This is a genomic window from Lentzea sp. NPDC036949 (genome assembly GCF_055608075.1).
The window spans coordinates 57,672-115,342 of record NZ_JBVJRA010000014.1 but is presented as its reverse complement, the minus strand read 5'-3'; the positions used below and the strand labels follow the sequence as shown (position 1 = coordinate 115,342).

The 57,671-nt window shown below is 72.3% G+C and carries 49 protein-coding genes (1 of these 49 only partly in view); 24 read left to right on the top strand and 25 right to left on the bottom strand.

Going from position 1 to position 57,671, the window contains the following annotated elements:
• The first annotated feature begins 85 nt into the window (after nucleotides 1–85).
• From ACZ7CD_RS32360 to ACZ7CD_RS32315, 10 genes are all read left to right on the top strand, one after another.
• Nucleotides 86–1,276: a hypothetical protein gene (locus tag ACZ7CD_RS32360; RefSeq protein WP_360388927.1), complete on the top strand. Its 1,191-nt coding sequence runs from the start codon at nucleotides 86–88 to the stop codon at nucleotides 1,274–1,276.
• Nucleotides 1,266–3,149: an AAA family ATPase gene (locus tag ACZ7CD_RS32355; protein WP_470373767.1), complete on the top strand. Its 1,884-nt coding sequence runs from the start codon at nucleotides 1,266–1,268 to the stop codon at nucleotides 3,147–3,149. Before ACZ7CD_RS32360 ends, ACZ7CD_RS32355 begins: the two co-directional genes overlap by 11 nt.
• Complete coding sequence (locus ACZ7CD_RS32350; protein ID WP_470380390.1) at nucleotides 3,143–3,805, top strand: 4Fe-4S single cluster domain-containing protein; 663 nt, start codon at nucleotides 3,143–3,145, stop codon at nucleotides 3,803–3,805. The genes ACZ7CD_RS32355 and ACZ7CD_RS32350 overlap by 7 nt, the downstream gene beginning before the upstream one ends.
• Nucleotides 3,793–4,302, top strand: coding sequence for an FHA domain-containing protein (locus ACZ7CD_RS32345; RefSeq protein WP_458431949.1), 510 nt, complete (start codon nucleotides 3,793–3,795; stop codon nucleotides 4,300–4,302). The genes ACZ7CD_RS32350 and ACZ7CD_RS32345 overlap by 13 nt, the downstream gene beginning before the upstream one ends.
• Complete coding sequence (locus ACZ7CD_RS32340; RefSeq protein ID WP_470370547.1) at nucleotides 4,299–5,036, top strand: PP2C family protein-serine/threonine phosphatase; 738 nt, start codon at nucleotides 4,299–4,301, stop codon at nucleotides 5,034–5,036. The genes ACZ7CD_RS32345 and ACZ7CD_RS32340 overlap by 4 nt, the downstream gene beginning before the upstream one ends.
• A complete protein-coding gene (locus tag ACZ7CD_RS32335) occupies nucleotides 5,029–7,692 on the top strand; it encodes a protein kinase domain-containing protein (protein ID WP_470380389.1) in 2,664 nt (887 codons plus the stop codon). The genes ACZ7CD_RS32340 and ACZ7CD_RS32335 overlap by 8 nt, the downstream gene beginning before the upstream one ends.
• Nucleotides 7,692–11,786 carry a CHAT domain-containing protein gene (locus ACZ7CD_RS32330; protein WP_470380388.1) on the top strand — a complete coding sequence of 1,365 codons (4,095 nt, stop codon included), beginning with the start codon at nucleotides 7,692–7,694 and terminating at the stop codon, nucleotides 11,784–11,786. Before ACZ7CD_RS32335 ends, ACZ7CD_RS32330 begins: the two co-directional genes overlap by 1 nt.
• A 108-nt stretch (nucleotides 11,787–11,894) precedes the next feature.
• The gene (locus ACZ7CD_RS32325; RefSeq protein WP_470380387.1) at nucleotides 11,895–13,460 is read left to right on the top strand and encodes a sigma-70 family RNA polymerase sigma factor; all 1,566 of its coding nucleotides are present in this window, start codon (nucleotides 11,895–11,897) and stop codon (nucleotides 13,458–13,460) included.
• 171 nt (nucleotides 13,461–13,631) lie between these two features.
• Nucleotides 13,632–16,502: a P-loop NTPase fold protein gene (locus ACZ7CD_RS32320; protein WP_470380386.1), complete on the top strand. Its 2,871-nt coding sequence runs from the start codon at nucleotides 13,632–13,634 to the stop codon at nucleotides 16,500–16,502.
• A gap of 159 nt (nucleotides 16,503–16,661) precedes the next feature.
• The gene (locus ACZ7CD_RS32315; protein WP_470380385.1) at nucleotides 16,662–18,434 is read left to right on the top strand and encodes a CocE/NonD family hydrolase; all 1,773 of its coding nucleotides are present in this window, start codon (nucleotides 16,662–16,664) and stop codon (nucleotides 18,432–18,434) included.
• 59 nt (nucleotides 18,435–18,493) lie between these two features.
• Here ACZ7CD_RS32315 and ACZ7CD_RS32310 read toward each other — a convergent pair whose 3' ends face one another.
• The 9 genes from ACZ7CD_RS32310 to ACZ7CD_RS32270 all read right to left on the bottom strand — a co-directional run bounded on the left by ACZ7CD_RS32310 (nucleotide 18,494) and on the right by ACZ7CD_RS32270 (nucleotide 29,895).
• A complete protein-coding gene (locus ACZ7CD_RS32310) occupies nucleotides 18,494–21,640 on the bottom strand; it encodes a DUF5682 family protein (protein WP_470380384.1) in 3,147 nt (1,048 codons plus the stop codon).
• Nucleotides 21,637–22,758: an ATP-binding protein gene (locus ACZ7CD_RS32305; protein WP_458431955.1), complete on the bottom strand. Its 1,122-nt coding sequence runs from the start codon at nucleotides 22,756–22,758 to the stop codon at nucleotides 21,637–21,639. The genes ACZ7CD_RS32310 and ACZ7CD_RS32305 overlap by 4 nt, the downstream gene beginning before the upstream one ends.
• Before the next feature lie 16 nt (nucleotides 22,759–22,774).
• Nucleotides 22,775–24,145 carry a VWA domain-containing protein gene (locus tag ACZ7CD_RS32300; RefSeq protein WP_470380383.1) on the bottom strand — a complete coding sequence of 457 codons (1,371 nt, stop codon included), beginning with the start codon at nucleotides 24,143–24,145 and terminating at the stop codon, nucleotides 22,775–22,777.
• Nucleotides 24,142–25,524, bottom strand: coding sequence for a hypothetical protein (locus tag ACZ7CD_RS32295; protein ID WP_470380382.1), 1,383 nt, complete (start codon nucleotides 25,522–25,524; stop codon nucleotides 24,142–24,144). The genes ACZ7CD_RS32300 and ACZ7CD_RS32295 overlap by 4 nt, the downstream gene beginning before the upstream one ends.
• Nucleotides 25,524–26,015, bottom strand: coding sequence for a hypothetical protein (locus ACZ7CD_RS32290; RefSeq protein WP_360388893.1), 492 nt, complete (start codon nucleotides 26,013–26,015; stop codon nucleotides 25,524–25,526). The genes ACZ7CD_RS32295 and ACZ7CD_RS32290 overlap by 1 nt, the downstream gene beginning before the upstream one ends.
• A gap of 149 nt (nucleotides 26,016–26,164) precedes the next feature.
• Nucleotides 26,165–26,698, bottom strand: coding sequence for an SMI1/KNR4 family protein (locus ACZ7CD_RS32285; RefSeq protein ID WP_470380381.1), 534 nt, complete (start codon nucleotides 26,696–26,698; stop codon nucleotides 26,165–26,167).
• 17 nt (nucleotides 26,699–26,715) lie between these two features.
• The gene (locus tag ACZ7CD_RS32280; protein ID WP_470380380.1) at nucleotides 26,716–28,551 is read right to left on the bottom strand and encodes a HEAT repeat domain-containing protein; all 1,836 of its coding nucleotides are present in this window, start codon (nucleotides 28,549–28,551) and stop codon (nucleotides 26,716–26,718) included.
• Nucleotides 28,552–28,627: 76 nt separating this feature from the next.
• Nucleotides 28,628–29,029, bottom strand: a complete 402-nt coding sequence (locus ACZ7CD_RS32275; RefSeq protein ID WP_470380379.1) for a hypothetical protein — start codon at nucleotides 29,027–29,029, stop codon at nucleotides 28,628–28,630.
• Between the two features lie 65 nt (nucleotides 29,030–29,094).
• Nucleotides 29,095–29,895 carry a glycoside hydrolase family 20 zincin-like fold domain-containing protein gene (locus tag ACZ7CD_RS32270; RefSeq protein ID WP_470380378.1) on the bottom strand — a complete coding sequence of 267 codons (801 nt, stop codon included), beginning with the start codon at nucleotides 29,893–29,895 and terminating at the stop codon, nucleotides 29,095–29,097.
• A 420-nt stretch (nucleotides 29,896–30,315) separates the two neighbouring features.
• Here ACZ7CD_RS32270 and mptB point away from each other — a divergent pair, with 420 nt between their 5' ends.
• From mptB to ACZ7CD_RS32255, 3 genes are read left to right on the top strand one after another with little or no spacing between them, the layout of a single operon-like run.
• Nucleotides 30,316–31,734, top strand: coding sequence for a polyprenol phosphomannose-dependent alpha 1,6 mannosyltransferase MptB (gene mptB / locus ACZ7CD_RS32265; protein WP_470380377.1), 1,419 nt, complete (start codon nucleotides 30,316–30,318; stop codon nucleotides 31,732–31,734).
• Nucleotides 31,721–33,211 (top strand): apolipoprotein N-acyltransferase, encoded by a 1,491-nt coding sequence (lnt, locus tag ACZ7CD_RS32260; protein WP_470373779.1) that lies wholly within the window; start codon nucleotides 31,721–31,723, stop codon nucleotides 33,209–33,211. The genes mptB and lnt overlap by 14 nt, the downstream gene beginning before the upstream one ends.
• A gap of 49 nt (nucleotides 33,212–33,260) precedes the next feature.
• Nucleotides 33,261–33,776, top strand: a complete 516-nt coding sequence (locus tag ACZ7CD_RS32255; RefSeq protein WP_458431961.1) for a hypothetical protein — start codon at nucleotides 33,261–33,263, stop codon at nucleotides 33,774–33,776.
• Between the two features lie 9 nt (nucleotides 33,777–33,785).
• Here ACZ7CD_RS32255 and ACZ7CD_RS32250 read toward each other — a convergent pair whose 3' ends face one another.
• The gene (locus tag ACZ7CD_RS32250) at nucleotides 33,786–34,550 is read right to left on the bottom strand and encodes an SDR family oxidoreductase (RefSeq protein WP_470380376.1); all 765 of its coding nucleotides are present in this window, start codon (nucleotides 34,548–34,550) and stop codon (nucleotides 33,786–33,788) included.
• A 100-nt stretch (nucleotides 34,551–34,650) separates the two neighbouring features.
• On the opposite strand from ACZ7CD_RS32250, the gene ACZ7CD_RS32245 reads away from it, so the two are divergent.
• A complete protein-coding gene (locus ACZ7CD_RS32245; protein ID WP_360388864.1) occupies nucleotides 34,651–35,496 on the top strand; it encodes an MmyB family transcriptional regulator in 846 nt (281 codons plus the stop codon).
• Here ACZ7CD_RS32245 and ACZ7CD_RS32240 read toward each other — a convergent pair.
• Nucleotides 35,489–36,346 (bottom strand): DUF2690 domain-containing protein, encoded by an 858-nt coding sequence (locus ACZ7CD_RS32240; protein ID WP_470380375.1) that lies wholly within the window; start codon nucleotides 36,344–36,346, stop codon nucleotides 35,489–35,491. The genes ACZ7CD_RS32245 and ACZ7CD_RS32240 overlap by 8 nt on opposite strands.
• 248 nt (nucleotides 36,347–36,594) lie before the next feature.
• On the opposite strand from ACZ7CD_RS32240, the gene ACZ7CD_RS32235 reads away from it, so the two are divergent.
• Nucleotides 36,595–36,870 carry a hypothetical protein gene (locus tag ACZ7CD_RS32235; RefSeq protein WP_470380374.1) on the top strand — a complete coding sequence of 92 codons (276 nt, stop codon included), beginning with the start codon at nucleotides 36,595–36,597 and terminating at the stop codon, nucleotides 36,868–36,870.
• 117 nt (nucleotides 36,871–36,987) lie between these two features.
• Here the strand turns inward: ACZ7CD_RS32235 and ACZ7CD_RS32230 are convergent, their stop codons facing one another.
• From ACZ7CD_RS32230 to ACZ7CD_RS32220, 3 genes are all read right to left on the bottom strand, one after another.
• Nucleotides 36,988–38,703, bottom strand: a complete 1,716-nt coding sequence (locus tag ACZ7CD_RS32230) for a S8 family peptidase (protein ID WP_470380373.1) — start codon at nucleotides 38,701–38,703, stop codon at nucleotides 36,988–36,990.
• Between the two features lie 121 nt (nucleotides 38,704–38,824).
• Nucleotides 38,825–39,853, bottom strand: a complete 1,029-nt coding sequence (locus ACZ7CD_RS32225) for an alpha/beta hydrolase (RefSeq protein WP_470380372.1) — start codon at nucleotides 39,851–39,853, stop codon at nucleotides 38,825–38,827.
• A gap of 9 nt (nucleotides 39,854–39,862) precedes the next feature.
• On the bottom strand, nucleotides 39,863–40,435 hold the full coding sequence (locus ACZ7CD_RS32220) for a CGNR zinc finger domain-containing protein (RefSeq protein WP_470380371.1): 573 nt from the start codon (nucleotides 40,433–40,435) through the stop codon (nucleotides 39,863–39,865).
• Nucleotides 40,436–40,483: 48 nt separating this feature from the next.
• Between ACZ7CD_RS32220 and ACZ7CD_RS32215 the strand changes: the two genes are divergently transcribed.
• Entirely contained in the window at nucleotides 40,484–41,170 is a 687-nt protein-coding gene (locus ACZ7CD_RS32215; protein ID WP_360388849.1) for a metallophosphoesterase family protein, read from the top strand.
• 13 nt (nucleotides 41,171–41,183) lie between these two features.
• On the opposite strand, the gene ACZ7CD_RS32210 is transcribed toward ACZ7CD_RS32215, so the two are convergent.
• The 6 genes from ACZ7CD_RS32210 to ACZ7CD_RS32185 form a co-directional block, all read right to left on the bottom strand.
• Nucleotides 41,184–42,782 carry a PucR family transcriptional regulator gene (locus tag ACZ7CD_RS32210; RefSeq protein WP_470380370.1) on the bottom strand — a complete coding sequence of 533 codons (1,599 nt, stop codon included), beginning with the start codon at nucleotides 42,780–42,782 and terminating at the stop codon, nucleotides 41,184–41,186.
• 63 nt (nucleotides 42,783–42,845) lie between these two features.
• Complete coding sequence (locus ACZ7CD_RS32205) at nucleotides 42,846–44,264, bottom strand: MFS transporter (protein ID WP_470380369.1); 1,419 nt, start codon at nucleotides 44,262–44,264, stop codon at nucleotides 42,846–42,848.
• The gene (locus ACZ7CD_RS32200; protein WP_470380368.1) at nucleotides 44,261–45,571 is read right to left on the bottom strand and encodes an ATP-grasp domain-containing protein; all 1,311 of its coding nucleotides are present in this window, start codon (nucleotides 45,569–45,571) and stop codon (nucleotides 44,261–44,263) included. Before ACZ7CD_RS32200 ends, ACZ7CD_RS32205 begins: the two co-directional genes overlap by 4 nt.
• Nucleotides 45,568–46,359, bottom strand: coding sequence for a creatininase family protein (locus tag ACZ7CD_RS32195; RefSeq protein ID WP_458431968.1), 792 nt, complete (start codon nucleotides 46,357–46,359; stop codon nucleotides 45,568–45,570). The genes ACZ7CD_RS32200 and ACZ7CD_RS32195 overlap by 4 nt, the downstream gene beginning before the upstream one ends.
• A complete protein-coding gene (locus ACZ7CD_RS32190; RefSeq protein WP_360388836.1) occupies nucleotides 46,356–47,210 on the bottom strand; it encodes a beta/alpha barrel domain-containing protein in 855 nt (284 codons plus the stop codon). Before ACZ7CD_RS32190 ends, ACZ7CD_RS32195 begins: the two co-directional genes overlap by 4 nt.
• A gap of 1 nt (nucleotide 47,211) precedes the next feature.
• Complete coding sequence (locus ACZ7CD_RS32185) at nucleotides 47,212–47,730, bottom strand: hypothetical protein (protein WP_360388833.1); 519 nt, start codon at nucleotides 47,728–47,730, stop codon at nucleotides 47,212–47,214.
• A 564-nt stretch (nucleotides 47,731–48,294) separates the two neighbouring features.
• Between ACZ7CD_RS32185 and ACZ7CD_RS32180 the strand changes: the two genes are divergently transcribed.
• Genes ACZ7CD_RS32180 through ACZ7CD_RS32145 form a run of 8 tightly spaced genes read left to right on the top strand, consistent with a single transcriptional unit; the run spans nucleotide 48,295 to nucleotide 54,671 of the window.
• Entirely contained in the window at nucleotides 48,295–48,558 is a 264-nt protein-coding gene (locus ACZ7CD_RS32180) for an acyl carrier protein (protein ID WP_360388830.1), read from the top strand.
• A gap of 33 nt (nucleotides 48,559–48,591) precedes the next feature.
• Nucleotides 48,592–49,983: an aminotransferase class III-fold pyridoxal phosphate-dependent enzyme gene (locus tag ACZ7CD_RS32175; RefSeq protein ID WP_360388827.1), complete on the top strand. Its 1,392-nt coding sequence runs from the start codon at nucleotides 48,592–48,594 to the stop codon at nucleotides 49,981–49,983.
• Entirely contained in the window at nucleotides 49,977–50,528 is a 552-nt protein-coding gene (locus ACZ7CD_RS32170; protein WP_470380367.1) for an acyl-CoA thioesterase, read from the top strand. The genes ACZ7CD_RS32175 and ACZ7CD_RS32170 overlap by 7 nt, the downstream gene beginning before the upstream one ends.
• A 13-nt stretch (nucleotides 50,529–50,541) precedes the next feature.
• The gene (locus ACZ7CD_RS32165) at nucleotides 50,542–50,910 is read left to right on the top strand and encodes an ApeI family dehydratase (RefSeq protein WP_470380442.1); all 369 of its coding nucleotides are present in this window, start codon (nucleotides 50,542–50,544) and stop codon (nucleotides 50,908–50,910) included.
• Nucleotides 50,907–52,013, top strand: a complete 1,107-nt coding sequence (locus ACZ7CD_RS32160) for a beta-ketoacyl synthase N-terminal-like domain-containing protein (RefSeq protein ID WP_470380366.1) — start codon at nucleotides 50,907–50,909, stop codon at nucleotides 52,011–52,013. The genes ACZ7CD_RS32165 and ACZ7CD_RS32160 overlap by 4 nt, the downstream gene beginning before the upstream one ends.
• A complete protein-coding gene (locus tag ACZ7CD_RS32155) occupies nucleotides 52,010–52,528 on the top strand; it encodes a beta-ketoacyl synthase N-terminal-like domain-containing protein (RefSeq protein ID WP_470380365.1) in 519 nt (172 codons plus the stop codon). Before ACZ7CD_RS32160 ends, ACZ7CD_RS32155 begins: the two co-directional genes overlap by 4 nt.
• Nucleotides 52,516–53,862 (top strand): class I adenylate-forming enzyme family protein, encoded by a 1,347-nt coding sequence (locus ACZ7CD_RS32150; protein WP_470380364.1) that lies wholly within the window; start codon nucleotides 52,516–52,518, stop codon nucleotides 53,860–53,862. The genes ACZ7CD_RS32155 and ACZ7CD_RS32150 overlap by 13 nt, the downstream gene beginning before the upstream one ends.
• Complete coding sequence (locus tag ACZ7CD_RS32145; protein ID WP_470380363.1) at nucleotides 53,859–54,671, top strand: LLM class flavin-dependent oxidoreductase; 813 nt, start codon at nucleotides 53,859–53,861, stop codon at nucleotides 54,669–54,671. The genes ACZ7CD_RS32150 and ACZ7CD_RS32145 overlap by 4 nt, the downstream gene beginning before the upstream one ends.
• Nucleotides 54,672–54,686: 15 nt before the next feature.
• On the opposite strand, the gene ACZ7CD_RS32140 is transcribed toward ACZ7CD_RS32145, so the two are convergent.
• The 5 genes from ACZ7CD_RS32140 to ACZ7CD_RS32120 all read right to left on the bottom strand — a co-directional run.
• The gene (locus tag ACZ7CD_RS32140) at nucleotides 54,687–55,196 is read right to left on the bottom strand and encodes a DUF4916 domain-containing protein (RefSeq protein ID WP_470373792.1); all 510 of its coding nucleotides are present in this window, start codon (nucleotides 55,194–55,196) and stop codon (nucleotides 54,687–54,689) included.
• Nucleotides 55,197–55,200: 4 nt separating this feature from the next.
• Nucleotides 55,201–55,899, bottom strand: a complete 699-nt coding sequence (locus tag ACZ7CD_RS32135) for an NTP transferase domain-containing protein (RefSeq protein ID WP_470380362.1) — start codon at nucleotides 55,897–55,899, stop codon at nucleotides 55,201–55,203.
• Nucleotides 55,887–56,426, bottom strand: a complete 540-nt coding sequence (locus ACZ7CD_RS32130; protein WP_360388802.1) for an HAD family hydrolase — start codon at nucleotides 56,424–56,426, stop codon at nucleotides 55,887–55,889. The genes ACZ7CD_RS32135 and ACZ7CD_RS32130 overlap by 13 nt, the downstream gene beginning before the upstream one ends.
• 2 nt (nucleotides 56,427–56,428) lie before the next feature.
• Nucleotides 56,429–57,310, bottom strand: coding sequence for a phosphotransferase family protein (locus ACZ7CD_RS32125; RefSeq protein WP_470380361.1), 882 nt, complete (start codon nucleotides 57,308–57,310; stop codon nucleotides 56,429–56,431).
• Between the two features lie 285 nt (nucleotides 57,311–57,595).
• Nucleotides 57,596–57,671 carry the final stretch of an AfsR/SARP family transcriptional regulator gene (locus ACZ7CD_RS32120; protein WP_470380360.1) on the bottom strand. Its footprint extends 2,603 nt past the window's final position, so only the last 76 of its 2,679 coding nucleotides appear in the window; its start codon lies off the right edge, out of view — the gene reads right to left on this strand; the stop codon is at nucleotides 57,596–57,598.

Here is a 57,671-nt window from a genome sequence, read left to right as displayed (position 1 = left end):
CAATTCCTGTTCATCGCTCTGAATTGCCGGTCGCGCCCGTATTTTTCCTGCACGGTCCGATGACAGTAGACAGCCGTGAGGTCTGATGAGCTCCTCCGTCGGGTACTACCTCTCGCCCGCTGACTTGGAGGCCCAGCGCCGGCGCCAATTGCGCGCCGACATCGCGGGCACGCTGGCGCGGCTGGCGGAAATGCGCGCACACGCCCGTGCGGTCGGGGTGAAGGTCCCGGCCGTCGCCGGCGAGCACCGGGCGGACGGCGTCACCGACCTCACCGAGCTCGAAGAGCTGCGGGCGCGGGCCTCCGCCGCGGTGGCCGACGCGACCGAGGCGGTCGACGCGGGGTGGTCGCAGCGGTGGCGCGCGACCATCGGCAAGGCCACCGGCGGGACCGCCGCGACCACCGCGTCGGCCGCCCAGGAGCTGGCTGCCCGCCGGGTACCGGCCCAGCACACGCCGGCCCGGCGGGAGGGCGACGCGGTGGCCGCCGCGCTGGCCGACGCCGAGACGCTGCTGGCGGGCAACGGCCACCGCTGCGACGCGGACGGCCTCGCGGCGGCGCAGGCCGTGTACGAGGAGATGAAGGCGGTGACGTCGCTGCAGCGGGCCAGGACGTACTCGCTGGAGGTCGCCGTGCTCGTCCGCGAGTCGATCGAGCGCCGCAAGCGGCTGGTGGCGCAGGAGGAACAGCGCGCCAGGCTGCGCCAGCTGCTCGCCGACGTGCTGGAGGAGGAGCAGCCGGCGCTGCTGGCGCTCGTGGCCGGTGCGGCCGATCCGGACGAGGCCGAGGACGCCGTGCACCGCGCCGTCGAACGCGCCGACCTCGCCCGGCACCGCAGGCGGGTCGCCGCCGCGGCGGCGGAGGCGCTGAGCGAGCTCGACTGCGTCGTGGGGGAGGAGTTCGAGTCGCTGCTGGTCGAGGAGACGCAGGCCGTGGTCGCCTTCGACGGCGCACAGCGGGGGTACGGGCTGCTGGTGCGCCTGCCGGGCGACGGGACCGCCCTGCTCACCGCCGTGGTCCGCGCCGCAGACCAGGACGCGGAGGGCGAGCACGCGAAGGCCGTGCAGTCGCACTACTGCGACGAGACGCTGCCCCAGCTCGACTCCGCGCTGCGCGAGCGCGGCGTCGAGCTCGACCCGGCACCGTTCCTGCGGCTTGAGCCGGGCCGTCCGGTGCCGGCGGCACCGGCCCCGTTGCCGCCGTCGCGGCGCAAGACCAGACCCGCCGTCCGCCGCCGGGCGACCGAGGTGCCGGGGGTGAGGCAGCGTGAGCGCTGAGGAGCCTGCGTGGGTCCGCGAGCTCGACCTCTCCCTCGTCACCCACCCGCAGCTGCTGTTCGTGGGCAACGTCCGCGACCGCTACTTCCTGCCCGCGGGCGCGGGGAGCGACGTGCTGGTGCCGCTGGGACTGCCGCAGGTGGTCGAACGCGCGTGCCGGGCCCGCGGGTTCGGGGCGCTGGCGGTGCTCGACATCGCCCGCGACCGCCTCGAGGTGTGGCCGTTGAGCGAGGACGGCTCGGCGATACCGCAGGCGTTGCGGGAGTTCGTCGCCGACGACGCGTTGTCGAGGCCGGAGCGCGACGACGGCAGCGCGCCAGACGACCTGGTGCTGCGCAGGGCCCGCCGGGCGCTGCGGGAGATCGTGATGTCGCGCGGCGCCCCCATCGGCCTGCTGATCCCGTTCGCGGCACGGCTGGGCTCGCCGCGCTCGGAGCTCACCGGTGAGGGCAAGCTGCTGATGGCGACGGCGGAGGTGCTCGGCCACGAAGCCCGCCCGGTGCCCGGAACGGCGCCGGTGATGCCGTTCAACACGGTGTTCTGGGTGGTGGAGAAGCAGGAGCAGCTGCCGGTCGAGTTCGCGATGTCCCCGCGCACGGTCAAGGTGATCACCGTGCCGCCCGCGTCCGCCGACCAGCGGCTCGCCGCCGCCCGCCACGCCGTGCGGGTGGTCATCAGCAAACGCCCCGACGCCGCCATCGATGACAACGCCCGCGAGGCCGCGGCGCAGAACCTCGTCTCGGTCACGCACGGGATGAGCAACGGCGAGGTGCTCGCCGTCGGCAGCGTGGCGGTCGACCGGGCCATCCCGGTGAACCGCCTCGACGAGGCGGCCCGGCTGTACCGCGTCGGCGTGCGCGACAACCCGTGGGCGGTCGCGTCCCTGCGGGACACGATCGCGTCGGCGGGTCCGGCGTCGATCGGGGTGTTCGGGCAGGACCACGCCGTGCGCAAGGCGGTGGAGATCTTCATGCGGTCGGCCGCCGGGCTGACCGGCGCGCAGTCGTCGAGCTCCCCGAACCGCCCGCGGGGCGTGTTGTTCCTGGCAGGGCCGACGGGCGTGGGCAAGACCGAGCTGGCCAAGGGCATCGCCCGGATGATCTTCGGGCGGGACGCGGAGCCGATCCGGTTCGACATGAGCGAGTTCGCCCAGGAGCACGCGCGGGAACGGCTCATCGGCGCGCCACCGGGCTACGTCGGCTTCGACGCCGGCGGTGAGCTGACCAACGCGGTGCGGTCCAACCCGATGAGCGTGCTGCTGTTCGACGAGATCGACAAGGCACACCGGCTGGTGTTCGACTTCTTCCTGCAGGTGCTGGAGGACGGCCGGCTCACCGACGGCCGCGGCTCGACCGTCTACTTCACCGAGTGCGTGCTGATCTTCACCTCGAACCTCGGCGTCGTCGACCCGGACGCCCCCGCCGGCACCGCGCCGCGGCTCAGCTACCGCACCGACGTCGCCGAGGTGCGCAAGGTGCTGCAGCAGTCGTTCGAGCACTTCTTCGACCACCGGATCGGCCGGCCGGAGCTGCGCAACCGGCTCGGTGACGCGTTCATCGCCATGGACTTCATCCAGCCGGAGGTCGTGCCGGAGCTGCTGGACAAGGCGCTGCGGTCGGTGGCCCGCCGGATGGACGTGGTGCACCGGGTCCGGCTGGAGGTCGCGCAGGCGGCGCGCCGGACGTTGTACGACCGGGCCGTCGAGAACCTCGACCACGGCGGTCGCGGCGTGAACAACGCCGTGGAGTCGGCGCTGATCAACCCGTTGTCCGAGATGCTGCTGCGCGACCCGCCGCGCCAGGGCGAGACGTGGCGGGTCGACCAGGTCGTCGCCGAACCGGACGGCTGGCGGGCCGAGGTGACCCGGTGCTGAGCGACCGCGGGCCGAGGACGGACGGGGTGCTGAGGACCAGCAGGGTCCTCTACCCGATCACCGCGCTGGGACCGGGCCGGCGGCTCGGGATCTGGTTGCAGGGCTGCACGCTGGCCTGCCGGGGCTGCATGTCGCGGGACACCTGGGACGCCGCCGGCGGCACCGAGGTCACCGTCGACGACCTGCTGCGCACGTGGCACGGGGCGGTGCGCGCGGGTGCGGAAGGGCTGACGATCAGCGGCGGGGAGCCCCTGCAGCAGGCCGCGGCGCTGGCGGAGTTCCTCGCCGCCGCCTCCGTCGCGGACCGCGATGTCCTGCTCTACACCGGCTACGAGCTCGACGAGCTGAACGGGCAGCAGGCCGACGTCCTGCACCGGGTCGACGCGGTGGTCACCGGGCGGTACTCGGCGGGCGAGCCGACCAGGTTGATCTGGCGTGGCTCGGCCAACCAGCGGCTGGTCCCGCTCACCCCGCTCGGCGAGCAGCGCTACCGGCACTTCGTCGACCTCGCACCCGTGCGGGCACCGGTGCAGGTGCGGGTGGACGACGGGGTGCTGTGGGTCGTCGGGGTACCGCCGGCCGGCACGTTGCCCAAGGTCGAGCGGAACCTGCGCGACCAGGGGATCGTCTTCGAGGAGGCCGCATGGCGACCGTGACCTACCAGTGCCCCGACGACCCGGACGGCTGCCCGCGGACCACGTCGCCCGGTTTCTGCGCCGTCCACCCCGCGGCCGAGCTGGAAGCGGTGCGCGCCACGGCGTTCGCGGACGCGCCCGCCGACCGGCCGGAGGCGGGGCGCCCGCCGGTGACGGTGGAGACGCCCCTCCCGCAGGAACAGCTGCACCTGCGCTTCCTCGACCGGGTCGTGCCCATCCCCGCGCTGGGCATGCGGCTGGGCCGGGAGTGCGGCCCGCTGGCGGACCTGCCGGGCATGGCCGAGCTGACCCAGGTCTCGCGGCAGCACGCCACGCTGTACCCGCTGAACGGCCACCTGTACGTCCGGGACGACGACTCGACGAACCACACCTACGTGGACGGCCGGATGGTGGTGACGCCGCAACGCCTGCGGGCGGGCCAGGTGCTGCGGCTGGGCCAGGACGTCGAGCTGCGGGTGGAGGCGGCCGGGTTCGACGAGTTCGGGTTGCCGCTGTGACGCGGGTCCACGTCGCGGCGGTGACGTGCAGGGGGCTGGTCCGCGAGCACAACGAGGACAGGGTGGGCGTCCTCGGCTGGCTGGCGCCGGTGGAGATGCCCGCACCGGTCGTGCTGGCGTGCAAGGACCCCGCGGCCGCACTGGTCGTGGTGGCCGACGGGCTCGGCGGGCACCGGGCGGGTGAGGTCGCGAGCCGGCACGTCGTCACCCGGCTGACGACTGCGCTGCCCGAGCCGACGGACGGCGAGTCGCTCGCCCATGCGTTCGTGGACGCCCACGAGGAGCTGCTGGAGCTCGGACGGCGGAACCCGGAGCTGGAGGGGACCGCGACGACCGCGACCGCGCTGCTCGTGCGCCCCGACCGGAGCTACCTGTGCCACGTGGGCGACAGCCGCGCCTACTACGCCGAACCAGGGCTGGTCATGCCGCTGACCGTCGACGACGTCGACGAGGACGCCGCGGGCGCGCTGACCCAGGTGCTCGGCGGGGTGCAGGGCCGCCGTGTCGATCCGCACGTGCGGGTGGTCGAACCGGCTGCGCGGCAACGGTTCCTGCTGTGCACCGACGGCCTGCACTCCTATGTGGACGAGGACGTGCTGAAGGACGCCGTGGTGCTGGACTCGGCGCACGACGCCGCCGAGGCCCTGCTCGCCGCGGCGATAGCGGCCGGTGCGCCCGACAACGTGTCGTTGTGCGTCGTGGACGTGTGGCGCGAGGGAGAGAACGATGACTGAACCCGTGCGACGGCCGAACACCCCGACGGTGCAGCAGGGCGCCACGCGCAAGTCGGCGCCGACGGTGCAGCAGGGCGCCCGCCGCGAGTCCGTGCCGACCAGGCAGCAGGGGTCGAACCCCACCGTGCAGCAGGGCGAGGCGCCACCACCGGCGGCGGACGACGGCGGGCCGGTGTTCCCCGACCAGCTGCGGAACCGCTTCGAGCCGCTGCGGGTGCTGGGCACCGGCACCGAGGGCGTCGTGTGGTGCTGCCGCCGCACGGCCGAGGGCGACGAGGTCGCGGTCAAGGTGCACTGGGCGGGGCACCCGATCGACGTGGACCTGTTGCGGCACCTCGACGACGAGCGCTTCCACCGGCACGTGCCGCGGTTGTTCGGCTACGACTCGTTCATCGGCCCGCACGGCCGGGTCGGCTGGGTGGCGATGGAGCTGCTGGAGGCCACGCTCGACCAGGTCGTCGCCCGCAGGCCGGCCTCCGTGCGCAAGGCGGAGGAGGTGCTGCGGGAGCTGGCAGGCGGGTTGAACTTCTGGCAGCAGGTGGTCGGCCGCAACCCCATCGACTTCAAGCCGGACAACCTGATGTACCGGGCCAACGGCGAGTTCGTCATCGCGGACTTCGGCGGTGTCACCGGGCTCACCGCGAGCAAGCAGATCGGCGGCACGATCATGGCCGCCGTCGCCTACACCCCGCCGGAGCAGCACTGGGAGGAGAAGGGCTGGCCGTGGCCGTGGTGGAGCCTCGGTGAGATCGCCTACCTGCTCGTCACCGGCCACGGCCGGTTCCAGCGGCGCACCGGCGAGATGCTGTCCGACCAGGCGATCCGGCGGATGCGCACGCTCGACGAGCTGGACCTGACCGAGATCACCGACGAGCGCTGGCGGCTGCTGGTCAGCGGCCTGCTCACGAAGGACCCGCGCGACCGGTGGGGGTGGCCGCAGGTCGAGAGCTGGCTCGGCGGCGGCAGCCCGCCCGTGGCGGCGCACGCTCCCGCGCAGGCGGCACAGCCGGAGCACTCACCGATCACGTTCGTCAACGGCCGGTCGTTCACCGACCCCGCCGAGCTGGCCGTGGCGATGCTCGACGACCCGCACGCCGCCGAACGCTGGCTGACCGGCACCGGCGCGGACGCGCTGAGCACGTGGATCCGCAAGGAGAAGCTGCACAACCGGTTCGACACGATGCGGCTGACCGGCCTGCACGGCAGCTCGGCACGACTGCACAGCGCCGTCCTCGCGTTCGGCCAGGCCTTCGCGCCCGACGTGACACCCCGGTACCGCGGCCGCCCGGTCGACACCGACGGGCTCGTCGCCGCGCTCGCCCAGCCGGACGGCTTCGAGTTCGCGGGCGAGGTCGTGCAGGGCGACCTGCTCGGCACCGCCGCCGGCTACCGCTGCGGCCACGGCGGCTGCGGGCCGCGGTGCGGGGTGCTCGACCAAGCGGCGGCCGAGCTGCCGGTGCTGGTGCAGAACGCCGAACAGCTCGTGCACTCGACCGGCTCCGGCGGGTTGACCGCGGGCGAACGGCAACGGCTGCACGGCATGGCGTTGCTGCTGGTGCTCAACCGGCGGCAGGCGGCGCGCGCCCTGCAACCCCCGGTCCGGCTGCGGCTCGCCGACGTGCCGTGGTGGCGTCCGCTGGCCAAGCAGCTCGCGAACGCCGACACCCGCGAAGGCCGCGTTCTCCTGCTGGCACAGGGGGTGTTGCAGGAACGGGTGGTCCGCGAACGCCGGCCGAAGCGCGCGCCGGTGTCGTTGCGGGCCGCAGGTACGACCGTCGGTACGATCGTGCTGTTGACCCTCGCCATGACCGGAGTCGCGTGGGTCGTGGTGGTGCTGCAGAACGGTGCGGTGGCGTTCGAGGGCGGACCGGACGGCGCGCGTGCGGCGGTCACCCTGGCGGCCGCAGCGCAGCTGGGCCTGCTGCCCCCGTTCGCCCTGCTCGCGACCGAGCTGGTGCTCCTGGTGCGCACCAAGGGCGCCGTGGCCGGCGGCGTGCTGCTCGCCGTCGTGCTGGCGTTCTTCGCGTCCGACCTGCCGCTCTTCACCGCGGTGACGTCACCGGACCTCGTCGCCGACCTGGTGTTCTCGCTGGCGGGCAAGTGGGCCGACGGCCTGGTCGTCGGACTCGTCGTCACGGCACTGGCCAGCCTCGGCCTGTGCCTGTGGGCGCGGTCCTGGCTGCCGCAGACCGCGCAGAGGAGCACCCGGCGCGCACTGCCGCCCACCCCGCTGCGCCGCGTCGCCGTGTTCGGCCTGGCCTGGGCCGCGCTGGGACTCGTGTACTGGGCCGCGACGGTGCTGCGGCTGACGGTCCACTCCGAGGACCTGTTCGTCACGGCACCGGAGTTCGGTCTGCGGGCGGCCGCGCTGCTGAGCGGCTACCTCCTGCTCCTCGGCGTCGTCGCGGCCATCGCGGCGATGTGGCGGGCGAACACCTTCGGCGTCGTCACGATCGGGATGCTCGCGGTCCTCGTGGCGGGCGGCTTCGCCCAGGTCGTGCCGCAGACGAAGGCGCTGTGGCTGCCGTTCCTGCAGGACCCGCTGCTCTGGGCAGCCGGTCTCTGGGGCGCCGCCGCGTTCTGGGCCGCCCTGCTCGTGCACGTGCCGCTCGCCGTGGTGTGCCTGCGCACGATGCGCCGTCTCGTTGACGCCTGATGGAGGGTGAGTTCCGCGACCGCCTGGAGGCGGCCGAAGTCCTGCTGGCCCAGTTCGAGGCCGGCCTGGACGACGCGGCGCCGGTCGACGTGGCCGTGGTCGAGGACATCCGCTACTACCTCGACTGGGTGCTCGCGGTCGCGGACCGGTCGTCGTTCGACTGGGTGTGGGCGCAGTACCTGAGCGCGGCGTGGTTCCGCTGCCAGGGCAGGGCGCTCGCCGACCCGTCGCGGCTGGACGAGGCGATCGAGGCGATGCGGATCGTCGTCGATCGGCTCGACGCCACACCCGGCTTCCGCATCGAGCTGGTCGACCTCATCCAGCTGCGGTACGCCTCGACCGACGTCGGTGACCGGGAGCTGCTCGAAGCCTCCGTCCACGAGCTCCGCCTGCTGGTCGCCATGGAGCTCGACGAGGAGGACCGCGCCCTGGCCGAGGCGGTCATGGGGATGTCCCTGCGGGAGCAGTTCCGCCGGGCCCGCGCCGATGCCGAGGAACCGCCGCCGGAACTGCTCGACGAGGCCCAGCGCTACCTCGACAACAGCCTCGACCTGCCCGGCATGGACGACGGCCTGCGCGTCGAGACGATGCTGGAACTGGCCCGCCTGCGGTCGTTCCGGTCGGTCATGGGCGGCACGCCCTACGTGCTGGACGCCGCCGCCGAGGAGGAAGAGGCGATCCCGCTCTACGAGCAGGTGGCGCCCAACGACCCGAACGCGGCGTTCGAGCTCGCGGAGATGATGATCTCCCGGTTCGCTGCCTCCGGTGACCTGCGGGAACGCAACGGCGCCCTGCGCTGGCTGACCAGGATCGAAGGCGACCCGCGGCTGGAGCAGGACCCGGCGGAGGTCGCGGCGCTGCGCGGGGACCTCCTGCTCGACCGGGCCAGGAAGGCGCGCGACGAGCTGCCGGCGCTGATCGGCTACCTGACCGGGGCCGTCGCCGCCGCGCCGGGGAACGCACAGCTGGCCTCCGAGCTGCTGGAGGCCTACTACCTGCACGACGACGTCGACGGCATGCTCCGCGCCGTCGAGCAGCTGGCCGCCGCCGGCGAGGACGCGCCGGACCCCGTGCTGCTGCTGCCGTACCGGGCGCTCGCCCTCGCGACCAGGGCTCTGCGCGGGCGGGACGACCTGGTGGAGGCCGAGCGCGTGCTCAGGGCCGCTGCCGGCGAACCCACCGTCTCCGGCTGGACGAAGCACCTGGTCATCGGGCTCCTCGCGGTGGTCGAGGTGGTCCGTGCGAATCCCGGTGCGGTGCTGGGCGACATCGCCGACATCGGGATGTCCGACGGGTTCGGCCAGGACGCGGCGACGACGCTGCTGACGTGGCTCGTCGAGCACGGGACGGGCGGTGTGGACCAGCGGTGCGCGATCGCGTTGCTGCGGAGGCTGCTGGCACAGGGGTCGAGCGAGCAGTTGACGGCGTTGACCGCGCTGGACGCCGTGCGCCGGGAGCTGGACCGCACGGACGACGTGGCGGTGGTGCTGCTGTTCCAGCAGGCGGTGGCGGCGTGCAACCTGGCCCTGGACTCCAACGACCAGCGGCGGGTGGAGGCCGTGGTCGGGCTCCTGGACGAGTTCTTCGCGGTCGCGGGGGAGTCGCACCCGCTGCGGTCGACCGCGCTCGGGCTGTACGGCACGACGCTGTCGCACGCCCACCTGGTCGGCTGTGAGGCGACACCGAGCCGTCACGCCGTCGCCGCCCTGACCGCGGCCGTGGCGGACGAGGACCAGGACCCGGACATCAGGGCCAGGTTCCTGGTGATGCTGTCCCAGGCCGAGATCCTGCAGAGCACGCAGGAGCGGGTGGACCTGTACGAGTCCGCCGCCGGGCACTGCCGGCAGGCCATGAACCTGGTCGAACCGGGCACCGAGGAGCACGACCTGGCCTGGCAGGCGTTCGCCGCCGTGCTGCTGACCCGGTTCCAGCAGACCGGGGACCTGCGCGACCGGCAGGCCGGGCTGAGCCACCTGGAGGCGCTGCGTGCCGCACGCGTCGCGAGGGGCGCCGGCGTGTCCGAGATCGACGACATGCGAGACCGGATGAACGTCCTGACCGGCGGAACCGACGGGACCGACGACCTCGCCGCCATCCGGGCGCAGCTCGACCGGCTCGCCCGAGCTGACGAGCACGTGGACGCGGTGGCGCTGGCGGGGGAGAGAGCCGTGCTCGCCCAGCGGCTGCTCAACCTCGGCGCGGGGAAGATCGACCAGGCCGTGCTGGACGAGGCCCTGCAGTTGCTCGTCGACGCGGTGGAGGGGATCGACCGCAGCTCGGCCATGTTCGCCCCGCTCGCCCTGACCTCCGCGCACGGGCGCATGGGGGTGGCACTGCTGCGCCGCGACTGGGCCCTGTTCGACGCCGCCATCGCCGAGCTCGAGGCGCTCAGGGACGACGCGGACGTCCTCGACGTCCACCGCGCCGCCGCCGTGTTCGGCCTGGCGATGTTCTGGCACGGCCGCCACCTGACGACGAGGACCAGCGCGGACCTCGACGAGGCGCTGCGCCGTTACGCGCACGTGGAGCTCGCCCCGATCGGTGGCAGGGACGTCACCGGGGTGCTCGACGGTTTCGCGGACAGCTGCTGGAAGCTCGCCCTGCTGGGCTACGGGGACGACGCCATCGCGATCGGGTTCGACTCCCTGCGGCGGCGGGCGAGCGACGTCCTGCTGCAGAGCGACAGCGGGCACGCCGTGGAACGCGCAGCGGACGCCGCCGCCCGTGCCCGGCGGGTCGCGTTGCGCTGTGCGGACTCCGGCGACTGGGAGCGGGCCGTCGAAGCGGTCGAGTGGGGTCGCGGTCTGGTGCTGCACAGCACGACGGCGTTCTCCGGCATCGGCCCCCGGCTGCGCGCGCTCGGGCACGACGACCTCGCCGCGGACCTCGCCAAGCCGCAGCCGCCGGTGCCGATCGCGTCGATGGAGCTGCAGCCCAGCGACCTGCGCAGGCGTGCGGTGGCGGCGCTGGGCGGCGAGCTGGAGCTGCTCCGGCCGCCGCCGGTGGCCGACGTCGCGAAGGCGTTGCGGGCGCTGGAGGCCGACGTGCTCGTGCACCTCGTGCCGGGACTGGACAAGCACGACGGTCGTGCCCTGGTGACGACGTCGGAGGGCATCGTGCGGGAGGTGCTGCTGCCGCTGCTGCGCGCCGAGGAGGACGGCGAGGTGGGGCGCTATCTCGCGATGGACGACCAGGCGCGGCGGGCGGCACTGCCGTCGTTGTGCGCGTGGGCCTGGCGTGCGGTCGTGGAGCCGCTGCTGCGGGAGATCGGCCGGCACCAGCCCTGGATCGTGCTCGTGCCGACGGGCGTGCTCGGCGTCGTCCCGTGGCACGCGGCAGCGGGATCAGGCCGGACCGCGGTCCGGGAGGCCGGCTTCACCTACGCCACCTCGGCGCGGCAGCTGTGCGACCTGGCGGCACGGCGGCGCCTGCCGTTCGACGCGGACCCGGTGGTCGTGAGCAACCCGGACGGCACGCTGGTCGCGGGCCAGTACGAGGCCCAGTTCCTGCACCGGCTGCACCCCGGAGGCCGGTTCTACGGCCAGCCGGGACCGGGCGTGCCGGTGAGCGGTCCGGGAACGCCCGACGAGGTGCTCGCGGCCTGGGACGGCGGCGTGTCGTTGCTGCACCTGGGCTGCCACGCCCGCGCAGGGACGACTCCCGCCCGGTCCGCGCTCGTGCTCGCCCGCGCCGAGCTGTCGGTCGAACGCGTGCTGCGGCACGCGGTCGGCCGTGACGACGACCGCGCGGGCGGACTGGTGGTGCTGGCGGCGTGCGAGAGCGACCTGACCGCGGGCCTGCACGACGAGGCGCTGACCCTGGCAGCCGCGTACGTGGCGATCGGCGCGGCCGGCGTGGTCGGTACGAGGTGGAAGGTCGACGACATCGAGTCCGCGCTGCTCATGTGCGTGTTTTACGACTTCCTCCGATCGGGCGCCCGCCCGCGGGACGCGCTCAGGTCGGCCCAGCTCTGGGCGTTGGACGAGGACCGGGAGGCGCCGGAGGGGGTCGACACCCTGCTGCGCGGGCGGGCCCGTGACCGCGCGCTCGCCGACCCGGTCAAGTGGGCCGCGTTCGCTCACCACGGCTGGTGAACCAGCTGTGACATGGATCACTTTGTTTCGTGCTTTGTGTGACTTGGGGTGAGATGCGCCGGTCTCCGTTTCCGAACGGGTGGCGTCGGCGAAGTGAGGGTGTTGGTCGTGACGGTGCGGGAGTGGCTGGGGCAGGTGTCCCCGGAACTGGTGGTGGCTGCGCGGGAGGGGGACCGCGCGGCGCTGGACGCGGTGGTCGAGGCCTACCTGCCGCTGGTCTACAACATCGCTGGTCGCGCGCTGTCCTCGGACGCCGACGTCGACGACGTGGTGCAGGAGACGATGGTGCGGGTCATCCGCGGCATCGGCGGCCTGCGTGAGCCGGAGCGGCTGCGGTCGTGGCTGGTGGCGGTGACGGTCAACCAGCTCCGCGAGCACTACCGGCGCCGGGAGACGGCACCCGCGCCGCTGGAGGAGTACGACCGGGCGGACCCGGAGGCGGAGTTCGTCGAGGTGGCGTTGTCCCGGCTGCACCTGCTGGAGCAGCGGCGGGAGGTCGACGAGGCGGCGCGGTGGCTGGACCCGGCCGACCGCGAGCTGCTGGCGGTGTGGGCGCTGGAGCGGTCGGGGCAGCTCAGCCGCGCCGAGGTCGCCGACGCGCTGGACCTCAACGCGCACGCCGTGACGGTGCGGGTGAGCCGGTTGAAGGGCCGGCTGGAGACGATCCGGCTGCTGGTGCGGGCGGTGCAGCACGACCCGCGCTGCGCGGGCCTCGCGCGGGCGGCCGAGGAGTGGAACGGGCAGCCGAACCCGTTGTGGCGCAAGAGGTTGCTGCGGCACGTCGACGAGTGCGGCCGGTGCCGGCGCGGAGTCGCAGACGCCATGCCGGTCGAGCGGATCCTGACGGGCGCGGCCCTGCTGGTGGTTCCGGCGGGCTATCTGCCGCTGCTGCTGGACAACCTCAGCCGACCGGCCGTCGAGCCCGCGGCGCACCTGCTGGAGATGACCGTGCTGCAACGGATCGGTGGTTTCCTCTCGGCCAAACCCGCCCTCACCGTCGCGGCCGCCGTGGTGGTCTGCGCCGCGGCCGGCGTCACGGGCGCCTGGGTCTTCACACCCGGCAACCCACCCGCGCCACCGGCGGCACAGGCCCCGGCCGCGCTGACGCCTGCGGTGACGACGTCCGAGGTCCCTCTCGGCACTTCAGCGGCTCCCAGCACCTCTGCGGCTCCCAGCGGCTCCGCCACGCCGACCAGCTCCGCCGCCCCGACCACGACGTCCGCCGCCCCACCTCCGCCACCCCCGCCTCCCGCAACCCCGGCCGAACGCGTGCTCGCCCACCTCAACGCCGCACGGGCGGAGGAGGGCCTGCCGCCGTTGACGATGGACCCCGCGCTGGTCACGGCAGGCGAACGGCACAACCAGGCGATGATCGCGGGCTGCGGGCTCTCACACCGCTGCTCCGGCGAGGCCGACCTGGGCGACCGCATCACCGCGGCGGGCGCGCGGTGGAGCTCGGTCGGCGAGAACGTCGGCATGGGCGGCCCGGTCGCGAACGCCGCCGACCCGATCGCGGCCATGGCCATCAAGCTCAACCAGGGCATGATCGACGAGAAGCCGCCGAACGACGGCCACCGCAAGAACATCCTGAGCCGCTCGTTCACCCGCGTCGGCATCGTGGTCACCCGCGACGCCAAGGGGACGGTGTGGATGACCCAGGACTTCGCCGGCTGAGGTCCTGGGCCAGGCATCTCGTCGACTACGGCGATCGCGGTCTGCACCTGCACAGCGGAGCGGATGCCCTGCGGCGCCGCGGTTCCCGACTTGACCGGCGCGCCAGTCGGGGACTGGACCGGGGCTGGTTCTTCCAGTAACAGATGTGCGCTCAAGGGCGAACTAGACCAGGTGGCCGCCCGGAAGAGGATCTACCTGAGCTACACCAAGGCCGACGGTGAGGAAACGGTCGAGCTGGTGCGCCGAGAGCTGGCCGCGGCGGGACACACCGCGGTCGGCGACTGGGAGCTGAAGCCGGGTGACCAGTGGGCACACGAGCTGGACATCAAGCTGCAAGAGGCCGACGGCGCGATCATCATCGTCGGCTCTGTCTCGCTCATGTCCAATTCCTACGTAGCCAGGGTGGAAGCGCCTTCACTGATTGCGCGCAAGCGGCGCCAGGCAGACTTCCGTCTGGTCGTGCTGCTGCTGCCAGGTCTCACCACAGGAGAGCTTGACGGCGGTCCGCTCGGGGAACTGCTTGACACGTACATCTCCCAAGCCCCCACGATCGAGGCGCGGGTCGCGGAGGTCGTGGCGGCCTTCGGTTCCGAGCCCTCGGAGGTGGCGGCGACTGCTCCGGCGGACCGCGTCGTGTTCACGACCGTCCGCCGTTTCGACCTCGGTGCCGAGGTGTCCGCCGTCGCCACCGGCTCGCAACGCGGGTTCGAGGCGCTCGTGGTGGGCACCGAGTCCTCGCGGGTGCGCATCGGCCGTCTGGGCGTTGAGCTGGAAGTGCCCTTCTCCACGACCGAGTGGGACGAGGGGCCGATCTGGGGTCTGGCAGTCGGCGACTCCTACGTGGTGCGGGTGGGAGAAGACCCGGCGGTCCGGGTCGAGAACGGCAGCGAGCACTTCCGGTTGACCGGTCACACCAAACCGGTGAACTCGGTTGCGATCGGGATTGTCGGCGGGCGCACCATCGCCGTCAGCGCTGGGGACGACAAGCTGCTCCGCGTCTGGGACCTCGTCGACGCCGTTGAGCTGGCCGAGTTGGCGGGGCACGAGCACTGGGTCAACGGAGTCGCCCTCGGCACCGTGGACGGGGTGCCCGTGGCGGTCAGCGGGAGCACGGACTGCACGGTCCGGGTGTGGAGCCTGGAGACCCTTGAGCAGTCGATGGTGCTGGAGGGACACGAGCAGCCTGTCAGCTCGGTCGCCTTCGGTCAGGCGGCCGGTCGCGCGATCGCGGTCAGCGGCTGCCTGGACGGCTCGGTACGGGTCTGGGATCTCGCCACCGGCGAGCAGCTCGCCGTGTTCACCGGGCACACAGGCGGAGTCTGGTGCGTGGCGGTGCTGGCCGTGGACGACCGTGCCGTGGTTGTGAGCGGCGGGAACGACCACACGCTCCGCGCATGGGACCTGGCTGCCGGAGCGATCGGCGAGCCGCTGAAGGGACACACCGGTCCGGTGCGGGCACTCGCCGTCGCCGATCTCGACGGCATGCCCGCCGTCGTCAGCGGTAGCGACGACGGCACGGTCCGGGTGTGGGCGGCGGTGCGCGGCGACCAGGTCGAGTGGCAGTCGGACTCCACCTCCAGCGCCGACTTCCTGAAGCGCAGGCCGCTGGCGATCGTGCTGGCGCAGCGGTTGGAGCGGCACCACCAGAAGGAGCCGGGGTCGTCGTTCCTCGTCCACGTCGACGGCCCGTGGGGTGTCGGCAAGAGCACGCTGATCGACTACGTGAAGGCCGAGCTGGAACAGCGGAGCTGGGTCACCGTCGAGTTCGACGCGTGGCGGGAGGCCGGTGTCGGACCGCCGTGGTGGGCGTTGCTGGTGGCCCTGCGGTCCGGGATCTGCCGCAGCAAGGGCTTCTTCGGCCGGAGCTGGCTGCGGATCACCGAGACAGGAACGCGGTTGCGCAGGTCCGGCGCGTCCTTCGTCCTGGCGGCAGGCCTGCTCATCGCGGTGTCGGTGGCCTTGTTCCTGCTGCTGAAGCCCACGCAGCTGGACGCCAAGTCGTTCGGCGAGCTCGCCAAGATGGTCACCGCCGTGCTGGCCGCGCTCAGCACGCTCGGCGGCGGTGCGTTCGTGGCGGCGCGGTTGCTGCTGTGGGACTCGGCCTCAGGGGCGCGGCTGTTCGAGCAGTCGAACGCGAACCCGATGCAGGACGTCGCCCGGCACTTCCACTGGTTGATGAAGAAGGCGAAGGCGCCGGTGGTGTTCTTCATCGACGACCTCGACCGGTGCCCGCAGGAGTACGTCGTCGCGTTGCTGGACGCAGTGCAGACGATCGTGCGCAGCAAGAAGGGTGTGACGACAGACGCGGCAGCATCGTTCGTGGTCGCGGCGGACGGGGCGTGGCTGCGGGCGAGCTACGAGATCGAGTACGAGAAGTTCGTGCCGACGATCGCCGAACCCGGCCGGCCGCTGGGGTACCTGTTCCTGGACAAGCTGTTCCAGATGCACGTGCCGGTGCCCACGATCGACCCGCCGAAGCAGCGCACGTTCCTCGGACACCTGCTGGGATTGCGCTCGGCCGAGCACACGGCGGCCGAGGAAAGGGCGGTGCGGGAGCGGCTGCGCAGCAGCACGTCCGAGGCGCACGTCCTGCGGACGTTGCAGCAAGCGAGTACGGAGGTGCGTGACCGGGTCGCCTCGGAGGCGGTGGCGAAGCTGTCGGCGCCCGAGGTGGTCGCGGCCACGGAGCACCAGCTCCAGAGGTTCGGGCCGTTGCTGAGCCCCAACCCGCGCAGCATGAAGCTGTTCCTGAACGCCTACTCGGTGCTGCGGACGGTCCGCACCCTCGAAGGCAACCCGGTGCCGGTCGAGACGCTCGCGCTCTGGACCGTGGTCGACACCCGGTGGCCTCGGCTCGCCGACCACCTCCGCGTGCGACCGGAGCACGTGCGGCTCGTCGGCGGGGCGGTGGACGACCTCGATGACGTGCCCGAGGACCTCCGGTCGCTGTTCGGGGACCCGGCGGTGCTCGCGCTGACCACGTTCCAGTCCGGGCTGACCGCGGCCGCGATCCGCAGTTGCTGCGGCGGTGCCACCACGTAGGCGCGTTGCCGGGAGCGAAACCGGTCGTGGTCTGAGCCGGTGGGCCGAGTTCCGGCAACCGTCAAGATCCTTCGACGGTACCGCCGCCCGTTCCCGCATCGGTGAGATTCCGGTGTGCCCGGTCACCCCTGCTCGGCCGGGCTCGCACCGGAGGAACCCATGCGAACCCTTGTCCCCGCCGTGCTGGCAGCGCTGCTGTCGGCCGGCGTACCCGTGAGCGTCGCCGCCGCCCCTGTCGCGGCCGACATCACCGAGACCGTCTACGTCGAGTCGTCAGTGGACAGTGACGGCGACGGTGTGCGCGACCGCATCGCCGCCGACGTCAAGCGCCCCGGCCAGGCGGGCAAGGTCCCGGTGGTCATGGAGGCCAGCCCCTACTACGGGCTCGGCACGACCGCCGCGGCCGGCGTGCCGCGCGGGTTCGGGCGGTGGTACGACGAGTACTTCGTGCCGCGCGGTTACGCCGTGGTCGAGGTGGAGATGCAAGGCACCTCGCGCTCGACCGGCTGCCCGACCACCGGCGGGCCGGAGGACACCGCCAGCGTGCGTGCCGTCGTCGACTGGCTGAACGGCCGCGCCACCGCGCGGTACGCCGACGGCCGTGCCGCCGTCGCGTCGTGGAGCACCGGCAACGTCGGCATGCTCGGCGTCTCCTACAACGGCACGCTGCCCAACGCCGCCGCGGCCGCGAACATCCCCGGCGTCAAGACGATCGTGCCCATCGCCGCGATCTCCAGCTGGTACGAGTACGCGCGTGACCAGGGCATCGGCTACCGCGGTTACACCAGCGACTACCCGACCGTGCTCGCCAACTACGTGATCAGCTCCGCGCAGAAGGCGAAGTGCCGCGCGGTGCTCGACGCCATGGCCCGCAACGACGGCGACGAGTCCTACGACTACACCTCGTTCTGGCGCACCCGCGACTACCGGCCCTCGGCCGGCAACGTGAGCGCGTCCGTGTTCGTCGTGCACGGCCAGGCCGACTGGAACGTCAAGCCCTCCCAGTTCGGCCGCTGGTGGGACGCGCTCGCCGCACAGGGCGTGCCCCGCAAGCTGTGGCTGCACCGCGGCGGCCACCTCGACCCGATCTCGTTCCGCCAGGCCGAGTGGCAGCGGGTCATGGGCCTGTGGATGGACCACTGGCTCAAGGGGATCGACAACGGCATCATGAGCGAGCCGATGGCCGACATCCAGCGCCCTGACGGCTCCTGGGAGCAGCACGCGTCCTGGCCTCAGCCCGGCACGGCGACCACCACCCTCCACCTCGGCCCCGCGGCCGGCGGCTTCACCGGCTCGCTGACCGCGTCGCCGACCGGCACCGGCCAGACCCAGCGCCTCGCGGACAACACCAACCTCAGCGAGTCCGCCATGATGGCCAACCCCGAGGTCGCCGACACCCGCCGCCTCGCCTACGTCACCGCACCCCTGACCCGCGAGGCCCGGCTCTCCGGCGAGGTCCAGGTGACCGCCCGCATCGCGGCCAACCGCACCTCCACCCCGCTCACGGCACTGCTCGTCGACTACGGCCCGGCCACCCAGGCCGTCCTCACCGAACGCACCCCGCTGCAGCTGTCGACCGAGAAGTGCTCCCGCGACGACCTGCGCAACCGCACCGGCTGCGCCCAGCCGCCGGTCGTGTCGACCCAGGCGGTCTCCGCGACCATGCTCACCAAGGGCGCCATCGACACGAAGAACCGCAACTCGCTGGAGACCGCGACCCCGTTGCCGACCGGCACCGCCGTCGACGTGACGTGGAAGCTGCACGCCCGCGACGCGGTCATCCCGGCCGGGCACCGGATCGGGATCGTGCTCGTGACCAACCACAGCGGCTACATCGGCACGGACACCGGGTCGAGCGGCATCTCGATCGCCGTGTCGCTCGGTGTCAGCAAGGTCGTGCTGCCCGTGGTGGGCGGCACGATCAGCACCTGACCGGCTGAACCGTTGCCCGTCCCGGCCGCCCTGAGCGGTGGGGACGGGCAACGCTCGTTTCAGGGCACCAACAGCGCCTCCAGTGCCAACGCCGTGTCCGGGTGCTTGGCCAGCAGGGCCACGCCGGACGGGGCGGCCGCCTGCCAGGAGCCCGTGCAGCCCAGCACGTCCGCCACCGCGTCGCAGGTCGCCGGGTGGGCGGCCAGCAGCGCCACGCCCCGGGGTGCGGACGTGCGCCGGGGCGCGGCGGGGGTCGGCTCGGCGAGCCAGGGCGGGGTCCAGGCGTCGAGGGCCGGGAGGCGGGCCGGGAAGAGGCGGGCGGCCTCGCGGATCAGGGTCGGGACGTGCTGCGCGCCCTTGGTGCGCAGGGTGGTGATGAGGCTGGGCAGCCACGGCAGGAGCAGGTGGTCGGGGAGGTGGGCGAAGGCGGTGGAGATGGTCTCCACCACGAAGTCCACCAGCGACGGGGCCGGTTCCAGGGCGTGGACGAAGCCGCTGAGGTAGCGGGGGTAGCTCGGCAGGGTCAGCGGGTTGGTGAGCAGGTCGTGGCACCGGGTGCGGAGGTCGGCGCGGGTCAGGCGGCCCAGCTGGACCTGGGCGGCCCACAGCAGTGCGACCTTGGCGGGTTCCTCCGGGTGGGACTGGGCGACGGCCAGCTCCAGCTGGGTGCGGTCGCAGCCCAGCGACAGCGCCAGCGACTCCATGCTGAACAGGAAGCCCAGGGTGGCGGCGACCTGGTCGACGGTGGCGTCCTCCTCGGTGAACGCGGTCGGCAGCAGCGTGCAGTAGTGGGCGTAGCCGGTGCGGACGAACGACTCGATCCACGGCGGCAGGGCCGGGTCGTTGGTGCGGTAGTAGGCGAGCAGGCGGCGGGCGCGGCGCAGGACCTCGGGGGCGCTGTCGACCGTGCGCTCGCCGGCCAGGACCTCCAGGGCACGGGTGCCCAGCTCGGCGGCCAGGCGCGGGCTGTGCAGGTAGCGGATGGCGTCCTCGACGGCTTCGAGGACGCGGGCCGTCGTGGCCTGCGGGTCGTGGGCGGCGCGGCGCAGGCGTTGCTCCACCACCTGTTCGACGCTCACGCCCTCGTAGCCGAGCTCGATCAGCGAGCGCTGGTGGGTGCCGAGGGCGAGGTCCCAGGACTCCTGGATCGGGCGTTCACCGAGGCTGCGCTCGCCCATGATCGGGCGGGCGGCGCCGTGCGGCATCAGGTAGCGCAGCATCCACAGCAGATCGGAGCACGCTTCGAGCTCCGGCCGGCCGGCGATGTCGAGCAGGGCCCGCTGCACGCCGCGCTGACCCAGCTTGAGGTCGAGCGGCGCGAGCCGGTCGTGCACGTCGCGGGCCAGCGGCGGCAGCGCGTCGTAGCCGACCTGGCCGATCCGGTCGCCGCCCATCATGATCTCGACGATGCGGCGCACGTCGCGGCGGCCGGGCACGACGTCCTTCTCGATGCACGTGACCGCCGCGTCCTGGAAGTCGTACGGCGTGGGCCGGGCCCGGTCGCGCATCCCGGCCAGCAGGATCGACGTCTCGAACACGGCGATCGCGTCGGCGGTGGAGGACAGGTAGCCGTTGCGGCGGGCCGCGCGGACCACCTCCACCGACCAGCCCAGCAGCTCGGCCTCGTCCAGCCGGTCGAGGACCGGCGGGCGCTGCAGGAAGCCGGAGAGCTGGTCGGCCGCCGCCAGCTCGGCCACCGGCTCCGGCAGCGGTTTCCTCGGCTTCTTCGCGCCGGCCTGACCCTCCAGCGCGAACGGCTTCACCTTGGTGCGCTTGAGGTTCTTCGCCCACTCGGTGGCCGCGATCGACACCGAGCCCGACGCGAGGCCGAACTGCGCCTCGATCGCGGCGTGGCTGGACGGGATCAGGCCGTACTGCCACCTGCTCGCGCTGCGCGGGCTGATCTCGAAGTCGCCGGAGCCCTCGACGCCGAACTCCGCGACGTGGCTCGCCGCGTGGAAGGCACCGCAGACGTACAGGCAGTCTGCCGGGTCCGCGCCGCTGGCGGCCAGGTGCTCGCGCATCCGGGTCCACATGTAGCGCTCGCGGTCCTCGTCCACGGTGACCCGGTGCGGGTCGCCGGGTGCGAGTCGCCGGAAGAGGCTGCCGATCAGGAACATCACCTGGCGGTAGGTGTCGTGGTCGCTGCCGCCCAGCGGCTGCTCGACGTACTGGTGCCACCACTCCGACCAGTGCCGCACCTTGCCGTGGTGCAGCAGGTGCTCCTCCAGCTCGGCGAACCGCGGGCGCAGGTCGCCGATCTCCACGCCCACGGCGTCGCCGTGCAGCGCTTCCTCGTCGGCCGGCCCCGCTTCCGGTGCCTGCCACTGGAACACGTGGTCGGACGACCGGTCGACCAGCACCAGCTCGACGCCGGGGGTGTCGAGCGCGTACGAGATCGCCTGGTACTCCGCGGACGCCTCGGTGATCGGCGCGACCACCGACAGCGGTGCCCACTCCGCCGGGAAGCCCTCGACCTCGCTCGCGAACGCCTGCACCGCGACGGGCAGGCGGCAGTTGCGCAGCTCCGTCAGCAACGGCGCCATGTCCTCGCACAGCTCCAGGTACACGACCTTCGGCTGCTTCTCCCGCAGCCGCCGCGCCATCGCCACGGCCGAGGCGGGGGAGTGGTGGCACACCGGGAAGATCTCCAGCGGCTCCCGCACGGCGCGGTCGACGTCGTCGACCATGCCGCGCAGGATGCCCTCCAACGCGCCGGGCCCGTCGGCGAACTCCGTCGCCGCCTCGTGCAGCTGCGTGCGCAGCGCTTCGAAGATGCCGGCGGTGGCGCTCTTTGCGGGCGCGCTGGTCGTGGAGGGGCTCGCGGACGTGCGGGCCGCTCTGGCGGTGGCCGGGGCATTGTCCGCAGTTGGGCTGGTGAGCGTGCGCTCCGCCCTGTCGGTGGCCAGCGCGTTGTCCGCTGTGGGGCTGGCGGATGTGCAGGCCGCTCCGGCGGTGGCCGAGGCGTTGTCCGCGGTGGGGTTGGCGGACGTGCGGGCCGCTCCGGCGGTAGTCGGGGCGTTGTCCGCGGTGGGGCTGGTGGGCGTGCGCTCCGCGGTAGTGCTGACGGGTGCGTGGTCCTCCGGGCTGCCGCTCGCCGGTGCGGGGCGGGGGAGAGCGCTGGCCGTGGCGGAACCAGTGGGCGCGCTGTCCGTTGCAAGGCCCGCGGGCGGAGTGTCCGGCGCGGGCGTGGGGGCGCCGCTCACGAGAGCGTGGCGATCGTGTCGCGGCCGCCGGTCAGGAACTCGGGCCAGTGCCCGCCCTCGTCCTTGCTGCGCGGCTCGACGACACCGTGCAGGTACTTGTTCATGATCGCCAGGTCCTCCGGTGCCCGCCGGGAGAGCGAGCCGACCAGCGACGCCCCCAGCGTGTGCGCGGTGAGCGCGCGCTCGCCGAAGAAGTTGCTGTGCAGGATCGCGTCTTCCAGCACACCGATCTGCTCGGCGGTGGACAGGGCGGACTCGAGTTTCTCGTCCTCGCTGGCGGCCGAGGCGGAGGCGGCGCGCAGGTCGGCGAAGCTGCGCAGCAGCACGTCGAGCAGCGTGGGCGGCACGTCCAGCTCGATCTGGTGGCGGCGCAGCAGCTCCTCTGTGCGGAAGCGGACGATCTCGGTCTCGCTCTTCTTGTTCGTCACCACCGGGATGCGCACGAAGTTGAACCGGCGCTTCAACGCCGACGACAGGTCGTTGACGCCCCGGTCGCGGCTGTTCGCGGTGGCGATGATCGAGAAGCCGGGCTTGGCGAACACGATGTTCTCGCCGCCGGCGCTGTCGAGCTCCGGCACCGAGATGTACTTCTCCGACAGGATCGAGATGAGGGCGTCCTGCACGTCGCTGGTCGAGCGGGTGAGCTCCTCGAACCGGCCGATCGTGCCGGTCTCCATCGCCGTCATGATCGGCGACGGGATCATCGACTGCCGCGACTGCCCCTTCGCGATCACCATCGACACGTTCCACGAGTACTTGATGTGGTCCTCGGTCGTGCCCGCCGTGCCCTGCACGACCTGGGTGGAGTTGCGCGAGATCGCGGCGGCCAGCAGCTCGGCCAGCCAGCTCTTGCCGGTGCCGGGGTCGCCGATCAGCAGCAGACCGCGGTCGGAGGCGAGCGTGACGATGGCCCGCTCGACGATGCTGCGGTCGCCGAACCACTTCTGGGCCACCTCGCGGTCGAGGCCGTCGGACCGCTCGGCACCGAGCACGAACAGCCGGATCATCTTGGGCGACAACCGCCACGCGAACGGCTTGGGGTTCGCGTCGATCGACTCGAGCCAGTCGAGCTCCTCGGCGTACTTGATCTCGGCGGGGGCGCGCAACAGGTCGGACATGGTGATGTGGTGCCTTTCAGAAGGTCAGGAAGGTCTTGAGTTCGTGGACGAGCTTGCGGACGTGGCCCGAGATCACCGGGGTGCCGAGGTCCTTGAAGCGTTCGCGGAACCACGGGTTCACGCTGCCGCGGCCGGAGCTCGTGACGGAGCCGACCGGGATGAACTTCGCGCCGGAGCGGTGGATGGCCGCCATGTTGTCGAAGAGCTGCTCGATGCGGGTCTCGTAGAAGTCGGAGATCCAGACCACCACGGTGTTCGCCGGCTCGGCGATCTTCGCCTGCGCCAGCGCCATGGCGACCATGCCGTCGTTGCCGCCGCCCAGGTTCGTGCGCAGCAGCGTCTCGAACGGGTCACCCACCCACGGCGTGAGGTCCAGCGCCTGGGTGTCGTACGCGATGAGGTGCACGTCCACCTTGGGCAGCCCGGCGAAGATCGACGCCAGGATCGCGCAGTTGACCATGGAGTCGACCATCGAACCGGACTGGTCGACCACCGCGATCAACCGCTGCGGCGTGGTCTTGCGCGCCGTCTGCCGGTAGTAGAGGCGGTCGACGTAGAGCCGTTCCTCCTCCGGGCTCCAGTTCGTCAGGTTCTTCCAGATGGTGCGGTCGAGGTCGAGGTTGCGGAACACCCGCTTGGGCGGCACCGACCGGTCGATCCTGCCGACCGAGGCCTTCTCGACCTCGGTGCGCAGCACCTCGGCGACCTCGTCGACGTACCGGCGGATCAGCGACTTGGCGTTGGCCAGCGCGACCCCGGACAGGTTGTTCTTGTCCCGCAGCAGCTGCTCGATCAGCGACATGCTCGGCGTCAGCTGGGCGGCCAGCGCCGGGTCGGCGAGCACCTCGCGCAGGTGCATGCGCTTCACCAGGTCCGCTTCGAGCGCACCCAGCTCGGGCCCGATGCCGGGCAGCAGCGCGCTCAGGTCCGGTGTCGGCGCGCCGCCGCTGGTGCCGTGGCCGCTGCGGCCACCGCGCAGCTCACCAGGCCGGCAGCCCAGAGCGCGTTCCAGCCAGCCGGCGTCGGACTGCCAGCGGGCCAGTTGCCCCGCCGTGACCGTGCCGGAGCCGGTGCCGAAGACGTTCAGCAGCACCTTCGACACCAGGGCCGCGCGGCGCACCTCGGCCGCGGAGTCCCTTTCCTCGTCGGGGGAGCGGGCCATCAGCCCGTCGAACTCCGCCTCCAGGCCGGGGTGGCGCTGCACCACGTTGTCGACACCGGTGTGCGGGTCCAGCAGTGCGGGCGGCAGGCCGACGTCCTGCAGCACGGCGAGGCTCGCGGCCTCCAGCGAGGACTGCTCCTCGTGGTCGAACAGGCGCGACAGCAACCGCCAGTACAGAACCTGCCTGCGGTTCTCGTCGTTCGCCGACGTGGTCTCGTCGGTCATTTGCGCAGCAGCCTTCCAGCGCGCTCGCGCAACACGGCCACGGCGTCCGTGGCGGCCTTCTCCGCCTTGACCCCGGCCTTGTCGGTGCCCGCGCCACCGGCCCACGCACCCGCGTGCAGCGCCACGGACTTCTTGCGCGCCACCGTGAGCACGGCCAGCGGCTGCACGCGGAACGCCCCGTCGTCCCAGCGCACCAGGCCGATGCACTCAGCGGAGGCGGCCACCGCCTCCGGCGTCAGCGGCCCGGCCGCCGGGATGCGGTCGGCGTCCACCGCGACCTGCTGCCCGGACACGACGAACGCCAACGGGTCGGGCTCCACGCCGTACCCCTCCAGGAACACCGGCGCGGCGATGCGGGCCGGGTGCCGGTCCAGCGCCGCCGTCGGCAGCGCGGCCGCGGTCGGCAGGACCACCCGCGCGGTCGTGAACGGGTCTGCGGCCTCGGCCGGCCGTGCGCACGACTCGACCCACAGCAGGTCGCCCTCACCGGTCATCGGCATGTCGGTCAGCTCCACCGCCCTGCCCTCGCTCACGGCGTTCAGCAGGCTCAGGTGGGGCCGCAGCAGCTGCCAGATCCCCGCGCCCACCACGGTGTCCGGCTTCGGCGCGGACACGCTGGCCCGCACCAACACCGGCGCGCCGCCGTCCGCGGGCTCCAGCACCGCGTGCACCTGCGCCTGCGCGGCCGTGGCGTGCTCCTGCAGGTCCACCCCGAGCGGCAACAGACGGCCGCTCACCGTCGTCGTCCCCGTCCGCAGCGCGCCGGGCAACGTCAGCAGCATCGCCCGCGACCACAGGTCCCCCCAGCGCCGCGCGGGAACCCGCTCCAGCGCCGAGCCGGGGCAGGACGCCGCCAGCTCCGCCGCGAACCCGTCCAGCAGCGCGGCCAGCCTGCGCAGCTCCGGCACCGGCAGCAACGCCGACACCACCGGCGCGGCACCGGCGACGAGGTCGTGGTCGATGCCCTGCCACCCGGCCCGCGCGAGGTCGGACAGCCAGGACCGCGCCGCCAGCAACAGGTTCACCGGCACCTCGGCGGTGCCCGCGGGAACCAGCTCCTCCGCACGAGCCCGCCCGGTCGCCTGGTCGAGCCGCTGCGCCACCGCGTCGTGCACCGAGCCGAACAGCGCAACCCGTGCCGCGGCAAGGGACACGAAGTGGTCCTCGCCCGCCGCACCGGCCGCGACCTTCTCGGCCGCCTCCGCCACCCGCTCCGCCAGCGGCGACCCCGCCACGGCCTCGGCCAGCGCGGTCACCCCGGCCACCTGGGCGGCCTGCGGGCGCAGCAACCCCGCCGCCAGCGCCTGGTCGGCACCGGCCACGGCCGCCAGCGCCTCGTCGAGGCCCTCGACCTCGTCCGCCAACAGGTCGGCGCGCATCACACCACCGCCCTGGTCGGCGGGAACCACTGCATCTCCGGCAACGGCGCCGTCGTCGGCGACAGCTCCAAATAGGCCAGATGACGCAGGAACCGGCTGAACACCTGGGCCGCCGCGGCACTGTCCCCCTGGGACGGTCCGGCCGCCCGCATGTTCGCGGCGATCTGGTGGCCGTCCTCGCCCTCGACGCGCAGGTACCGCGCGACCCGCTCGGCTCCGTACTGCAGCACGGCCTCGCCGATCAGCCCGAGGACGTGGTTGCAGAACCCGCCCCGCGCCCCACCACACGGCCGATTGTTGTTGGTGCTGCAGGAGAAGTCGTACGAGCCGGCCGCGACCGACGACACGTACACCCGCTCGACGTCCGAGCCGCTGGAGACCACGCCCTGCAGCCGCCCGTCCGCCAGTTCGACGAACGGGACCTTGGCCAGCTTGCGCGGCCGCGCGGGCCACAGCACCCGCGCCGTGCTCGAACTTTCCCAACCTGACAACGCGTCATCTCCTCACCCCGGGGCCCGATCCGACCGGTCCGGCCCGACAGGGGAGACGTTAGCGACGACCACTGACAATTTCTGACGATCACCACAACCCTGCAGGTGGTGAGCACATCACCACGCTGGGTGGGCGATCGGGGAGGGGCTCAGCGGCACCAGGACTGGACGGTTTCGGCGAAGTCCGGGAACTCCGCCCGCGCCGCCGCCAGCACCTCGGCGGGCGTGCGCGGTGCGGTGCCGGAGTGCTGTTCGGCCACCGCGCGCAGCTCCGGGTGCGGCACGCCGGTGTCCGTGCCGAACTCGACCGCCTCCTGCGGTCCGACGCCGCCGGCCAGCAGCCACAGGAACGAGCCCAGGTCCGTGGCGACCACGCCGACCTCGCCCTCGGAACCGAAGAACGCCACCGGTTGCTCGGTCAGCGGTCGGCCGGGTCGCACGAGCCAGCTGGTGACCAGGCCGCCGGTGCCGTCCTGCGCGAACACCCGGAATGCGGCGCCGTCGAGCTCGTCGTTGCCCGTCCAGGCGCGGATCCAGTCGGTGGTCTCGTCGGCGGGGTCGAACTCGTCGTAGGGCTCGTAGTCGATGTTCGTCGGCGCCGGCTCCTCGTCGTGGCTCCAGGGGAACTCGATGCCCGACAGGGCGACGAGGGCGGGCGGGAACGTTCTGCCGGTGATCTCCACGCGCGCACGGTACTTCTTCAGGCCGCACCGGCCAGCACGGCCCTGATCGCGTCGCACAGCAGGTCGTCGTCGCGGATGCCGCACCGCCGGTCGGGCCGTCCCGGCCGGGTGTCCTGCTCCAGCAGCTCGCGCAGCACCGGCACCGCGGGCTCCGCGAGCGGACCGAGTTCGGCCAGCCGGCCGATGCACTCGATCAGGTACCGGCCGAACGGTCCGCCGGTGGTGAGCGCCCGCCACACCGCCATGGCCGCGCCGGTGGCGTCGGCCGGGTCGCCGGTGATGCGCCACAGGGTGCGCAGCCGGCGTGCGTCGTCCCATCCGGAGGTGCGGGTGGTGCGCAGCACGGCGGCCAGATCGGCTGCCGCGGGGCCGAGCTCCGCCAGGACGTCGAGGTGCCGGACGAGTGTGGGGTCGTCGGCGCGGAGGCGGTCGAGGAGGAGCTCGGTGTCGCCGGTCGCGCGCCAGTACCGCACGGCCGACCTGACCGGCGCGTCTGGTTCGGGCCGTTCGCAGATGTCGCTCAGCTCGAACGAGACCAGCGCGTCGAGAGCCCACTCCTCGACGTCCGTGCCGATTTGGGCGGTGACCTCCGGTGCCGCCTCCACGGCGTCGGGGCCCCAGTGTGCGAGCACGAGGAGGTAGTCGCGCCGTTCCGCGAAGTCGTCTGCCTCGGCAAGGCGGCGGCGCAGCAGCGGCAGCAGCGTCGCGGCGAAGGGCCGCAGCGGGCGCAACAACCGGCGGAGGTCGTGGTCCACCGGGCCGTGGTCGAGCAGATCTGCCACCAGGGCAACGGATTCCGGCGCTCCGGCCAGCGCCAGCACGGCCGCCTTGCGCACCGCGGGCACCTCGTCCCGGGCCGCGGCGACGAGGTCTGGATGCCACGGTTCGGCGGCGCGGCCGGTGGCGCCGAGCACCTCGGCTGCCTGCTCGCGTCGAGCCGGGTCCGGATCGGACAGCCGTTCCGCGACGAGCGGCAGCAGGGTGGCGGCCGGGGAGCGCCAGCGGCTCAGCACGTCCCAGGCCGCGGTCAAAGCCTGCTCGTGGCCGAGGCGCAGCAGTGCCGCGGCCAGACGGGTCCGGCCGTCCCGGTCGTCGTCGAGCACGTCGGCGGTCCACCGCACCAGCCGGGCGATCGGTCGGCGCGCGGCCCAAACGTGGTGCCACAGCAAGGGATCGGCCGTCGGCAGGTAGGCGATGGCCTCATCGACGTGCCGTGGGTCGCGTCCGCCGAGACCGGACCTGCGGTGGGCCATCGCACCGGCGAAGCGGTGCACCGCGTCGGGGTGCGAGCGGAGGTCCGAGAGCCAGTCGACGACCGGCGCCGGCCACTCGGTGGCCATGTCGCGCAACAACTCCGCTGCCGCGCACACGAACCCGACCCGAGCGGCCTCGTCGGTGTCGCGGTGCCAGCCGTTCACCAGCGCGGGCAGCACCAGGCAGGCGTGCTCGTGCGCCTGGGCGAGGGGGAACGCGACCCGCCGGCGGACCACCGGGTCGGGGTCGGTGATCAGGTCGAGCAACCGCGGGACGGCCGCCGCCCACGCCGCTGGCCAGGTCGGTGTGACGTACCGGGGTTCCGCCGTCCGCCCGGCCTCCGCCAACCGGCCGACGAGGTCGACCACGGCGGCACGGTGCCCGACCGCCGGATCGGCGGCACAGCGCAGAAGTGCCGGCAGCACCGGGGGCGCGGCGGACAGGACGCAGCCGCCCTGGTGGGAGATCCTGTTGTCCAGCTCGCCGAACGCGCGGGCGTCGGTGGCGGCGGCGCGCAGCAGGGCGGGAACGTCCTCCGCGGTGCCGTAGTGGTGGTGCAGCCGGTCCCACGCGACGGCGGGAACGAGGTCCTGGGACATCCAGGCGACTTCTTTTCGGATCAGAACCGACGAGGTGCCCGAACCCTACGTCATCGCCAGTACGCCGCGCAGGTGTTCAGGACGTGCTGACAGCCGCGTTCCGCCGAAGCGGGCCGCGGTAGGTCACGGCGAGCACCCCGAGCGCGCCCGCCCACGCCGCGAGGGTCGCGCCCCAGCTCGGCTGCCAGCCGACCTCGCCGAGCCGCAACGCCCAGCTGGTGCCGAAGAGCAGGAGCACGAAGGCGATCCCGACGTCGCGCGCGGACGTGTGCTCGGCCGGCTCGGCGAAGATCCGGTCGAGCCACTGGGCGGCGGCGACGGCGATGCCGAGCAGCAGACCGGCGGTGATCAGGTGCCACGCGATCGCGGCTGCGGTGGTGCTGCCGCTCAGGACGTGCAGCAGGTCGAGGCAGGCCGCCACCACGAGCAGGACCAGTGGCAGCGCGGCCATCCGGCGCAGGGGCCTGGACGAGGGCATGGTCGGAACTTCCTTTCCCGGGGACGCGTCTGTACCCCGGAGAAGGCCGGTTAAACCTGGTTCGGTCAGCCCAGTGCGGGTGAGGCCAGTGCGGCGGACCGCTGCAGCACCCCGTGGCCGCCCACCCAGCCGGCCACCGCGACGGCGCGCAGCCCTGCGTCGCCCTCGCTGAGCTGGCCGTGCGGGCCGAGGACGTCGGCGGGCGCGTCACCCTCGTGCCAGCGCACCGGCACCCGGTCGTGGCTCTGCAGCAGACCGGCGAGACCGCTGGTGAGCTTGGCCCGGCCGATGTGCACCCAGCGGCTGGGGAACACGTCGAGCACCTCGGCGAGCGACCTGCCGATCTTGGGCACGATCGTCACGCCGTTGGCCAGCGCGTACTCCACGAGCTCGCGCAGCTCGTGCTGGTCGCCGTCCGGGCGCAGGTGCAGGACGTTGAGCTTGTAGGCGGCCATCCGGTCGATGGTCGCGCGCATCTCGGCGGCCGGCAGCAGCGGGCTGGTCACACCGCGCCACGCGAACGCGGGGGAGTCCTGCACGTCGGCGGCGCGCACGGTGCCGTCCGGGGTCATCAGCTGGCGGAACGACTGCACGCCGTGCCGCAGACCGGCCTGGGTCCGCGCCCGCAGCATCACGGCGCTCGGGCTGACCAGCAGCGCGTAGCCCTCGGGGCCGAGTCCGCGCAGGGCCGGGTCGAGCGTCACCATGAGCCTGCCGTCGGGCGACTCGGCCAGCGTGTGGCCGGTGTGGCGGAAGATGTGCTCGCGCAGCATCGCGGCCGCCGTGCGGGCCTGACCGGTCACCCTGATCGTGACGTCCTCGGTCAGTGCGAACGCACCCGTGCGACGGGGTGCGTTCGAGGGCATGGGGACGATCACCGCGTTCCTCTCCGGCGGACTGCCTGCACCCGCTCAACGCGGCACGGCTCAGGTGAGTTCCACGTGACCCGGCAGCCGCACGGTGGTGCCTCGACCAGGTGCGGCGGTCACGTCGACGGAACCGCGGTGCACCTCTTCCAGTGTGCGCACGGCAGGCCCTCGCGGCGATGCCGTCGGCGGTGTCGGTGATCGAGATCACCCGCTCGGCGGCCCCCTGAGCGGCGGGGCTGACAGATCTTCGGGGTCGCCGTCGAGGCGCCGCCGGGTGAACCGGTGTCGGCCCTGGTGGCGGCGGCCCGGCAGGAGGTTGCGCGACCACCGGATGATCAACGTCATCCTCAGGTCGTACGCCCGGCAGCGACCGCGGGGTGACGCGGGACGATCTGTCCGGAAAGCACTGTCTGTTCCGTGCAGACGGCAACGGCGGCCCTTCCCCGCTCACTGGCACCCGCTCCCGAGGCGGAGCTGCTGCGCTGGACCGGTGCCGGCGGTGCGGTGCTGCTGACCGGCGGAGCGTGGGCGGTCACGGCGGGAGCGGGCGCCGCCGGGCTGGTCGCCGCCATCGCGGGCGCGGGGCTGGTCGTGCTGGCGTGGGTGCTGCTCGGCCGCACGAAGCGCCCGGCCACGTGGCTGCGCCGCACGCTCGCGTGGTGGTGTGCCCCGTTGGTGCCGGCACCGCCGCTGTTCAGCCTTGATGTGTACAGCTACCTCGCGCAGGGGGAGGTGGCCGCCCGCGGGTTCGACCCGAACGTCGTCAGCCCCGCGGCCGGTGCGAGCGCCGAGGCCGTCGCACGGGTCAGCGGCCACTGGCGGGAGACGCCGTCGCCGTACGGGCCGCTGTTCGGCACGGTCGAGCGCGGCATCGCCGAGATCACCGGCGGAGATCCGGTCGCGGGCATCGTCCTGCACCGGCTCGCCGCGGTGCTGGGCCTGCTGCTCGTCGTGTGGGCGGTGCCGCGGCTGGCCGCGCGTGCGGGCGCGTCGCAGCGCACGGCGTTGTGGCTGGGCGTGCTGAACCCATTGGTGCTGTGGCACCTCATCGGCGGCATGCACAACGACGCCCTGATGCTCGGTCTCATGCTCGCGGGCACCGTGGTCGCGCTCGACGCACTTGACGACGCCCGCTGGTGGTCGGTCACGGCCGGGATCGTGCTCATCGCGCTCGGTGCGCAGGTCAAGCTGCCGGCACTGGCCGCGCTCGCGATCGTCGGCACGGCGCTGGCCCGCCGGTTCGGCGGCGGGCTGCTGAGGTTCACGCTCAGTGGTGCCGCCATGGTCGCCGCCGCCGTCCTGGTGTCCGTGGCGACCTCACTGGCCGGTCGGGCCGGATTCGGCTGGGTGCAGGCCCTCGGGACGCCGTCGAAGGTGCCCAGCTGGATGGCGCCGAGCAACTGGCCGGGCTTCCTGGCCGGTGCGGTGTCCGGTGCGGAGAGTGGTCAGGCGATGATCTCCGCGGGACGGGTCGCGGGGCTCGTGCTGGTCCTGTGCGGCGTCGCGGTGGTGCTGACGCGCCAGCTGCGCGGCGGGATCTCCGAGGTGAGGGCGCTGGGGCTGGTGATGGGCGTGATCGTGGTGCTGGGCCCGGTGGTGCAGCCGTGGTACCTGCTGTGGGCGGTGGTGCCGCTCGCGGCCGCGGGGCTGTGGCGGACCGGCCTCACCGCGGCCGTGACGGTGTTCGCCCTGCTCGTGCCGCCGCTGGCCGGGGACTTCACCGGCCGGGTGGGCGAGCTGGTGGTCGGCTACGGCGCCGGCCTCGCGCTCGTGGCCTGCGCGTTCCTCGTCCTGCACCGCCTCGTCGCGAGCCGGGTGCCCGGTGCGCGGGGCTGACCTGGGCCGGTACGGCGCCGCGGCACTGGCCGGCGGCGCACTGGCGTCGAGCTTCCCGCCGCGCACCCTGTGGTGGCTGGCGGTGCCCGCGTTCCTCGTGCTGTGGCTGACCCTGCGGAACGGTCGTCCCGGCCGGCTGGGCTTCGTCTTCGGGCTGGCGTTCTTCCTGCCCCACCTGTGGTGGATCCAGCACTTCCTCGGCACCGAGTTCGGCCCGTGGCCGTGGCTCGTGCTCTCGGCGTTGATGGCGCTGTTCGTCTCGGCCGCGTTCGCGCTGTACCCGCTGGTCGCCCGGCTGCCGGGAGCACCGGTGTGGGCGGCGCTGCTGTTCGTGCTCCAGGAGACAGCGCGCGGGCTCATCCCGTTCAACGGCTTCCCGTGGGGCCGGGTCGCGTTCGGGCAGGTCGACGGGCCGTTCGGGCGGCTGGCGTCCCTCGGTGGCGCACCGCTGGTGACGTTCGCCGTGGTGGTGACCGGGTTCGGGCTGGGCGCATGGCTGCGCCGGCCGCGTGAGTGGCGCCGGTCGTGGGCGCTGCTGCCGGTGCTGGCCGCGCTGCTGGTCACCGTGCCCGTCGCCGCCGAGAACGGCACCCGCACCGTCGCCGTCGTGCAGGGCAACGCACCCGACATCGGCCTCGGCCTGCTCGACGCCGGCGCCGAGCTGCGCGCCAACCACCTGCGCAAGACCGCGGAGCTGGCCGCACGACCGGGACCGAAGCCCGACCTGGTGGTGTGGCCGGAGAGCGCGACCCGCACCGGCGACCGCGACCCGGTGCTCGACCGGATGGTCGACGACCTCGGCGTGCCGGTGCTCGTGAGCGCGTTGAAGAACGGCGAGAACTCGGTGATCGCGTGGCGTCCCGGCAGCGGGCAGGGGGAGTCCTACGCGAAGCAGGAGCTGGTGCCGTTCGCCGAGCACATCCCGCTGCGCCCGCTCGCCCGGCTGGTCACGCCGTTCGCCGACCAGCAGGACCTGAAGGCGGGCAGCGAACCCGGACTGCTGGACGTCGCGGGCACCCGCGTGGGCGTCGGCATCTGCTACGAGGTGGCCTACGACTACGTGCTGCGCGAGTCCGCGGCCGAGGGCGCGCAACTGCTGGTCGTGCCGACGAACAACGCCTGGTACGGCCGCGGCGAGATGACCTACCAGCAGCTCGGCATGGCCCGGCTGCGTGCGGTCGAGCACGGCCGCGCGGTCGTCGTCGCGGCCATCAGCGGCGTGAGCGCGGTCGTGCGCCCGGACGGCAGCGTCGTGCGGTCGACCGGGATGTTCACCGACGACCTGATGGTGGACACCGTGCCGTTGCGCTCGTCGCTGACGATCGCCACCAGGTTCGGCGGCGCGTTGCACGTCGTCTTCACCGGTGCCGCTTTCGTGGCGTGTCTCGCCGGGCTGTGGCAGCGCCGTCGTCGACGCGGAGTGACCGAGGATCACCCGATGAGGTCGCCGTTGCCGGAAACCGGCGTCCCCTCCTGAGAAACGGGTACCTGACGGCCGTCTGCACACTCCACAAAGGACGGCGATGATGAACAAGACCGCTTTGGCCGCAGTGTTCGCGACGGTTCCCCTCATGCTCGCGCCCACCGCGTCGAGTGCGATCGCCTGCTACGACAACCTCTCCAGCTCGGTCGGGACCATGGCCACGATCGTGCGCGACGAGTTCATCAAGCCCGTCTGCCAGGCGCAGCTGCAACCGGGAGCAGAGCGCCAGGACGTGACACAGCTGCGGGAGGTCGTGATCCCGCAGGCGATCAACAACCTCGCCGGCATGAAGCTGATCTTCGAGCGGTCCAAGCCGGTCCTCGACGGCCTGGTGGAGAAGTGCTACTCGCCGCAGGACTTCTGCAGCCCGGACGCGGTGGGCCGGGCCGTGCGGTGCATCAAGTCCGAGCTGCCCGACATCGCGGCGGCGACGCTGAGCGCGACCACGCTCTCGGAGTCCTGCGACGGGTTCGAGGCGGTGGCCAAGACCGATCCGCAGGGACTGCGCGAGCGGGCCCGCGCCGCCGCCGACTCCTACATCACCTACCTGCGCGGGTAGTCCCCTGGTTCAGTCGCCGTGCGGGTCCTCGGCGTTGAGGGCGGCCACGACCTGGTCGTAGTCGCCGCGGGCCTCGCCGTAGCGCAGGAACTTGACCCGCTCCACCTGGATCTCCCGCACGTCGGGCCGGGCCTCGATGATCCCCATGACCTCGGCGACGTACTCGTCGAGCGGCATGGCGTGGTCGTTGTCGGCCTGGCCCGGCAGCAGGTCCGTCTGCACCGACGGCGGCTCCAGCTCGGTCACCTGCACGGAGGTGCCGGCCAGCTGCAGCCGCAGCGTCTCGCTGAGCATGTGGATCGCGGCCTTGGTGGCGTTGTAGCTGGGCGTCACCTTGAGCGGCGCGAACGCGAGCCCGGACGACACGGTCATGATGGTGGCGTCCGGTCGCGTCTGCAGGTGCTCCACGAACGCCGCGATGAGGCGGATCGGCCCGAGGAGGTTCGTCGTCACGGTCGTCTCCGCCGACTCCAGGAAGGTCTCCGGCCGGCGCCAGTCCTCCACGCGCATGACACCCGCCATGGTGATGAGGACGTTCAGCTCGGGGAAGCGCGCCAGCACGTCCTTGGCCGCGTCCTTGACGCTGTCCGCGTCGGCCGTGTCGATCCGCACGGTCTCGACACCGGGGTGCTCGGCCGCGATGCGCTCCAGCAGCTCGGTGCGGCGGCCACCGACGACCACGGTGTTGCCGCGTCCGTGCAGGGCCAGCGCGAGCGCCAGGCCGATGCCGCTGGTGGCGCCGGGGATGAAGACGGTGTTTCCGGTGATGTCCATGAGTGAAAGCTTCTGCCGTTGCCGTCGCACGCGGCAGAGAGCGCTTATCGGGGGATCGGCGATCCCTGGCTCACGGCGCACACACGCCGATACTGAAGCCATGGACCGTGTGGAACTCGCAGCCTTCCTCCGCCGCCGACGCGAAGAGCTCCGGCCGGAGGACGTCGGTCTGCCCGTGGGCGCACGTCGGCGAGCGGCGGGCCTCAGGCGCGAGGAGGTCGCAGCACTGGCCGCGATGTCCACGGACTACTACACGCGCCTTGAACAACAACGCGGCCCGCAACCGAGCGAGCAGATGCTGGCGGCACTGGCCCGCGCGCTGCGCCTGACCGACGACGCCCGCGACTACCTGTTCCGCATCGCCGGCCGCAACGCGCCGTCCCCGTCGGTCACCAGCACCCACGTCGCCCCTGCGCTGCAACGCGTGCTGGACCGCCTCACCGACACCCCGGCGTTGATCCTCTCCAACCTCGGCGAAGTGCTGCTGCAGAACCGGCACGCGGCCGCGCTCTACGGCGACTCGTCGAAGTTCACCGGCCTGGCGCGCAGCGGCATCTACCGCTGGTTCACCGACCCGGACGAACGCCTGATCTACCCCGAGCACGACCGCGACCGCCAGTCCCGCGCCCAAGTCGCGAACCTACGAGCTGCCTACGGCGCTATGGGCGCACGTTCGCGTGCAGGCGAGCTGGTGCGTGTGCTGTCGCGAGAGAGTGCCGAGTTCGCGGAACTGTGGGAACGCCACGAGGTCGCGAAGCGGTTCGAGGACCACAAGGTGCTGGTGCACCCGCAACTGGGCGAGATCGAGGTCGACTGCCAGGCGCTGTTCACCGAGGACCAGTCGCAGGCGCTGCTGGTGCTGACCGCACCGCCGCGCACGGAGGCGTTCGACAAGATCCAGCTGCTGGGCGTGCTCGGGCACGAGACGTTCGAGGACGTCAGGTAGGCCGGCACCCGGTCGTGCTGGCGCCACCCCCGGACGGTGCGGCCACGGTGACGGTGACCTGCACGCAGCCGTCCGCGGTCAGCAGGATGTTGCCGAACACGGCCTGCCCGTCGAACTCGGTGCAGCAGGGGAGCCCCTTCGTCGTCGTCCGCGGACGTTCGGCCGCGATCGTGACGGTCGCGCTCCTCAGGAACGTGACCCGGTCGCTCGGCGTGAACCGGCCCCACGCGACCCAGCAGCGCGGGGAGTAGCGGAGCTCAGCGGTGCCCAGGAAGTTGCGCTGGGCGGTGTTGATCTCGACGCTGTCCAGCGTGGTCACCTCCGGGTCGTAGGCGCACCCGGACTCCTTCGGGTCGGCGCCGTCGGCGACCGGAGCCGCGGTTCCGGCGAACCTCGGCGTCGTGTCCGCCGACGGGGGCGAGGTCTCCGGTGGAGTGCGGTTCGCGCCCCACCACCGGGCGGTTCCGAACGCCGCCGCGACCAGGACGGCGACCACCGCGGCGATGGCCGGTCCGGCGCCGGCCTTCCCGGCGGCCCGCTCGGGTTCGCGGGGAGCGGCCGGGACCGGTTCGTCCGGCGGCAGGCCGAGGTCCGCGCGGGCCTGGACCCAGCGGCGCCGCCACTCGTCCACCTCACCGCCGCACGCCTGGACGTACGCCTTCGTGACGTCCCAGGTGGGGAGGCGGTGACCGCTGGCAGCGGACGACGGGGTCGCTTTGGATAAGTGGACCCTGGCCGCCATGGAGCGGCAGGACTCGCCACCGGCCGCGTCCCTCAGCTTCCTGAGCTCGGCGGCGAACAGCTGGGCCGGACCGGTGGACCCGTCGATCGGCCGTTCGGGACGAGGCATGCGCATCCCTCCGGTTGTCCGGACCTGTTGTCCACGCCTGGACAGCGTGTTGGCCAACCCGGTCCGCGCTTAGACCTGAATGGCGATTCCCTTCACTGGTCCACATGTCCGACAGCGCGGCGCATTACGCGCAACACCCGGACGGGCCAGCGATTCCACTGACGGAGGAAAGGACCGACGATGAGAAGTCTTGTCCGCGGTGTGGCTGTGCTGGCAGCGGTGGTCCCGCGAACGGCACGGCGAGCACCGTGCCGATCCTCCACCCGGAGATCAGCGGCAACGTCCTCGGCTGGGTGGACCTGCGGTGGAGCACCGGCTGCCAGATCAACTGGGCCAGGGTGCGGATGAACTCCGGTGCCGCGTACGCCGTGGCCTCGCTCGGCATCCGGGTGTGGGCGGTGCGCCCCGGCGACGGCACCAGCACGTGGGGCCACGCCTGCAACCCCGTCTGCGACCCAGGCCCCTGCTACGCGTCGTCCGCCTTCTCCGGACAGCTCAACGGGAGCTCCAACCAGGTCGTGTGAGCCTACGGGGAGCTCGCCTACCAGCCGGTCAACGGCCCGGTCGGTTGGCGGCAGGCGAGCTACTGCTTCTGACGGCGAGAGGTGGGCCCGTGGCCGCGGGCCCACCCCCGGCTGTGCCTAGAAGGTCAGCTTCCAGGCGTTGATGTAGCCGGTGTCGCTGCGGTACGTGTCCCGCACCTGCAGCTTCCACACGCCGTTCGCGACCTCGCTGGAGGCGTTGGTCGTGTAGGTCTCCACCACGTTGTCCGCGGAGTCGGAGGTGCTGGAGTCCTTCAGGCGGTACGCCGTGCCGTCCGGGGCGATGAGGTCGATCACCAGGTCGCCGCGGTAGGTGTGCACGACGTCGACGCCGACCTTGAGCGTGGCCGGGGCGTTGCCGGTGAGGCCGGAGACGGTGATCGAGCTGGTCACGGCCGAGCCGGCGTCGGGGATGGCGACGTCGGCGGTGTTCTCGAAGGTCTGGCCGGGCGGGGTGGTGCCGGTGTCGACCGCGGCGAACGCGTCGACGCGGCCCTCGCCGAAGAAGTTGTTCTTGGCGGTGGTGCCGCTGCACCGGGTGTCGGAGCAGGACAGGTCGTCGGCCTGGGTCGCGAGCAGCGTGCGCAGCTGCGCGGGGGTGGCCGTCGGGTTGACCGACTTCAGGAGTGCGGCGACGCCCGCGACGTGCGGGGAGGCCATCGACGTGCCGGACTTCGAACCGAACCGGCCGCCGGGGACGGTCGAGTAGACGCTGTCACCGGGGGCGGCGACGTGGATCTTGTCGGTGCCGAAGTTCGAGAACGACGACTTGGCGTTCGAGGAGGTGATCGACGAGACGCTGACGACGCCGGAGAGCTCACCGGGCACGCTCAGGCAGGCGTTGCTGATCGTGCGGGTCGCGGGCGTGGAGTCGTTGGGGCTGGTCGTGTCCGTGGACTTGGCCGCCAGGTTGTAGTTCTCGTTGCCGGCGGCGGCGACGGTGAGCACGCCCTTGCCCTCGGCGTAGGCGACGGCGCGCTTCACGCCCTCCAGGATCGCGTCCTGGTCGGCGTTGCTCGGGCAGTTGAACAACCAGGGATCGGTGTAGTAGCTGTTGTTGGTCACCTCGAAGCCGCGGTCACCGGAGAAGACCATGGCGCAGATGGTGTTCTCCGCGAAGAACAACCCGCTCGGCTTCTCCGCGATGCGCACCGACGCGATCTTCACGCCCGGCGCCACGCCGACCACGCCCACGCCGTTCTTGGCGGCCGCGATCGTGCCCGCGACGTGCGTGCCGTGCGTGTCCGTGTCACGCCACGAGCCCGTGCGCGTGTCGAGCTTGCCGTAGGCGCACGACGCCGAGTTGGCCGCGTCGAAGTTGGCCTTGAGGTCGGCGTGCTGGTCGTCGACACCGGTGTCGAGCACACCGACGGTGACGGTGGGCGAGCCCTGGTTGACCGCCCACGCGCGGTCGGCGCCGATCTGGCTCATGTCCGTGCGCACCGGCTCACCGGCGGCGGGTGTGGCCTGCGCCGGGGCGGCCGGGACGGCCGGGTTCGCCGCCTCGGCGGGCACGTCGGAGGTGCGGGTCGCGCCGACCTTCTGCACGCCGCTCACCGACCGCATCCGGGTCGCGAAGTCCGCGGAACCGGAGTGGGCGACGACGACGCCGATCGCGTCGTAGGAGGCCCAGACCGTGCCGCTGTTGCTCGCGACCGCGGACTTGGCGCCCGCCGTGTCACCGGGTGCGGTGATGACCAGGTACGACCGGTTGCCCGCCGCGGGTGCCGCCGCTGCCGGGGTTGCCGCCGCCAGGACCCCGGCGCCCACGACCGCGGCGATGACCGCGGCACGCAGGCGTGTTCTTGTACGCACGAACACGATTCCTCCAACACTCTCGCGGGCTGTCCCCGCGCAGTGTGCGCGGGGCGCAGGGGCCCGTCACGAGCTGAAGAGGAGCATCGCAGGCGTCAGGGACGCGCGGAGTTCAGAAACCCTACGAAAGTCGTGCCAGCCGGTCAGCCAGCCAGGCCAGCGAGAGCGGGTAGCGGTAGTCGATGGCGGCGTGACCGGCGTCGAACAGCTCGAAGTGGACGCGCTCGTCCGGCACGCCCACCGCGGCCAGCTCGGCGCGGAACGCCTCGGCGCCCAGGTCGAGGTGGTACTCGTCGCTGCGGCCCGCGTCGATCCACACCGCGTGCAACGAGCGCACCGCGCCGGCGTGGGTCGCGACCATGCGGACCGGGTCCCGGTCGAGCCAGCGCTGCCACACGTCGGTGCGCAGGACGCCGGTCACCGGGTCGAACGGCAGCTCCGGGGTGCCGTCGTCGAGGGCGGAGAAGCAGGCCGCGACGCCGAGGGTGCTCAGGAGGGTGGCGTCCGCGGGCTTGGTGAAGGCCGGACGGCCCTGGAAATCGGCCCACCACGCGCGGATGTCGTGGTCATAGGCGCGTAGGAAACGCACGGCCTTGGCGAAGTCGGGCAGGTAGCAGTACTCGTAAAGCGTGTCGCCCGCGTGCGTGGCCAGTGCGCCGAACAGGTCGGGGCGCAGCATCGGGGTGATCATCGCGCCGAAGCCGCCGGAGGACTTGCCGGCGATGGCACGGGACTGCGGGGCCGGGATCGTGCGGTAGTGCGCGTCGACCCACGGCACGATCTCGTCGCACAGGTACGAGTGGTAACGGCCGGTGCCGGGGGAGTCGACGAACTGCGAGCCGCCGTAGGTGGTCCAGGCGTCGACGTAGACGACGACGCACGGCGGGGCGCCGTGCGCGAACACGGCGTCCGCGGTCTCGACGAACGGCTGGCGGAACGGCGTGCGGTTGGCCCACATGCCCAGGTGGCCGGTGTAGCCCTGGATCACGTACACGGCCGGGTAGCGCTCGTCGGACGAGTCGTAGCCCGGCGGCACGTACACCCACAGCGGGCGCTCGTGCGGGTCGCCGAGCGGGTTGCCGCGCAGCAGCTCGGATTCGACGGTGTGCCGGTCGAGCCGGCCGGCGAGTTCGCCCTCCCACGGAAGCATGCGACCGAGTCAACCACGATCTTGCTGTTGGCTCGCGAACCTCGCTACGCGCGCACGGTTGCCGCACGACGCTTTGCACCACTGCTGGCGGCCGTGCTGCTGCACGAAGTACCGCACGCACCTGGGGGCCTGGCACGAACGCAGGCGGGGTGCGAGCGGGCCGGTGAGGAACTCGACGACCGCGAGGGCCAGTGCGCCCTCGACGAGCGCGGGACCCCGTGCCGCGGTCTGCAGCCGGCGCCGGACGCCGTCCTCGATCGTCACGACGGTCTCGGCTCGCAGCGCGTTGACGGCGTTGTGCAGGACGGCGGCGGCCTCGGTGTCGCTCATCCGCCGCGTCCGCTCGACCCGGCTCGGCGGGTGCGGGAACACGGAGGCGGCGAACGCCGAGCGCGCGGCAAACCGCAGGGTGCGCACGCGGTCCGGCACCACGAGCGCGCCGGGGAAGCGGTTCGCGACCCAGTTGTGCACCTCCGCGTCGGTGGTGAGGTGGTCGGCCACGCCGCCGTTGCCGTCGTCGGCGATGGTGCTGACCAACGCCAGCGCCGTCACGCCGTCGGTGCCGTCCGGCAGTGTGAACACCAAGCCTCCGCTAACGGTAAATGCAGATTTACCGTTAGCCTAGCTCGGGTGACGACTCTCCTGCACCTCAGCGACTGCCACCTCGACGGGTCACCGGAGCGGGCGGACCGGCTCCGCGCGGTGCTCGACCTGCTGCCCGCGAACCGGCAGCCGGACGCGGTCGTGCTCACCGGGGACATCGCCGACAACGGCGTCGAGCCCGAGTACGAGCAGTTCAGCGCGGTGATGGAGGGCCGGCTGCCGTGGCTCGCGGTGCCGGGCAACCACGACGTGCCCGCGCTGGTGCCGTCCGTGCCGGTGCTCGACGTGGGCGAGCTGCGGGTGATCGGCGTCGACGTGGTCGTGCCGGGGGAGAACCACGGCGTGCTGCGCGAGGAGGAGGCCGACCGGGTGGCCGCGCTCGCCGCGGGCGCCGAGCGGACGGTGCTCGCGTTCCACCAGCCCCCGATGGAGATCGGCCACACCTACGTCGACCCGATGCGGCTGCTGAACGCGGACGCGCTGGCAGCGCTCGTCGACCGCATCGGCACCGTCACGGCGATCCTCTGCGGACACGTCCACACCGCGTGCGTGGCGCAGTTCGCGGGCGTGCCCGTGCTCGTGGCGCCCGGCATCGTCTCCGCGGCGAACCTCGACGGCGACCACCCGACCGCGAACCGCGAGCACCCGCCGGGCATGGCGCTGCACCAGTTCACCGGGCACGGCATCGTCACGACGTTCCACTACGCGTGCTGACCGCCCCAGGTCGTCACACGGGACGCCACAGGCGCAGCTGCAGCATCGCCGCGAACCGGGCGTCCGGGTCGGTCAGGTCGAGCTCGCCCACCTCGGCCAGGCGCCGCAGCCGGTAGCGGAACGTGTTGGGGTGCACGAAGACGGCGGCCGAGGCGGCGGCGACGTCGCCGAATGCGTCCAGCCACGCGCTGAGCGTCTCCACGAGGTTGCCGTTGTGCCGGAGGTCGTAGTCGATCAGTCGTGCCACCGGGCCGGTGAGGGTGTCGCCGCGTTCGGCGATCAGGTCGGCCAGCTCCAGCAGCAGGCCCTCGCTGTGCACGTCCGACACCCGTGCGACCGCGCGCTGCGACCGCCCGGCGCGCAGCACCCGCAACGCCAGGTCGGCGCCCGCCTTGGACCGGGCGAGGGTCAGCCCGTCGGCCACCGGCCCGACGCCGACGACGACCCGGTCGCCGATGCGGGTGCGGAAGTCCGTGGCGATCCGCAGCGCCCGGTCCTCGGACTCGGTGGGCAGGATCGCGTAGGCGACGTCACCGACGAGCGCGGCGGCCGCACGCGGGTGGACGGCGGTGAGGTGCATGGCGAACGCGTCCGCGACCTGCTGGCGTTCGGCCAGCAGCCGAGCGTGCTCCGCCGGGTCGTCCACGTGCGAGTCGGCGAGCGCGAGGACGAGCACCACGCACTCCTGGTCGGTCAGCCCGAGCCGGCGCACCGCCTCCGCCGCACCCGCACCGCCCTCGACCGCGGTGCTGACCAGGTCCGCGCGCAACCGGCGTTCGACGTCGGCACCCGCACGCTGCCGCATCAGGTGCAGCGCCACGAGCTTGGCCGCGTCGCAGAACGCCAGCTCGCGGTCCGCGGGCAGCGGCGCCCGCACGGCCGCCCAGATCGAGCCGAGCACCTCGTCGCCCGCCCGCACCGCGACCGCGACCCTCGGCAGGCACACACCCCCGTCGTCGTCGGGCAGGTCCGAGATGTAGACGGGCTGGTCGCTGCGGTAGAGCCGGCGGAACACCCCGCGTGCCTCCAGCAGCTGCGAGTACCGCGCGGGCACCTGCCGCCCCAGGATCGTCTGCACGCGCGAGGCGTCCGCCTGCTCCTGCCGCCCGGAGAACGCGAGCACCCGCGAGCTGCGGTCCTCGATCGTCACCGGCGCGCTGATCAGCGACGCGACGGCGTTGGCCAGCGCGAACAGGTCACCGGCCGGGGTGCCGCCCAGTGTCTCCGAGTCGGTGACCTCGCCCTCGGCCAGCAACGACCGCAGCAGCGCGGCCAGCTGCGTCCACGACGCCCCCGGCGCGAGCCCGAGCAGCGCCACACCGGAGCGGTCGGCCGCCGCGGCGACCTCGTCGGTCAGCACGACCGGGCCGCGCACGACGAGCCCGGCCGCGCCGAGCCCGCCCAGCTCGTCGAGGCGGGCCCGCACGTCCGCCGGTTCCCGCACGCCGACGCCGAGCACCAGCGCGCGCGGCGGCAGCACCTGGTCGTCGTGCGGGTCGTCGATCACCACGCCGCCGATGCCACCGGCCCCCGCGGGGTCGCCGCGGACCAGGTCGATCAGCGTCGTGCCGAGGTCGTCGAGCACGCGGGCGAGGCCGGTTCGGTTGCTCACCTCGCCACCGTGCCACGGGAACCGTCTACAGAGGAATCCCTTGCGCGCCCGACGTCCGCTGCCTCACCGCACGGCACGCCCGGCACTCCAGCGAGCGACGACGGCGGTGGTCGACAGGACCAGGGCGGCCGCGACCCAGGTGATGCCGCGAAAAGCCCCGGTGAGCGCCTCGGCCGCGGCGGCGGAGCTCCGGGCGTCCAGCAGCGAGGCCGATCCTCCGGCCCCCTCGCGGTAGAACACCGCGGTCACGGTGCCGAGGACGGCGATCCCCACCGCCGCGCCGGTCTCGTACGACACGGACTCGATCCCCGCGGCCGCCCCGGCCTGCTGCTCCGGCGCGGTCGTCATGACCAGGTCGGACGCGATCATCTGGACCAGGCCGTGGCCGAACCCGACCAGCACGAGTCCTGCGGCGAACACCACGTCCGACGCCACCAGCGCGTAGCCCGCCGCGGCGAGGGCCAGGCCACCCGGTACCGCCAGGCGTGCGCCCAGCCGCGGCAGGAGCCATCCTCCGATCGGGCCCGCGAGCACCGCCGCCACCGGCATGGGCAGCAGCCGCCACGCCGCCTCGGCCGGCGACAGACCGAGCGCCAGTTGCAGGTACTGCACCAGTTGCAGCTCGAACCCGACCATCACCAGCACCGGCAGCACCGAGATGACGACCCCGGCCCGCAACGGTGGCAGCCGGAACAGCGACAGGTCGAGCAGAGGGTGCTCCAGCACGCGCTGCCGGCGCAGGAACACCACGATCGCCAGGACTCCGGCCGCGCCCGGTACGACCACCTCCGCCACCCCCACCCCGTCGTGGGTGAGAGCGATGACCGCGTAGGCGGTGCCCACCGAACCGATCACCGCCAGCACCGGCGACAACGCCTCCCACGGCCGCGGCTCCGGTTCCGGGTTGTTGCGCAGCACCAGCAGCACCGCCGGTACCGCCACCGCCACGACCGGCAGGTTGACCAGGAACGTCGAGCCCCACCAGAAGTGGTGCAGCAGGAACCCGCCGGCCACCGGCCCCAGTGCCGACGCCCCCGCCGCCACCGCGCTCCACCCGCCGATCGCGACGGCGTGCTCGCGCGGATCGGAGAACGTCTGCCGGATCACCGCCAGCGTCGCCGGGATGATCATCGCCGCTCCCACCGCCAGCAACGCCCGGCCGGCGACGAGCGCGAGCGGCGTGCCGGCCAGTGAGGAGAGCGCGGAAGCCACCCCGAACACACCCAGCCCGATTAGCAGCAGCCGCCGATGACCGATGCGGTCTCCCAGCGGCCCGGTGACCAGGACCAGGCCGATCATCAGCAACGAGTAGACGTCCACCACCCACAGCAGTTCGGTGGTGGAGGCGTCGAGCGCCTCGGCGAGCGTGGGCACCGCGATGGTCAGGATCGTGACGTCGACGGCGGCGGGGAGGAAGCAGAGCAGGACCACCGCGAGCACCAGCCACCGCCTGGCAGCGCCGACACCGGTCGCCGACGTCACCGGAAGAGTCCCAGGGCCGTCCTGGTCTTCGCGATGAGGTCGTGCAGCTCGGCGATGCCGGGGGCGAAGAACATGCAGCTCAGTCTGCCGCAGCCGAGGTCGGTCAACTCAGCCGGAACCACCCCGCGGCCGGCGTGCCTGGGCGAGGCGACCAGGTTTCCGAGCTGCCGCAGCAGTTCCGGCAGCGTCAAGCCGGTCGGCAGACCGTAGAAGTCGTAGTTCGCGATGGTCGTCGTTTCCAGGTAGTCCGGCCCGATCAGCTCGTACCCGAACTCGTGCACGTGCGTGGACCCGGTTCGGCGGGCGTTGAGGTCGTGGGCGTACACGACGCCGTCGCGGGCGATCGCGTCGATGCCGAAGTGGCCTCGGTAACCGCGCCGCTGGAGCTCCCGCGCCAGCCGCATCCCGCCGTCGACAAGTGCCCGGTACCACCAGCGCGTGCGCAGCTCCCGCGAGGTGACGTTGCCGCGCAGGTGCGTGGCACCCTCGAACAGCATCTCGGTGGTGTAGCAAAGGCGTGGTTCCGCGGTTTCGGGCACCACGTACTCCACGGACGGGAACTCGACGTCGCCGTCGAGGAACTCCTCGACCACGACCGGTTCGTCCGCGTAGAACTGGCTGCCGGCCAGCGTGCGCGCCACGTGCTCGGCGGTGTCGCCCGGCTGGAAGATGAGCAGCCCGAGACTCGCCTCGCCCCGGTCGGCCTTCACGATGCACGGCGTCCCCGCGGCGAGCATCGCCGTCACAGCGGCCGTGACCGCCTCCTGGCCGGCGTGGTGCTCACCCGCCGGAACGCGGAACGGGCCTTCGAGCATGCCGAGGTCCGCGGCGAGGTCGCGCAGCCCGGTCTTGGTGTCGGCCAGGTCGCGCAGGGACTGGTCGGGAGTGCTCTCCGGCAGCTCGGCGGTGACCCCGTGCCGTTCCCGCAGCACCTCGGCGAACAGCCACAGGTCGGCGGTGGTGGTGTGCGGGATGATCCGGATCCGGCGACCGGGGCCGGCGTGGTCCGCGAGCGCGGCCATCAACGCCGGGTCGGCGATCATGTCGGCGAACAGCGAGCCCGTCGACCGCGACGGCCACAGGTTCACCACCCCCGGGAGCTCCAGGAACTCCTGGTGCCAGGCCAGGTCGCCGATCGGTTCGTAGGTGACGAGCACCTTGTCCAGCGGGCCCCAGAACAGTGCCTGGTCCTGCTGGGCGTAGCACTCGGCGAGCAGCGCGTCGACGTCGTCCGCGCGGATCGCGAAGTCGCGCAAGGTGTCCACGGCGTTGCACACGCAGACGGTGGGCACGTGCTGATCGGTCACGGTTCCTCCTCGGACGGTGTGCGCAGCAGTCCGTCTCCTCGGGACACCAGGTCGACCGCGGACGACACCACGTGCCAGAACAGCTCCTCACCGAATGACGCGGAGGCGCCGGAGGTGCTGGAGAGGATGCCGTGGGTGGTCGTGGTGGTCACGTCCGCGGGGTGGAGGTAGACGCCTGCGCGTGGCGGGTGGTCGTGGTCCAGGCGCAGCCCGGACACGAGGTCGGGGCGCAGGAACAGCATCAGGCTGGTCTCGGTGAGCCCGGCGTGCTCGGCGTGCCAGCCGGGGAAGGCGGGGACGCGCTCGGCCAGCCAGCTGTCGTCGACCAGGCTCCACCAGCTCAGCGCCATGAACTCCTTGCCGTGGGCGGCCGGGCGCCTGGCGACGTCGTCGAGCGCCTCGAACACGAAGGGCTCGTTCTCGAAGTGCCCGTTGACGACCAGCAACCTCTTGAACGGCAACGCGCACAGCGATTCCAGCGCGTCCACCAGGAAGTCCAGCAACGACCGCCCGCGCACGTGGACGGTGCCGGGGAACGACAGCCCGCCACCGCTCTGCGGTAGCGACCGGGCCGCGATGGACTGCACCGGCAGCGTGAGCGCGGTGAGCTCGTAGGCGATCTGCTGGGCGAACGCCTCTGCCAGCACGAAGTCGACGGACAGCGGCAGGTGCGGCCCGTGCTGCTCGATCGAGCCGATCGGCCACACGACCGTGCGCCCCGCGGTGGCCTCGACCACCTCGGCGCTGCTGACGTCGCAGAGCCGGGGCCCGGTCGACCGGGGCGTCACGACGGCACCCGCCGGGTCCGGTCGAGCACCTCGGTCTCGGCGACGATCCTGGTCAGCGTCGGGTAGAGGTCGGTGTGCAGCGCGGTGTAGACCTGGGCGGCGCACGCGCCGACCCGCAGGTAGTCGTGCACGTCCCGGCCGGACTCGACACCGCCGGAACCGAGCACCGGCAGGGTGAAACCCGCACGCCGCAGGCGCCAGATCGAGGCGAGCACCAGCGGTTTGATGCCGGGGCCGGAGTACCCGAACGTGCCACCGAGGCGCAGCAGGCCGGTGTCGGGATCGACGGCCGCGGCGGGCAGGGTGTCGCTGAGCGTCAGCGCGTCCGCGCCCGCGGCCTCGGCGGCCGCCGCCCTGGCCGGCAGCCCTTCGCCGCTGGCGAGCTTGACGGCGAACGGGATCGTGGTCGCGGCACGGGCCGCCGCGGTGTAGGCGTGGACGCGTTCCGGGGTGTCCTCCAGGCCGTCCTCCTCGTTGAGGCACGAGATGCCCAGCTCCAGGGCGCGGCAGCCGGTGCCCTCGACCTCGGCGGCCAGCTCGGCGAGCTCCCCGGGGCTGTCGGCGTGCAGCGAGGCGATCACCGGCAGGCCGTCGGCCGCCATCCCGCGCAGCACGGAAAGCCAGTGCCCGACAGGGCGCTTGGAGTAGGTGGTGCTGTTCATCATGCCGGTGGGCAGCCGGATGATGCGCTCGTCGAGGCCCGCCGGCGGGCTGGGGTGGATGGTCTTGGTGACCACCGCGCCCGCGCCCGCGTCCAGCATCCTGCGCAGGGTGCGTTCCTGGTCGGTGAGCAGTCCCGAGCCGACCAGCACCGGCGACGTCACGTCGATGCCGAGCACGGTGGTGCCCACCTCAGGCCGCCGTCCTGGCCCGGCCGAGGGCGGCGAGCACGCCGTCCACCAGCAGGCCGGGCGCCTCCGCGAACTCGGCCGCGGACAGGAAGACGGCGTCGGCGACCCGTGCCAGGCCTTTGAGCAGGTGGCTGGCCGAGTCGGCGAAGGGCTGCTCGGTGATCCCGACGATCGGGCGGCCCAGAGCGCTGGCCCAGCCCAGCTCGATGTGCGTGCCGTCGGTGCGCAGCAGGGTGCCGTCGGCGAGCACCGGCAGCACCGGCACGAACACGTCGCACGCGCGCATCCAGCCGAAGTCGCGTTCGGACACCTGGTCCGGGGTGAAGTCCGCGGTGGTGACGCCGAAGCGCTCGGCGACGTGCGCGGACAACACCGCGCCGCCCGCCCGCTCCACCTGGTCGATGGCCGCGTGCAGCCGGTCGCTGACCGCGCCGAGCATGCCGCCCGGCACCAGCGCGTGCTGGATCGGACCGCCGACGAACACGGTGGCGCCCGTCAGCGGGCGCGAAGGGGGAACCATTCCGGCAGCTCCTTCGGGTTTCGCGATGCCGGGCCGCGGGAGTCGGCGGGTATCGCGATCCGGTTGACAGAAGATGTGGGCACTGAATTGCCCGTTCGGGCATTGGTGGGTGAGGCGCGAGAGCGTGGCCGCGGGGACCGCAATTGCGGATCGCCTGTCACGGCCTTCGTTGTCCACAAGGCCTCGGCCTCGATCAGGCTGGCACGAGTCGCCGATAGCCGCAACATCAACCACGAACACTTTTAACGGCAACAGAATCCACTGCTCAGCAGCAATCAGGGCTTCTACGTGCGCAAATATCGAGTCCACAAAGGAGTTACGAAACCCGAAAAACACCCGTTCGGATCATATATGAGACCGATTGAACTATGAAAACTCCTAGTACACCCCACTGGGCGTTGACCGTCGGCGAAGTCGATGCGTAGCTTCAGGACATCGAGCTGCGCGCGACCATTACCGGCTTATTCCACCTCATCGAGCCTGGGGTCTGACAACTCGCACGCACGACGACACAACCCCTCCCGGAATTGGGTGAAACCCCCGGAAGAAGTAGGGAAACTGCTCATGAATTCGTTGCAGACGATCAAGCGCATCCTGTCCGCCGACGTGCTGGTCGAGATCCCCGAGGACCGGATGGGTCTCGACGACCAGCTCCGCGAGGGCTACGGCATGGACTCGCTCGGGTTCGTGGAGCTGCGCGTGCGCTGCGAAGAGGTCTTCGGCGTGGAGATCGAGGACGGGGCACTCGCCGGGCTGATGACGCTCGGTGACGTCCTCGCCCTGGTCGAGCGGCTGACCAGGGCGCAGCACTCGACCGCGGGCGCCTGACCCGCCCTGGACCACGACACGAAAGGGCGACCAGTGGCCGCACCTGTTGATCATCCCCGGACCGACGAGGTCACGGCGCGTCTGCTGCGCGGCACCGAGCTGCACCTGAACCACTACGGTGCGCCCCGGTTGCCGTTCGCCTGCACCGGCGGACGTGGTCTCGAACTCGACGTCATCGACCTCACCCCGGAACACCGGGGCAGGCGGATGCGGTTGCTCGACGCCAGCGGCGGGTACGCCAGCGCCGCGCTGGGCGTCGGCCACGAGGTGGTGCTCCGGGCGCTGGCGCGCGGGGTGACCGGAGCAGGCAGTGCGACCGACGAACTCGGTTCGCTGGAACGCGCGGAGCTGCTCGACCGGCTGTTCGGCCCTGGCGGGCTGTGGACCGGCCACTTCCCCACCGGCGAGTACCACGTCAGCGGGCGCAACTCCGGGTCGGAGGGCAACGAGCTGGCGCTGCGGCTGGTGCTGGAGTCGCGGTACGACCCACGCCGGCTGCGCCGCCGCCCCGGCAAGGAGCACCGGGACACCGTCCTCGCCTTCGAAGGCGCCTGGCACGGGTGGACCGACGGGCTCGTGCCACTGCTCAACCGCCGCCACTACCAGGCCGGTCTGCCGGGACAGGTGCCGCCCGAGCACGGCGGGGTGCGCGTCGAGCACCTCCCCTTCGGCTCCACCGAGGCACTGACCGGGTACTTCGCCGCCCACGCCGACCGGTTGCTGGCCGTGGTGGTCGAGCCGGTGCAGGGTGACGCGGGCGTGCTCCGGCCGCCGCCGGGCTACCTGCGCGGGCTGTCCGAGCTGTGCCGGGCGGAGGGCGTGCTGCTGGTCGCCGACGAGGTGCTCACCTTCGCCAAGACCGGCGACTGGTTCGCCATGCGCGACGACGCGGGCCCGGTGCCCACCGACGTGACGGTGATCGGCAAGTACCTGGGCATGGGGGCGGTCTCGACCTCGATGGTGATCGCCCGGCGCGACCTGACCGTGCGCGCGTCCGGTGCGGTGGCCACGTCCGACCTGCGCCCGCTGACCTGCGCGGTGATCCGCGACGGGGTCGAGCACGTGGTGGCGGAGGGCCTGCTACCGGCTTCGGCGGAGGTGGGCGCGCACCTGGCGGAACGGCTGCACCGGGACCTGGTCGAACGGTTCCCCCGCGTGTTCACCGAGGTGCGCGGCACGGGCGTGATGCTGGGCGTGGAGCTCACCGCGGAAGCGGGCACCCGGATCGGCGCGCTGCGCCGGGCGCTGCTGGACGCCGGCGTCTACGTGGAGTTCATGGCGGGAGCGGGCAGGCGGTCCGGCGGACTGCGGTACGTGCACCCGACGATGCGGGTCGCGCCACCGCTGATCACCGGTCGCGCCGACGCCGACGAGATCGCCGCCCGGCTGGCCGCGGGCACCGAGGCGCTGCTGGCGGCGTGGTGAACCCGTCGCTGCGGACCCGCATCGAGCACGTCGACACCGACGCGACCGGGATCGTGCACTTCTCCCGCTACACCTCGCTCATGGAGACCGCGGGCACCGAGTACCTGGAGGAGCACGGCGCCGGGCTGACCGCGTTCACCGCGACGGGGATCGACGTGGTCCTCACCGACCTGCGGGTGCGCTACCTCGCCAGTGCCGTCCACCGGGACCGGATCGTCGGTGAGGCCAGGGTGGCGCAGGCCGGCGCGGCCCGGCTGCGCCTGGCGGTGACCCTGTCGCGCGAGGAGCCCGGCGGCGCCCGCACCCCGCTGGTGTCCGGCGAGCTGACCTTCGGCGCGGTCGATCCCGCGACCCGCCACCCCGTCCCGCTCCCACCCCCGATCCGAGCCATCCTGAAAGGACTGCACGCGGATGCGCAACTCCACGCAGCTCCCGGCACTGGCGCGCACGGCGCGACCGCTGGGCATCTCCGAGATCAGCCGCTTGGTGCGCGGACGGCACCCGAGGCTGTTCATCGACCGGGTCCTCGACCACGAACCGGGTGAGTTCCTGCACAGCATGTTCGCCGTGTCGGCGGAGATGGGTGCCCTCTCGGGACATCTGCCCGAGCGCGGCCTGGTCCCGGGGGTGATCCTGCCGGGCAGCCACACGATGCAGGCGTTCGCGCAGTCGGGGGTGCTGCTCTACCAGCTCAGCAGCTCACCCCTGCAGGAGGACGAGGTCACCCTGGTCGGCACGGTCAAGTCCCGCTTCCTCGCCCCGGTGGTGCCGGGTGACCAGGTGGTGCTGGACGTGCGCGCCGACCGCCTGTCCGGGTCCACGTTCACCTTCTCCGCCACCGCGAAGGTGCAGGGGCGGTCGGTGGCGGGCTTCCGCGGTGCGATGAGCAGGGCGAAGGTCGACCCGTCCGGCGGGCACCTGTGGTGAACCCGGTCGTCACCGGCATGGCCTGGGACACACCGCTGGGCGACTCGCTGGACGGGGTGTGGACGCGTCTGTGCGCGGGGGAGTCGGGAGTGGCACCGGTGCCCTCCGCGCACCCGCTGCGCAACGCCGAGGCGGCTCTGGTCGACGACCTGCCCTACGACGGCACACCCGGTGAGCGGCAGCGCGCATTGGCCGCACGAGTGCTCCTGGCCGCGTTCGCCGACGCCGGCCTGTCCCCGGCGGACTCCGGGGTGGGCCTCGTGCTGGGCACGAGCTTCGGCGCGGCCCTCGACGAGGAGGAGGAGTCGCTGCACGCCTGGGCCGACGACGCCGTCGCGGCGATCGGGCACCCGGTCGCCCCGGTGTGCGTGGCCACCGCGTGCTCGGCGGGATCGGACGCCATCGCCGTGGCGCACGCGCTGGTGTCGTCAGGTGCGCGGCGGATCTGCGTCGCGGGCGGGGTGGACGTGGTGACGGAGGCGAAACGCCTGGGCCACAGCGCGTTGGGCACGATGAGCCCCACCGGTTCCCGCGCCTTCGACAAGACCCGTGACGGCATGGTCCTCGGCGAGGGCGCCGCGTTCCTCGTCCTGGAACACCCGGACTCCGCACGGGAACGCGGCGTGCGGGTGCGCGCGACCCTGGCCGGCGTGGGAGCGGCGAACGACGCCACCGGCCTCACCGCTCCGGACCCGACGGGCCGCAGCGTGGTCCTGGCCCTGCGTCGCTGCCTGGCCTCGGCCGGCCTCGGCCCCGCCGAGGTGGCGGTGGTGAACGCGCACGGCACCGGCACCGCCCTCAACGACGAGGTGGAGGTGACCGGTCTGCGCGAGGTCTTCGGTGAGCGCAGCCCGACGATCTTCGCCACCAAGGGAGCACTGGGCCACAGCCTCGGCGCCAGCGGGGCGATCGAGGCGGTGGCGACGATCCTGGCCCTGCGCGAGCGGGTGGTTCCCCCGATCTTCGGCCTCCACGAGCCCGCCTCCTCGCTGACCTTCCCGGTGGGGTCGGCGGCACCCGTCACCGCGGGCGCGGCGGTGAGCACCACCCTCGGCTTCGGGGGCTTCGACACGTGCCTGCTCTTCACCGGGGAGGCGGTGTGACCACGCTTCCCGCCGGGACGACGGTGGTCGGCTCGGCCACCATCACCACCGGTGACCTCGCCGAGCACACCGCCAACAAGCCCTCGTTCTACGCCGACCCCGCGGCCTGGCTGGTCGCCGCCACGGCGCACCGGGCGCTGACGGACTCGCCCGCCGACGTCCTGGCCGGAGCCGAGGACACCGGTGTGCTGGTCATGAGCGCGAACGGCAGCCGCGACACGCTGCGCGCCATCGCCCGTTCGCTGCCGAGGGTCTCACCGCTGCGCTTCGCGGGTGCCAACCCCGGTGTGCTGGCGGGCCTGCCGTGCCTGCGCTGGGGCCTGCGCGGCCCGTCGCTGCTGCTGGCCGCACACCCGGACGCGGCAGCGGGCGTGGCGTTCACCGTGGCCGACAGCTGGCTGCGCACCGGCCAGGCGCGGCACGTGCTGCTGATAGGACTGCAAACCGAACCGGGCGGCCACCTCTGCCGGTGCCTGGTGCTCAGCACCGAGGAGGTGCCACCGTGCCCGAGTTGACGTTCGAGGGCGTCGCGGAGTTCATCGACCGCACCCAGGACGTCGGCGGTCGCTCCGGCCCGGGACTGGCCGAGGTGCTCGGGGACCTCGACGGCCTCGGCTTGGCGCCGGGTGACGCCGTCCTGCTGGCGATGACCAACGGTGTCGACCTGGTGCGGGTCCACCTGGCGACACTGCTGCTGGGCCTGGTTCCGCTGGCGGTGTCACCGGGAACCCCGTGGGAACGCGTGCAAGCGCTGGCCGGACACGTGGGCGCGCGGGTCGCCGTGACGACCCGGCTGGTGGGCTCCGGCGGGGGCAGGCCGGTCGGCGGAGCCACCGCGCTGCCCACCGGGGCGGCGGGCATCCGGTACGAGCCGGGCGAGGTGCTGCTCTCGACCTCCGGCACCTCGGGCATGTTCAGCGCGTGCGTCCACCGCGTCCCCTCCCTGTTGCGCAACGCCGTCCGTCACGCCGGGGCGACGGGACTCACCTCATCGGACGCGGTGCTGGCGAACCTGCCGCTCTACTACTCCTACGCGATGGTCGCCCAGGTCCTCGCGGCGTACTGCGCGGGAGCACGCCTGGTGATCTCGGGTCCGCCCTTCTCTCCCGCCGGCTACCGCGACGCGGTGTCGAAGCACGGGGTCACCCACTCGGCGCTCACCCCGACCGTGGCCCGGCAGCTCCTCGCGGACGGAGCGGGCCTGCCGCCGGTCAGGGCACTGGCCGTCGGCGGGGATCGGCTGGCCCCGGCGGAGGTGGCCTCCCTCCTGGCCGCCAGACCTCACGGGGAGCTGTACCTGACCTACGGTCTGACCGAGGCAGGCCCCAGGGTGTCCACGCTCGCCGCACACGCGGAACCGGCGCACCGCCACGACTCGGTCGGCCTGCCGCTGCCGGGTGTCCAGGTGTCGTTGCGCGACGTGCGGGACGGGGTGGGCGAACTGCTGGTCACCTCGGACACCGCGCTGATCCGCCGAGTCGGCCCGCGAGCGGCCAGGGGCCTGGTGGCGCCGGGTGTGATAGCCACCGGGGACGCCTTCTCCGTCGTCGACGGCTACCTCAGGTTCAAGGGCAGGCTGTCGGACTTCGTGGTGCTCAAGGGCGAGAAGGTCTCCCTGGCGACGGTTCGCCAAGCGGCCTTCGCCATCCCCGGCGTGGTCAGCTGCACCCCGTCGGTGATCCAGGGCGACGACGGCACCCCGGTCCTCGACGTGCACCTGGGGATGACCGACCCCGCGCCCGGTGCGGAACGCACAGCCCTCCGAACCCTCAACTCACTCCTCCTGCCGGCCGAACGTCCCCGTTCGGTCCACGTGCGGCCCGCCGACCCCTCCGCTCTCCGAAAATGAGCCTCCGCCTGGGCGTCACCGTCCCGGAAGGGCTTTCCGGCAGGGAGCTGCGCGAGTTCGCGCGGAGAGCGGAGTCGTTGGGGTACGACCACCTGTCGGTGGCGGAACACCTGTCGTCGCACACACCGGCGTACGAGTCGGCGACCCTCGTGGCCCACCTCGCCGCGGTGACCACCAGGATCGAACTGTGCACGTGCATGCTGATCCTGCCCCACCGGCCGGTGGTCCTGGCGGCCAAACAGGCCGCCCAGCTCTCGGACCTGGCCGAGGGCCGGCTCCGCCTGGGCGTGGCCGCAGGCGGCGACCCCGCGGAGTCAGCCGCGCTGGGTCTCGCCCCCGCCACCCGCGCTGCCCTGTTCGGCGAACAACTGGCGGCCCTGCGCCGTTTGTGGACCGGCGACGAGGTGAGTGCCGAAGGTGCCCACGTGACCTTCGGCCCGGTCACCCTCACCCCTCGCCCGACCCACCACATCCCGCTGTGGCTGGGCGGAGGCTCTCTTCGCACGGCAGGACGACCCGGCCAGGAGGTGCTCCTCCGAACAGCAAGGCACGCTGACGGCTTCACGATGTCGAGGCTCCTGGCCAACAGGGTCGAACGCGGCTCACGAGTGGTCGAAGCCCTCCGCGCAGCACTCAGCGCGGTGGGTCGCGATCCGTCGGCCTTCGGCGTGGAAGCCCGCCTCCTCCCCGAACGGACCCCGGACTGGAGAACGCAGGCACGTTCCTGGAAAGAGGCAGGAGCCACCCACCTCACCGTCACCACGGACGACTCGGACCTGCTCGCCCAGGTCATCGCTGCGATGAGGTGATCGCTCCACGCGTCGTTACGACGGGTGAGCAGCCAGGAGGCGCGGTACGAGGAGTTCTTGCCCGAAACCGAGGGAGTCACGATCGGGGATCGCGTCGGGCGAGAACCAGCGGAAGTCGATGGCCTTCCCGCGAGGACGCGGGTCACCCGACATGACGCAGGTGTAGGTGAGGGCGACGGCGTGCTTGCGGGGGTCGAAGAACTCGCCGGTGTCCGGATCGGGGAAGTACTCCACCACTTCCTTCAGCTCCAGGGTGTCGAGGTCGAGTGAGACCCGGTCACCCAGCGCCCAGTCGAAGACCCTCTCGACGGCGTTCGGCAGTGGTTCGCCGTGCTGGACCCCGCCGCCCACGAGGCACCACCGACGGCGGCCCCAGAAGGTGTCGCGGAGCATCAACCCCACCAAGCGCTCCGGCCCGGGGTGGATCGGCAGCACGTCGACGCACAGGATCGGGATCTTCTTGGTGATCTCGTCGTACTCGGCCTCGGGAATCCACTTCCCCTTGGCGGAAGAACTGCTGCTCATGACGTCATTCCTCGATGGGTGTGCTTGCCGGAAGCCATGCGGCGGGAACGCCGATGTCCACAGAGGACACTGGAACGAGAGTGGCCGGACCCTGCTCGTTGAGCAGTGGCCCGATGGGGACTTCCTGCTCCGCCGCGTCCGCCTCGGTTCGCGTGCTCCGGATCCGGCGCTCGATGGCGGCCTTGATCTCGTCGGTCCTCAGCTTCAACGGGCCGACCCAGCAGGGCAGGAGCTGCTCGGGCTCGGCTTCGTCGCAAGGGAGTTTTTCGACCCACTTGCCGCTCGGGGTCAGGTACGTGAACCGCTCGGCTTCGGCAGGACGCATCAGCACGACACCGACTGCCGGAGCGGCGGCCTGCGCGATCTTCTCCGCGTCCCGGACGGACACCACGTTGTCGCCGAGGAGGACCTGGACCTCGGGCGAGGTGACAAGTCGAAGACCCGTGAGGAGCGCGTCTCCTGGTCCGTTCGGCTGACGCTGGAGGACGATCTCCGCCGGGAGGTCGCCCAGCACCTGGCAGAGGAGCAGCGCGTTCTCCGGGGCGGCGACGATCACGATCCGCCCACTCGAGATGCGCAACGCCGTCCGGACGAGCCGGCGGATGAGGGGTTCGCCATCAACGATGACCAACGGCTTGAAATAGGGCGGTGTGATGTCCTTGAGTCTGCTGCCGCGTCCGGCGGCGAGGATCACGACATCCATGCCGTGCTGATCTCCTTGATCAACTCTGCCTCGGTCTGGTCGCGGAAGTGCACCAGTTTCCACGTGCTTCCTCCGGTGACCTTGACGCCCAGGTCGTGGTTGTCGTCGACGTACACGCCGCCCGCAGGAGAAATCCCGTCGAGCGCTCTCCGTTTGCCCGTGCTGTCCAGATCGGTTCCGGCCAGGAACCCGCTCAACGACGGATCGGCGGAGTCGAGCGTCCTCCGCACGACTTCGCGGGTGCCGGAGGTGATGAACTTGACGGTCCATCCGCGGGAGTGCAACGCGCGGGCGGCTTCAGCGCCCGCGAGCGTGGCGACCCTGGTCTCGCTGAGCAGGTCGAGGTGGGCCTGGGTTTTCTGGTCGTGGACAGCCTGGGCGCGCAGGAGGTCTCCTCCGCAGAGCTCGGGAAGCCAAATGCGCCATGAACTGCCCCAGAGCCGGTCGGGCAGCTCGATGCCGACCTCGGCATAGGCTCGCCGCACGATCTCCCGGGTGTCGACCAGCACCCCGTCGATGTCGAACACCGCTACAGCCGACATGTCGCCGCTCCGATCAAGCTGTCCACGCATTCCTCCAGGAGGTGCTTCGCCTTCCGGGCCGAGACGTACACCATCGAACGGAGGAGGTGCACGATTCCGAAGTACAGAGCGGCGGTCAGGTCGTCGTGCGACAGTTCCGCCATCGAAATGACCACGTCGAGCGGGACGTCGTCGGGCGCCGGCAGTTCGTAGGTCACCCGCTCGTATCCCACGCAGGACTGGAAAATGCGGCCGATGTCCAGGGCGATCACGTCGGGAAGGCCCGGGGTCGACGGGATCGGATCGGTCAAGACCATCGAACCGTCGCGAGCGAAAAGAACGTTGTCGAAGATCGGATCGCCATGGGTGAGACCCCGGGACAGTCGATCCCATTCTATTCGGTCGCGAAGCTGGTCGAACACGTCTCTCCTGCGCCCGGTCAGCGGTGCCGTGATGGGGGACAGGCGATCGGCATGTGCCGCCTCGTCGAACTCAGCCTCTGGAGTCCGGTGCCACAAACTGGTTTGCAGCAGCTGGATGATGGACGTCGCAAGCTTCCGGCCGTCGAGCAGCTCAAGGGGGACCGTGTCGAGCCGGTCCATGGTGTACCCCCACCGCGCGTTGTTCCGGAAAACACCGTGAACCTTCGGCAGGGCTTGATTGCTGTGTCGTAGAATCCACTCGCCTTGAGCGACAACGCGGCTGCCGAGCGCGGTGTTCGGCGGGCCGTACTTGATCACCTGGTCTTGGAGTTCCGGTGCGATGTCCGCGCCCGATCGGCCCCGCTGGTCCGGCACACGGCAATGCGGCTCCGGTCCCGGTGAACTTGATGACCCGTAAGTCTCGATGATCCTGCGTACTGATGCCGGCTCGCGTGCTGCGGTGTTCAATCATGACTCCGTGCTTGCGGGAGTCCAGGCTGCTGCCCGGTGTCCGTCTTTCGACTATTTCAAAGTTCCGGGCGGTCGCCAGCGAAGTCTTGTCTTGCTACCCCTCTGTGCTCGTTCCGTTGCCCTTCTTGCTCGGATCGCCGATGGGGCCGGACCGCGATCCGCGGTTTCGTCCTTTTCGTTGTCAAGGTCCCGCAACCGGCACCGACGCCGACACGGTCCGCCGCCGGGAACTGCTCGAACCCGCTGCGCACCAGGGCACGCTGCTGCACGTGCCCGGTGCGGTCACAGCGACGCGAGCCGCTGCTCCAGCGCGTCGGCCTCCGCGAGCCCGCGCCCGCGGAACACCTCCAGCGCCTGC

Bases quoted from the DNA above. Each gene is read 5' to 3' on its own strand.
- ACZ7CD_RS32255 (WP_458431961.1), top strand. From the start codon at position 33,261: ATGAACAAGACCGCTTTGGCCGCAGTGTTCGCGACGGTTCCCCTCATG.
- ACZ7CD_RS32345 (WP_458431949.1), top strand. From the start codon at position 3,793: ATGGCGACCGTGACCTACCAGTGCCCCGACGACCCGGACGGCTGCCCG.
- ACZ7CD_RS32165 (WP_470380442.1), top strand. From the start codon at position 50,542: ATGTTCGCCGTGTCGGCGGAGATGGGTGCCCTCTCGGGACATCTGCCC.
- ACZ7CD_RS32330 (WP_470380388.1), top strand. From the start codon at position 7,692: ATGGAGGGTGAGTTCCGCGACCGCCTGGAGGCGGCCGAAGTCCTGCTG.
- ACZ7CD_RS32185 (WP_360388833.1), bottom strand. From the start codon at position 47,730: ATGGTTCCCCCTTCGCGCCCGCTGACGGGCGCCACCGTGTTCGTCGGC.
- ACZ7CD_RS32270 (WP_470380378.1), bottom strand. From the start codon at position 29,895: ATGCCCTCGAACGCACCCCGTCGCACGGGTGCGTTCGCACTGACCGAG.
- ACZ7CD_RS32245 (WP_360388864.1), top strand. From the start codon at position 34,651: ATGGACCGTGTGGAACTCGCAGCCTTCCTCCGCCGCCGACGCGAAGAG.
- ACZ7CD_RS32305 (WP_458431955.1), bottom strand. From the start codon at position 22,758: ATGTCCGACCTGTTGCGCGCCCCCGCCGAGATCAAGTACGCCGAGGAG.
- ACZ7CD_RS32280 (WP_470380380.1), bottom strand. From the start codon at position 28,551: ATGTCCCAGGACCTCGTTCCCGCCGTCGCGTGGGACCGGCTGCACCAC.
- ACZ7CD_RS32275 (WP_470380379.1), bottom strand. From the start codon at position 29,029: ATGCCCTCGTCCAGGCCCCTGCGCCGGATGGCCGCGCTGCCACTGGTC.
- ACZ7CD_RS32315 (WP_470380385.1), top strand. From the start codon at position 16,662: ATGCGAACCCTTGTCCCCGCCGTGCTGGCAGCGCTGCTGTCGGCCGGC.
- ACZ7CD_RS32295 (WP_470380382.1), bottom strand. From the start codon at position 25,524: ATGCGCGCCGACCTGTTGGCGGACGAGGTCGAGGGCCTCGACGAGGCG.
- ACZ7CD_RS32145 (WP_470380363.1), top strand. From the start codon at position 53,859: ATGAGCCTCCGCCTGGGCGTCACCGTCCCGGAAGGGCTTTCCGGCAGG.
- ACZ7CD_RS32335 (WP_470380389.1), top strand. From the start codon at position 5,029: ATGACTGAACCCGTGCGACGGCCGAACACCCCGACGGTGCAGCAGGGC.
- ACZ7CD_RS32300 (WP_470380383.1), bottom strand. From the start codon at position 24,145: ATGACCGACGAGACCACGTCGGCGAACGACGAGAACCGCAGGCAGGTT.
- ACZ7CD_RS32135 (WP_470380362.1), bottom strand. From the start codon at position 55,899: ATGGATGTCGTGATCCTCGCCGCCGGACGCGGCAGCAGACTCAAGGAC.
- ACZ7CD_RS32240 (WP_470380375.1), bottom strand. From the start codon at position 36,346: ATGCCTCGTCCCGAACGGCCGATCGACGGGTCCACCGGTCCGGCCCAG.
- ACZ7CD_RS32250 (WP_470380376.1), bottom strand. From the start codon at position 34,550: ATGGACATCACCGGAAACACCGTCTTCATCCCCGGCGCCACCAGCGGC.
- ACZ7CD_RS32225 (WP_470380372.1), bottom strand. From the start codon at position 39,853: ATGCTTCCGTGGGAGGGCGAACTCGCCGGCCGGCTCGACCGGCACACC.
- ACZ7CD_RS32180 (WP_360388830.1), top strand. From the start codon at position 48,295: ATGAATTCGTTGCAGACGATCAAGCGCATCCTGTCCGCCGACGTGCTG.
- ACZ7CD_RS32360 (WP_360388927.1), top strand. From the start codon at position 86: ATGAGCTCCTCCGTCGGGTACTACCTCTCGCCCGCTGACTTGGAGGCC.
- ACZ7CD_RS32140 (WP_470373792.1), bottom strand. From the start codon at position 55,196: ATGAGCAGCAGTTCTTCCGCCAAGGGGAAGTGGATTCCCGAGGCCGAG.